Source organism: Desulfovibrio piger, assembly GCF_951793255.1.
Lineage (GTDB): Bacteria > Desulfobacterota > Desulfovibrionia > Desulfovibrionales > Desulfovibrionaceae > Desulfovibrio.
Window position 1 is genome coordinate 821,764 of sequence record NZ_OX636706.1, and the last position, 57,671, is coordinate 879,434.

General features: G+C 66.0%; 43 protein-coding genes, 2 tRNA genes and 1 riboswitch (1 of these 46 running past the window's edge). Of the genes, 25 read left to right on the forward strand and 20 right to left on the reverse strand.

The window, feature by feature from the left end:
- The 6 genes from Q4I12_RS03925 to Q4I12_RS03950 all read left to right on the forward strand — a co-directional run.
- Window positions 1–447, forward strand: the 3' end of a protein-coding gene (locus tag Q4I12_RS03925; RefSeq protein WP_204675325.1) for an NOL1/NOP2/SUN domain family protein. Its footprint begins 897 nt before the window's first position; only the last 447 of its 1,344 coding nucleotides appear in the window; the start codon falls outside the window, past its left edge; its stop codon occupies window positions 445–447.
- Window positions 448–603: 156 nt separating this feature from the next.
- Window positions 604–1,317 carry a tetratricopeptide repeat protein gene (locus Q4I12_RS03930; protein WP_302260655.1) on the forward strand — a complete coding sequence of 238 codons (714 nt, stop codon included), beginning with the start codon at window positions 604–606 and terminating at the stop codon, window positions 1,315–1,317.
- 161 nt (window positions 1,318–1,478) lie between these two features.
- Window positions 1,479–6,578, forward strand: a complete 5,100-nt coding sequence (locus tag Q4I12_RS03935; RefSeq protein WP_302260657.1) for a 7TM diverse intracellular signaling domain-containing protein — start codon at window positions 1,479–1,481, stop codon at window positions 6,576–6,578.
- Window positions 6,579–6,733: 155 nt separating this feature from the next.
- Complete coding sequence (locus Q4I12_RS03940) at window positions 6,734–7,156, forward strand: universal stress protein (protein ID WP_297160493.1); 423 nt, start codon at window positions 6,734–6,736, stop codon at window positions 7,154–7,156.
- Between the two features lie 162 nt (window positions 7,157–7,318).
- Complete coding sequence (locus Q4I12_RS03945; protein ID WP_297160496.1) at window positions 7,319–7,744, forward strand: universal stress protein; 426 nt, start codon at window positions 7,319–7,321, stop codon at window positions 7,742–7,744.
- A gap of 36 nt (window positions 7,745–7,780) precedes the next feature.
- Complete coding sequence (locus Q4I12_RS03950; RefSeq protein WP_204626498.1) at window positions 7,781–9,178, forward strand: phospholipase D-like domain-containing protein; 1,398 nt, start codon at window positions 7,781–7,783, stop codon at window positions 9,176–9,178.
- 452 nt (window positions 9,179–9,630) lie between these two features.
- On the opposite strand, the gene Q4I12_RS03955 is transcribed toward Q4I12_RS03950, so the two are convergent.
- Window positions 9,631–10,710 carry a CNNM domain-containing protein gene (locus Q4I12_RS03955; protein ID WP_006006750.1) on the reverse strand — a complete coding sequence of 360 codons (1,080 nt, stop codon included), beginning with the start codon at window positions 10,708–10,710 and terminating at the stop codon, window positions 9,631–9,633.
- A gap of 121 nt (window positions 10,711–10,831) precedes the next feature.
- On the opposite strand from Q4I12_RS03955, the gene Q4I12_RS03960 reads away from it, so the two are divergent.
- From Q4I12_RS03960 to Q4I12_RS03970, 3 genes are all read left to right on the forward strand, one after another.
- Window positions 10,832–12,190 carry an amidohydrolase gene (locus Q4I12_RS03960; protein ID WP_302260661.1) on the forward strand — a complete coding sequence of 453 codons (1,359 nt, stop codon included), beginning with the start codon at window positions 10,832–10,834 and terminating at the stop codon, window positions 12,188–12,190.
- A 22-nt stretch (window positions 12,191–12,212) separates the two neighbouring features.
- Window positions 12,213–13,442, forward strand: coding sequence for an MFS transporter (locus Q4I12_RS03965; RefSeq protein ID WP_302260663.1), 1,230 nt, complete (start codon window positions 12,213–12,215; stop codon window positions 13,440–13,442).
- A 173-nt stretch (window positions 13,443–13,615) separates the two neighbouring features.
- Window positions 13,616–13,692, forward strand: a tRNA-Met gene (locus tag Q4I12_RS03970).
- A 353-nt stretch (window positions 13,693–14,045) separates the two neighbouring features.
- Here the strand turns inward: Q4I12_RS03970 and Q4I12_RS03975 are convergent.
- From Q4I12_RS03975 to Q4I12_RS04005, 7 genes are all read right to left on the reverse strand, one after another.
- Window positions 14,046–14,810: a DUF6630 family protein gene (locus Q4I12_RS03975; protein ID WP_168935042.1), complete on the reverse strand. Its 765-nt coding sequence runs from the start codon at window positions 14,808–14,810 to the stop codon at window positions 14,046–14,048.
- Window positions 14,811–14,814: 4 nt separating this feature from the next.
- Window positions 14,815–14,997 (reverse strand): hypothetical protein, encoded by a 183-nt coding sequence (locus Q4I12_RS03980; protein WP_168935040.1) that lies wholly within the window; start codon window positions 14,995–14,997, stop codon window positions 14,815–14,817.
- A 481-nt stretch (window positions 14,998–15,478) separates the two neighbouring features.
- Window positions 15,479–15,895: a DUF6981 domain-containing protein gene (locus Q4I12_RS03985; protein WP_302260667.1), complete on the reverse strand. Its 417-nt coding sequence runs from the start codon at window positions 15,893–15,895 to the stop codon at window positions 15,479–15,481.
- A gap of 266 nt (window positions 15,896–16,161) precedes the next feature.
- On the reverse strand, window positions 16,162–17,034 hold the full coding sequence (locus Q4I12_RS03990) for a pyridoxamine kinase (RefSeq protein ID WP_302260669.1): 873 nt from the start codon (window positions 17,032–17,034) through the stop codon (window positions 16,162–16,164).
- 408 nt (window positions 17,035–17,442) lie between these two features.
- Window positions 17,443–18,093 carry a LysE family translocator gene (locus Q4I12_RS03995; protein ID WP_168935032.1) on the reverse strand — a complete coding sequence of 217 codons (651 nt, stop codon included), beginning with the start codon at window positions 18,091–18,093 and terminating at the stop codon, window positions 17,443–17,445.
- 119 nt (window positions 18,094–18,212) lie between these two features.
- Entirely contained in the window at window positions 18,213–19,355 is a 1,143-nt protein-coding gene (gene icd, locus Q4I12_RS04000) for an NADP-dependent isocitrate dehydrogenase (RefSeq protein ID WP_040369647.1), read from the reverse strand.
- A gap of 96 nt (window positions 19,356–19,451) precedes the next feature.
- Window positions 19,452–21,278, reverse strand: coding sequence for a triose-phosphate isomerase (locus Q4I12_RS04005; protein ID WP_302260672.1), 1,827 nt, complete (start codon window positions 21,276–21,278; stop codon window positions 19,452–19,454).
- A gap of 198 nt (window positions 21,279–21,476) precedes the next feature.
- Between Q4I12_RS04005 and Q4I12_RS04010 the strand changes: the two genes are divergently transcribed.
- Window positions 21,477–23,606 (forward strand): ribonuclease catalytic domain-containing protein, encoded by a 2,130-nt coding sequence (locus tag Q4I12_RS04010; RefSeq protein ID WP_168935030.1) that lies wholly within the window; start codon window positions 21,477–21,479, stop codon window positions 23,604–23,606.
- Between the two features lie 211 nt (window positions 23,607–23,817).
- A complete protein-coding gene (plsY, locus tag Q4I12_RS04015; protein WP_204674917.1) occupies window positions 23,818–24,411 on the forward strand; it encodes a glycerol-3-phosphate 1-O-acyltransferase PlsY in 594 nt (197 codons plus the stop codon).
- A 63-nt stretch (window positions 24,412–24,474) separates the two neighbouring features.
- On the opposite strand, the gene Q4I12_RS04020 is transcribed toward plsY, so the two are convergent.
- The 4 genes from Q4I12_RS04020 to Q4I12_RS04035 all read right to left on the reverse strand — a co-directional run bounded on the left by Q4I12_RS04020 (window position 24,475) and on the right by Q4I12_RS04035 (window position 30,451).
- Window positions 24,475–25,251 carry a type IIL restriction-modification enzyme MmeI gene (locus Q4I12_RS04020; RefSeq protein ID WP_302260674.1) on the reverse strand — a complete coding sequence of 259 codons (777 nt, stop codon included), beginning with the start codon at window positions 25,249–25,251 and terminating at the stop codon, window positions 24,475–24,477.
- A gap of 13 nt (window positions 25,252–25,264) precedes the next feature.
- Window positions 25,265–27,265: an AsmA family protein gene (locus Q4I12_RS04025; RefSeq protein WP_302260675.1), complete on the reverse strand. Its 2,001-nt coding sequence runs from the start codon at window positions 27,263–27,265 to the stop codon at window positions 25,265–25,267.
- A 221-nt stretch (window positions 27,266–27,486) separates the two neighbouring features.
- Window positions 27,487–29,190 carry a 30S ribosomal protein S1 gene (locus Q4I12_RS04030; protein ID WP_168935027.1) on the reverse strand — a complete coding sequence of 568 codons (1,704 nt, stop codon included), beginning with the start codon at window positions 29,188–29,190 and terminating at the stop codon, window positions 27,487–27,489.
- 388 nt (window positions 29,191–29,578) lie between these two features.
- The gene (locus tag Q4I12_RS04035) at window positions 29,579–30,451 is read right to left on the reverse strand and encodes an SAM-dependent methyltransferase (RefSeq protein WP_050760317.1); all 873 of its coding nucleotides are present in this window, start codon (window positions 30,449–30,451) and stop codon (window positions 29,579–29,581) included.
- Window positions 30,452–31,093: 642 nt separating this feature from the next.
- Window positions 31,094–31,291, forward strand: a riboswitch (cobalamin riboswitch).
- A 21-nt stretch (window positions 31,292–31,312) separates the two neighbouring features.
- Here Q4I12_RS04035 and Q4I12_RS04040 point away from each other — a divergent pair.
- Window positions 31,313–32,200, forward strand: coding sequence for a sirohydrochlorin cobaltochelatase (locus Q4I12_RS04040; protein ID WP_204626279.1), 888 nt, complete (start codon window positions 31,313–31,315; stop codon window positions 32,198–32,200).
- Between the two features lie 519 nt (window positions 32,201–32,719).
- On the opposite strand, the gene Q4I12_RS04045 is transcribed toward Q4I12_RS04040, so the two are convergent.
- Window positions 32,720–34,000 (reverse strand): phenylacetate--CoA ligase, encoded by a 1,281-nt coding sequence (locus tag Q4I12_RS04045; RefSeq protein WP_006006795.1) that lies wholly within the window; start codon window positions 33,998–34,000, stop codon window positions 32,720–32,722.
- A gap of 293 nt (window positions 34,001–34,293) precedes the next feature.
- A complete protein-coding gene (gene sfsA, locus Q4I12_RS04050; protein ID WP_302260676.1) occupies window positions 34,294–35,082 on the reverse strand; it encodes a DNA/RNA nuclease SfsA in 789 nt (262 codons plus the stop codon).
- Window positions 35,083–35,222: 140 nt separating this feature from the next.
- Here sfsA and Q4I12_RS04055 point away from each other — a divergent pair, with 140 nt between their 5' ends.
- Together Q4I12_RS04055 and thrC are read left to right on the forward strand one after the other, a co-directional pair.
- Complete coding sequence (locus tag Q4I12_RS04055) at window positions 35,223–36,401, forward strand: pyridoxal phosphate-dependent aminotransferase (protein WP_302260677.1); 1,179 nt, start codon at window positions 35,223–35,225, stop codon at window positions 36,399–36,401.
- Window positions 36,402–36,868: 467 nt separating this feature from the next.
- Window positions 36,869–38,278 carry a threonine synthase gene (gene thrC / locus Q4I12_RS04060; RefSeq protein WP_302262088.1) on the forward strand — a complete coding sequence of 470 codons (1,410 nt, stop codon included), beginning with the start codon at window positions 36,869–36,871 and terminating at the stop codon, window positions 38,276–38,278.
- Between the two features lie 78 nt (window positions 38,279–38,356).
- Here thrC and Q4I12_RS04065 read toward each other — a convergent pair whose 3' ends face one another.
- Together Q4I12_RS04065 and Q4I12_RS04070 are read right to left on the reverse strand one after the other, a co-directional pair.
- On the reverse strand, window positions 38,357–40,057 hold the full coding sequence (locus Q4I12_RS04065; RefSeq protein WP_168935021.1) for an AMP-binding protein: 1,701 nt from the start codon (window positions 40,055–40,057) through the stop codon (window positions 38,357–38,359).
- A gap of 68 nt (window positions 40,058–40,125) precedes the next feature.
- Window positions 40,126–40,698, reverse strand: coding sequence for a cupin domain-containing protein (locus tag Q4I12_RS04070; protein ID WP_204626583.1), 573 nt, complete (start codon window positions 40,696–40,698; stop codon window positions 40,126–40,128).
- A gap of 135 nt (window positions 40,699–40,833) precedes the next feature.
- On the opposite strand from Q4I12_RS04070, the gene hypF reads away from it, so the two are divergent.
- The 11 genes from hypF to Q4I12_RS04125 all read left to right on the forward strand — a co-directional run bounded on the left by hypF (window position 40,834) and on the right by Q4I12_RS04125 (window position 54,068).
- Window positions 40,834–43,371, forward strand: coding sequence for a carbamoyltransferase HypF (gene hypF, locus Q4I12_RS04075; RefSeq protein WP_302260678.1), 2,538 nt, complete (start codon window positions 40,834–40,836; stop codon window positions 43,369–43,371).
- A gap of 163 nt (window positions 43,372–43,534) precedes the next feature.
- Window positions 43,535–43,610, forward strand: a tRNA-Ala gene (locus tag Q4I12_RS04080).
- Window positions 43,611–43,816: 206 nt separating this feature from the next.
- Complete coding sequence (locus Q4I12_RS04085) at window positions 43,817–44,713, forward strand: hypothetical protein (RefSeq protein ID WP_302260679.1); 897 nt, start codon at window positions 43,817–43,819, stop codon at window positions 44,711–44,713.
- 122 nt (window positions 44,714–44,835) lie between these two features.
- Complete coding sequence (locus Q4I12_RS04090) at window positions 44,836–45,993, forward strand: MFS transporter (RefSeq protein ID WP_168936051.1); 1,158 nt, start codon at window positions 44,836–44,838, stop codon at window positions 45,991–45,993.
- Window positions 45,993–46,496 carry a methylated-DNA--[protein]-cysteine S-methyltransferase gene (locus tag Q4I12_RS04095; protein ID WP_302262089.1) on the forward strand — a complete coding sequence of 168 codons (504 nt, stop codon included), beginning with the start codon at window positions 45,993–45,995 and terminating at the stop codon, window positions 46,494–46,496. The genes Q4I12_RS04090 and Q4I12_RS04095 overlap by 1 nt, the downstream gene beginning before the upstream one ends.
- A gap of 163 nt (window positions 46,497–46,659) precedes the next feature.
- The gene (locus tag Q4I12_RS04100) at window positions 46,660–47,424 is read left to right on the forward strand and encodes a response regulator transcription factor (RefSeq protein ID WP_204625775.1); all 765 of its coding nucleotides are present in this window, start codon (window positions 46,660–46,662) and stop codon (window positions 47,422–47,424) included.
- A 1-nt stretch (window position 47,425) separates the two neighbouring features.
- Window positions 47,426–48,850 carry an ATP-binding protein gene (locus Q4I12_RS04105; RefSeq protein WP_302260682.1) on the forward strand — a complete coding sequence of 475 codons (1,425 nt, stop codon included), beginning with the start codon at window positions 47,426–47,428 and terminating at the stop codon, window positions 48,848–48,850.
- A gap of 311 nt (window positions 48,851–49,161) precedes the next feature.
- The gene (locus tag Q4I12_RS04110; RefSeq protein ID WP_302260684.1) at window positions 49,162–50,442 is read left to right on the forward strand and encodes a molybdopterin molybdotransferase MoeA; all 1,281 of its coding nucleotides are present in this window, start codon (window positions 49,162–49,164) and stop codon (window positions 50,440–50,442) included.
- Window positions 50,443–50,692: 250 nt separating this feature from the next.
- Window positions 50,693–52,645, forward strand: a complete 1,953-nt coding sequence (locus Q4I12_RS04115) for a molybdopterin biosynthesis protein (protein ID WP_302260685.1) — start codon at window positions 50,693–50,695, stop codon at window positions 52,643–52,645.
- Between the two features lie 143 nt (window positions 52,646–52,788).
- Window positions 52,789–53,535, forward strand: a complete 747-nt coding sequence (locus Q4I12_RS04120; protein WP_302260686.1) for a class I SAM-dependent methyltransferase — start codon at window positions 52,789–52,791, stop codon at window positions 53,533–53,535.
- A gap of 92 nt (window positions 53,536–53,627) precedes the next feature.
- Window positions 53,628–54,068, forward strand: a complete 441-nt coding sequence (locus tag Q4I12_RS04125; RefSeq protein ID WP_302260687.1) for a YqaA family protein — start codon at window positions 53,628–53,630, stop codon at window positions 54,066–54,068.
- Window positions 54,069–54,271: 203 nt separating this feature from the next.
- Here the strand turns inward: Q4I12_RS04125 and Q4I12_RS04130 are convergent, their stop codons facing one another.
- Genes Q4I12_RS04130 through Q4I12_RS04145 form a run of 4 tightly spaced genes read right to left on the reverse strand, consistent with a single transcriptional unit; the run spans window position 54,272 to window position 57,653 of the window.
- A complete protein-coding gene (locus Q4I12_RS04130) occupies window positions 54,272–55,600 on the reverse strand; it encodes a histone deacetylase family protein (RefSeq protein ID WP_302260688.1) in 1,329 nt (442 codons plus the stop codon).
- Window positions 55,593–55,937 (reverse strand): hypothetical protein, encoded by a 345-nt coding sequence (locus Q4I12_RS04135; RefSeq protein ID WP_302260690.1) that lies wholly within the window; start codon window positions 55,935–55,937, stop codon window positions 55,593–55,595. Before Q4I12_RS04135 ends, Q4I12_RS04130 begins: the two co-directional genes overlap by 8 nt.
- 17 nt (window positions 55,938–55,954) lie before the next feature.
- Window positions 55,955–56,608, reverse strand: a complete 654-nt coding sequence (gene tmk / locus Q4I12_RS04140; protein ID WP_302260691.1) for a dTMP kinase — start codon at window positions 56,606–56,608, stop codon at window positions 55,955–55,957.
- Window positions 56,609–56,615: 7 nt separating this feature from the next.
- Window positions 56,616–57,653, reverse strand: coding sequence for a 3'-5' exoribonuclease YhaM family protein (locus Q4I12_RS04145; RefSeq protein ID WP_297139683.1), 1,038 nt, complete (start codon window positions 57,651–57,653; stop codon window positions 56,616–56,618).
- Window positions 57,654–57,671: the final 18 nt, after the last annotated feature.

Below are 57,671 nucleotides of genomic sequence, written 5' to 3' on the forward strand. Positions count from 1 at the left end.
AACGCGGCCCGTGGCCGCAGCCGTCGCGATGCCCGTCCTGCCCTGCCCCAGGGCCAGGTGGTGCCCCGCAGCGCCCTGGCCGGGCCCTGCTGCGATCCCGACCGTCTGCCCGCCGGTGAGGCACGCATCTACGGCGAGCAGGTGCGCTTCATCCCGGCCCATGCCGACCTGCTGCTGCCGCAGGGCTTCACCTGGCAGGGCGCCCTGCTGGGCCGCATGGCAGGCGGCCGCCTGCACATGGCGCCCCGTCTGCGCTGCCTGCTGCCCGCCGTCCCCGACCCGGCGCACAGCCTGGTGCTGGACGACATCAGCGACATCACGGCCCTGCTCAGCGGCCAGAGCCGCCAGACCGGCCTTGCGGGCAACGAGGCCGCCCTGTGGTGGCGCGACCTGCCGCTGGCCCGGATGATGCTCAAACAGGGCCGCGCGACCCTCAGTTTCAACTAGGCCCGGCACAGGATGCCGGACAGGGCCGCAGGCAGGGCAGACTTGCCTCTTTACCTGCCTGCGGCTACTCTTGCCCCCACTTTTACAGCGCAAGGAACAGCGCACAGGACGAAGCCGCCGTGACGGCGGCACTTTCATGCACGCAGAGGAGCGATCATGGCCAAAAAGAAGACTTCCCAGCAGCCCGCGCCGGTCAAGGACAAGCCCCAGGCCCCCGTACAGGATCAGGCCCGGACGGCGGCCCCGGCCCGAGTCACCACCGTTTCCCTCACCACCTGTCTGGTCAGCGTGGTGGTGGCCCTTGCCCTGGGCCTGTGCATCGGCAGCATGCTGCCCGGCTTTATGGACAGCCGTCAGGCCCCCGCTCCCCGGCCCCAGGCGGCCGCTCCGGCCCAGCAGCCCGCGCAGCAGCAGGCGGCCCCCCAACAGCAGGCCAAGGCCGGCCTTTCCCCCGAACTGAACAGCGCCCTGCTCAAACTGCAGGAAGCCGTTGTCAAGGAACCCAACAAGGCGGAGAACTGGATCAAGCTGGGCAACTTCCAGTTCGACAACCAGAACCCCTCCGCGGCCGTCACGGCCTATGAGAACGCCCTGCGCCTGAAGCCCGGCAATGCCAACGTCCTGACCGATCTGGGCATCATGTACCGCGAGCTCCATCGCTTCGAGGATGCCCTCAAGGCCTTCCGCGAGGCGGAGCGCGTCCAGCCCGGGCACAGGAACGCCCTGTTCAATCAGGGCATCGTCCTTTACTACGACCTCAAGCGCAAAGACGAGGCCGAAGCCGCCTGGCGCAAGCTGCTGGCCGCCGATCCCAACGCCCACGCCCCTGACGGGACGCCCGTCTCGGAGCTGATCAAGCATCTGCACTGATCCGGTTCCGGCTGCCCCGCCCCCGGGCCGGGGCAGCTCACCGGCCCCTGTGCCTTCCGTGGTCCGCAGACCACCGGTCCGCTCTTCCCGTCCCCGCTGCCGTCCCGGTATTTCCCGGGCCGTCTCCCCCGTGACGGAGATGTCCCTCAAGGTAAAAAAGCATGACGTACCCCCTTCTTCCCCTACAGGCCGGCTTCCGCAGGCTGGCCCTGATCGTCATTCCGCTCCTGCTCGTCCTGAGCCTGGCCGCCACCTGTCCGGCGGTCCCGACACCGCCCCCGGCCCCCGCGCCCACGCCCGCCCTGCCCGTGAGCCTGTCCGCGACGCCCCAGGGTACCGCCGCGGGACAGCTGGGCATCCTGCCCTACCTTTCGGCTTTTCTGGATACGGACGGCGACATGAGCGTGGAAGAAGTGGCCACGCCGGGCATGATGCCCTCTTTCCAGCCGCTGCATCCCAGGACCCTGCCCCGCAGCAGCGGCGTGACCTGGCTGCGTCTGGAGATCCCCGCCGCCGGGACGGAGAGCACCGAGTCCCTGATGCTCGACCTCGGCCAGGGCGTCCCGGCCGGAGCCGTCCTCTATACGCCCGACATCGACCCGCTTTCCCGCCAGACCACCTGGCAGGAGAGCCAGGCCAACTGGCGCAACCTGCTGCCGCTGCCCCTGCCCGCGGAAACGCCGCAGGTCTGCTTCATCCGTCTGGACGGGCAGCCGCCCCTCTGGTTCGTGCCCACCCTGCGCAGCCTGGACAATCTGGCGGGCGCGCCGGAAAGCCTGCTCGGCCCCGGCGTCATGCTGGCCCTGGCCGTGGTCATGCTGCTGGCCCTGCTGCGCGGCATCACCGAGCGCGGCCAGTGGCGCTTCTGGACGGCCCTGTATGTGGGCGCCGCCCTGACCCATGCCGTGCTGGGCGGGCCTGACCTGGGTGCCGGCAACATCACGCCCGCCGACGCCGTCAGCGCCATGGCCCCCGGCCTGGCCCTCATGTTCCTGGCCCATCTGGCCCGGCACCTGATGCAGACCGCCAGCCATTCCCGCCTGCTGGACATCCAGTACCTGCTGCTTTCCCTGCCCGGTGCCGTGCTGGCCCTGCTGCCCCTCTGGCCCGACTTCAGCTGGCTGGGGCGCTTCCTGCCGCTCTGGCCCATGCTGGCCCTGATCTTCGTGCCCACCACGCTCGGCGCCTGGCTCATGGGCGTGCCGGGAGCCCGCCGTTTCCTGCTGGGCTGCCTCGTGGCCGCACTGGGGGCCGGGCTGGCCGTCCTTGACCTCGGGACGCTGCTCCCGCCCTTCGTCCAGGGCACCCTGCCTCTGTGGGGGACGGCCCTCAGCGCCCTGATCATCGCGGGCATGAGCGCCCCCGGCCGTGAAGCGGGCACCTCCGCCGAACCTGCCGATCCTCTGGCACCGGGCCGCCCCGCCCGGAACCAGACCATCACGGACCCCAATCTGCGCCTGCTGGATACCGACGGCAACACCCTGCCGCTCATGACCGGCCTCAGCCAGCCTGCCCCCGCTCCGGCAACCGTGGAAGCCGAAAGCGCCTCCGCCACGGCCATCCGGCGTCTGGAGCAGGCCCTTGCCGCGCCCCTGCGCGAGATCGTGGAACAGGACCGCCAGCTCGAACAATGCGCCCTGCCCCATGATGTCCGCTCCCGTGTGGAGAACATGGGCCGCCGTGCCCGGCAGGCCCTGAGCCTGCTGCACGACCCGGCCGGGGATGCTGCCGCACCCGCGGCACCGGCTCCCGCGGATACGGCCCGCGCTGAAAAGCGTGTCTTCGATCTGCGCAAGACGCTGCGGCAGGCCCATGACACCTGCCGCCCGCTGGCGGAAAAATCCGGCATCGCCCTGGGCTGGCATGTCCCGGCCGACCTCGAACAGCTTTACGAAGGCCCCGCCGGGGAACTGGAAGACGTCCTCCGCCTGTTGCTGGAAGATGCCCTGCGGGCCACCAAGGGGGGCAAGATCCATTTTGCCGTGCGTCGTGTGCCGGACAGCAAGCACCCCGGACATCTGCTCTTCCAGGTGCGCGACACGGGCACGGGCCTGCCCCCGGAGCAGCGTTCCGCATCGCTCCTGGCCCGTATCTGGGAACTCTCTTCGTCCCACGGCGGTTTTCTGGGCGTGGAGAGCGGCCCCCGCGGCACGTCCGTCATCTTCACCCTGCAGCTGCATCTCCCGGAAGCTTCTGACGGCGAGGACCTGCCCACGGTCCTGGTCTGCGCTCCCGATGCCGCCACCCGTCGCGAGCTGGGCGCCATGCTGCGCGACCTGCCCTGCACCTGCCACGAGACAGGCACCCTGGCCCACGGTCTGGCAGCCGGGGCCCGCAAGGGCCGGACACCGGCTGCCGTACTGCTGGTCTGCGGCCCCGAGGCTTCCGTGGACGCCGCGCCGCTGCTGCGCCGCTACCACAGCCTTGCCGAAAGGACCGGCCCCTTCGGCGCCGTGGCCCTGACGCCCGACCAGAGTCAGTGGGATGCGCTGGCCCATGCCGGTTTCAGCCATGCCCTGACCCTGCCCGTCTCGGAAGACGCCCTGCGCGAGACCGTGCTCGAGATCCTGGGCAGCCATGACGATGTGGCCGACCTGGGTGCGCCCCTGCCCGAGACCAGACAGGCCGATGCCCCCCTGCCCGACCTGTTCGGCCCCGCCGCGGCCCCCCAGGCAGACCAGGGCATGCCCGATCTGCTCCTGTCCACCGATGATATCCCGCAGCAGACGGCCCCGGCCGCTCCTGCCGCGGCAAGCGCGGATCTGCCGGACCTGTTCGCCGCTCCGGCGGCCGCTGCAGAGGATACGGCCCAGACGGAGCCCCTTCCCCTGACGGACGACATGCGCCTCGATACGCCCGCAGCACAGACCGCCCGGCCTGTGGTCGATGCCGTGCAGCCGGAGGAAGCCGCGTCCACGGACAGCCCGGTGCAGGAAAATGAAAACGCTCCCGAGGCGGTCGAAGACGTCGCCCCGGCCCCCGCGCCTGCGGCGCCGGACTTCCCGTCCGTACCGATGCCGGAAACGGCGGAAACGAATGAGGCTGCCATGCCGGAAGCCCCGGTGAAGGAAGAAGGACCCGCCGCACCGGCGGCCGATATGACGCAGGAAGAGCCCCTGCCCCAGCAGGAGACGGCGGATGCTGCCGCTGCGGCCCCGGCCGATGACGCTGCTGAAACCCTGTCCGATGAAATGGACAGCACGGATGAAGCGGGTGCGAAAGCGGTGGCCGACACTGACGTGACGCCCCCCGCACGGGACGAAGCCGCCGCGGTGCCCCCGAGCGCTCCGGCGTTCCCGGCTCCGGCCCGGGAGGCTGCGGCCGAGCAGACCCTGCCCGCTGATGACGTACAGACCGGCGACGCGTCTACGGATGCTGCCGAAGCGCCGGTGTCCGATGCCGTACAGCCGGAGGAAGCCGCGTCTGCGGACAGCCCTGTGCAGGAGAGCGAAAACGCTCCCGAGGCGGCGGAAGACGTCGCCCCGGCCCCCGCACCTGCGGCGCCGGACTTCCCGTCCGTGCCTGTGGGGGAAACGGCGGAAACGAACGAGGCTGCCATGCCGGAAGCCCCGACGAGAGAAGAAGATACCTCCGTACCGGCGACCGATATGACGCAGGAAGAGCCCCTGCCCCAGCAGGAGACGGCGGATGCTGCCCCGGCCGATGTCGCTGCTGAAGCCCTGTCCGATGAAACGGACAGCACGGATGAAGCTGGTGCGGAAACGGTGGCCGACACTGACGTGACGCCCTCCGCACAGGACGAAGCCGCCGCGGTGCCCCCGAGCGCTCCGGCGTTCCCGGCTCCGGCCCGGGAGGCTGCGGCCGAACAGGCCCTGCCCGCTGATGACGTACAGACCGGCGACGCGCCTACGGATGCTGCCGAAGCGCCGATGTCCGATGCCGTACAGCCGGAGGAAGCCGCGCCCGCGGACAGCCCTGTGCAGGAAGACGTCGCCCCGGCCCCCGCACCTGCGGTGCCGGACTTCCCGTCCGTGCCGGTGGCGGAAATGGCGGAAACGAACGAGGCTGCCATGCCGGAAGCCCCGGTGAAGGAAGCAGGACCCGTCGCACCGGCGGCCGATATGACGCGGGAAGAGCCCCTGCCCCAGCAGGAGACGGCGGATGCTGCCGCTGCGGCCCCGGCCGATGTCGCGACGGGAGCCACGGTCGACGAAAAGGAGCGCACGGAAGCTCCGGTCGCCGATGCACAGGCCGCCTCTGCCACGAGGGCTCCTGCCTTCCCGTCTGTCGAGGCGGCCGCCAGTCCCCTTGCCGGTGGCTATGTGAGCCCCAGCCTGCGCCATGCCGGTGAATGGGTCGGCGAGCCCATGCCCATCGGCACTCCGGTCGACCGTCCTGCCCCCCGGCAGGAGGAAACGGTATCCGCTCCGGTGGAGACCGTCGTCACGGTCCGCCCCCTGCGCCGGGACGTCAGCCCGGACGAGATCGCCCGCAAGCTGGGCAAGCCCAGTCTGGTGCCCACGGACAAATCGGCCCTCATCACGCCGCAGCCCCGCAAGAGCAGCAGTACCGGCCCGGGCGCCGGGACGCAGCCTGCCTTCCCCGGCGCGCCTGTGGAAGAGGCGCCCCAGGCCGTGCCCGGCAGCAAGGACGTTTCCAGCCTGCCGGACATGACGCCGGACAGCACCACCCTTCTTGCCAGCGGCCGGGAAGAGACCAGCCGGACCAGGGCTGCGGCCAACACCCTGATGCGCTTCCTTTCCCGTTTCCACACGGGCAACGGCCAGCCCCAGGACAAGGAAGAAGCCAGGAGCCCGCAGGCTCCGGCCGCGACCGCGCAGGAACGGCAGGGCACACCGCGTCCCATGCCCAGGAAGGATGCACCGCGGGAAGAGACGCCGGGAACCACGGCGGACATCCCCGCCACGACCCATCCCTGGATCGAACGCCGCACGGCGTCCCGGCCCGTGGCCCCCACGCCGCGCATGCCCGTACCGCCCATGCCCCAGCGGCCCCAGCCGCCGGACGACCCCGAGGATCCGTTGCCCGCTCTCATGTGGCGAATGGACAAATATCTGGCGGAGGCCGGTTATGCCCTGGAACAGCGGCGTCTGCATCTGGTGGCCGACGCCGCCGGACGCCTGGCCGCCGAGGCCGAAAGCTACGGTTTCCGGGTACTGGGCCGCATGGCCCGCTGTGTGGAGAGCGCCGGACGCGCCAAGGATCTGCAGGCCGTGACCGACCTGCTGCCCGAACTGGCCACGGCGGTGGAACGCCACCGCATCTCCATGGGTTCCTGATACGCATACCGGGGCCGGTCCTGCTGACCGGCCCTTTTTCGTTCCCGGCCCCGGCGCGTAGGCCGCGACAGGCCCTCTTGCACAAAGGGGCAAGTCGTGCCAGACTAAATCTTCAATGCCCACAAGAGCCCTCTTATTTTATGCAAGGAGTCCACATGAGTTACGAACGTGTCCTTCTGCCCGTGAGCGGCAAGCAGTCCGGAGAACGCGCCCTCAAGGCCCTGAGCCAGGCCAGGAAGCTTGATCCCAAGGAGATCATCCTGCTGCACGCCGTGGCGCCCAGCGTGGGATCCCCCATGCCCAACATCATGCGCGACCAGCAGGACATCGCCGTCAAGGCCGAAGCCCTTCTGGCTCCTCTCGCCGCCGAACTGGACAATGCCGGCATCCCCTATCAGACCGTCATCCGCCACGGTCTGCCCGTGGAGACCATCGTCAAGGCCGCCAAGGAAATGGACGCCGAAGCCATCGTCATGTTCTCGGACGGTCGTGACGACCTGACCGACAGACTGTTCGGTTCCATCACCGAGCATGTGCTGCGCAACACTCCGCTGCCCGTGCTGGTCGTCCGTCAGTAGGCCTTGCCGCGCTATCGTCATCAAAAAGCCTGTTCCCCGGAACGGGCTTTTTTTGATGACGGCGTCCCGGCCCCGGCAGGCTTGCACAAATCGGCCTGTCGTGCGACAATACCTAGTTGAAATGCCCTCTGGGGCAATGCCATCCCAATCCAAGGAGCCCACATGATCTACCAACGTGTCCTCGTGCCCGTGAGCGGCAAAAATTCCGGCGAACGCGCTGCCAAGGCTCTGCGCCATGCCAAGACCCTGTGCTCCGGCGAGATCATCCTGCTGCATGTGACCGAAGCCCTGCCCAACCTGGTGGGCGGCGCTGCCCATACCGAACTGGAACGTTCCAATACCGCCAAGGCCGAGACCCTGCTGGCGCCGCTGGCCGATGCCCTGAAAAAGGAAGGCGTGGCCTGCCGCTATATCGTGCGTGAAGGCCTGGCCGCCAACACCATCGTCACCGTGGGCCATGAGGAAGGCGTGGACATGATCGTCATGTACACCGACGGCCGTGACGGCCTGGCCGACATGCTCATCGGTTCCATCACCGAGCGCGTGCTGCGCAATACCGACATTCCGCTGCTGGCTGTCCGCCGCTAGCGATCCGCCGTGCTGACACTGGGAACTTTAGGCCTTGTGGCAGCGCACCTTCTGTCCTGGGGGGCCGTCTGCCATGCCCTGCTCCACAAGCGCGATCCGCGCTCGGCGCTGGGCTGGATCGTGACGGTCCTTTTTTTGCCCGGCGTCGGCATCGTGCTGTACTGCCTGTTCGGCATCAGCCGTGCCGAAAGCCTGGCGGCCCGCCTTATGCGCAAGATGGCCGCCATCGAACCTGACTACGCCCACCATCCCGAAGTCGTCTGCCACCGGACGGCCATCGCGCCGCCGCAGGAATGGCCCCTGGAGATCCTGGGCCGCCGCCTGACAGGCCAGACCCTGTGCAGCGGCAACGGCATCCTGCCCCTGCGCAACGGCAACGAGGCCTATCCGGCCATGCTGCACGCCATCAACCGGGCCAGCAAGCAGGTCTTCCTCTCCACCTACATCTTCCGCGGCGGCAGCGTGGGCGAGAGCTTTACCGAGGCCCTGTGCCATGCCGCCCGGCGCGGCGTGGACGTGCGCCTGCTGGTGGACGGCTTCGGCGGCGCCGTCTATTCGCTGCGCAAACCCTGGAAGCGCATCCCCCAGGCCGGCGGCCAGCTGGCCCGCTTTTTGCCGCCCCGCCTTTTCCCGCCCAGCCTCAGCCTGAACCTGCGCAACCACCGCAAGCTGCTCATCTGTGATGATACGGCCTTTACCGGCGGCATGAACATCGCGGACAACCACATCCTCAGTAAGCATCCCGGCTGTGTGCAGGACCTGCACTTTCGCTGCGAAGGTCCCATCGTGGACCAGCTGCGCCGGGCCTTTTTGCTGGACTGGGGTTTTGCCACCGGCAAATTCGACCAGCGCAGCCTGCTGCCCAGCAGCAACATCATGTCCGGGGACAGCCTGTGCCGCATGGTCCTGGACGGCCCCGGCACCGAGGCCGATCCGCTCAATGACCTGTATTGCGGGGTCATCGGCAGCGCCCAGCATACGGTGCGCATCATGACGCCCTATTTCCTGCCGTCGCACGAGCTCATCGCCGCGCTGCGCAGCGCCGCCCAGCGCGGGGTCAGCGTACGTGTGGTGCTGCCCGGCAAGAACAACCTGCCCTTCGTCCACTGGGCCAGCTTCCGCCTGCTGCCCGTCCTGCTGGAAGCGGGCGTGCGCGTGTGGTTCCAGCCGCCGCCCTTTGCCCACACCAAGCTGCTGGCCGTGGACGGCTATTACTGCCAGATCGGTTCCGCCAACCTGGACGCCCGCAGCATGCGCCTGAACTTTGAGCTGAACATGGAGATCTTCGATCCCGAGTTCCATACCGCCATGGCCCTGCACATGGACATGACCATCGCCCGCAGCCGCGAAGTGACCCTGAAAGACCTGCAGGAACGCCTTTTGATCCTCAAACTGCGTGACGCCGCCTGCTGGCTGTTCTCGCCCTATCTGTAAAAAACGGGGCACGGCCTTCGGCCGCCATCCGGTCGCGCGTTGCTGTCGATGCCCGTAAGGCTCCATCCGTCGCCAACGGGCACGGCCTTCGGCCGCCATCCGGTCGCGCGTTGCTGTCGATGCCCGTAAGGCTCCATCCGTCGCCAACGGGCACGGCCTTCGGCCGCCATCCGGTCGCGCGTTGCTGTCGATGCCCGTAACGACATGCGTTTCCTGTTTCCATCCCGCACGGTCACGCGGGACATCCCCCTTTCCTCATGCAACGAGCGTCTTCATCCCCTGACAAAGCGCGCTGGGGAGAGGGAGGGGAGTTTGAGGGGAGGGAGGACCGCTCTCGCGCCAGCAGAGGGGTCCTTCCCTCAAGCCTTTTTGCCTCCAAAACGCAGAAGCCCCGGCAGTTCCGCCGGGGCTTCGTCATTATATCAGTCCATATCAGGGCATCTGCCGCCCGGTCATGACCGGGACTGTTCCGCCTGTTCTTCCTTTTTCTGCTGTTCCAGCAGACCGGCCGCCCGCAGGGCCTGGCGCCGCTGCCGGGCCATCTGGCGCAGGTCGGCCACGCTGTCGCTCTCGTCCATGATCTCGCTGCCGAGCATCTCCTCGAACACGTCCTCCAGCGTCACCACACCGGCAAGGCCGCCGTATTCGTCGAGCACGGCGAACAAATGCGAACGCGAGTGCAGCAGCTCCTTGAGCAGCTTGTCCAGGGTCTGGCTCTCCAGCACGAAGTGCAGGGGCTTCATGATCTCGGAGAGCGGCGTCTCGCCCTTTTCTTCCAGCAGGCAGTGGAGGATGGTGCGGCGGTCCACCAGGCCCACCAGATCCTCGTTGTCCTCGCCATAGACGGGGATGCGGCTCACATGCCACAGGCGCGGGTTCTTGTAGGCCTCGGCGGCGGTCATGTCTTCGGGCAGGGAGAAGACCACGGTGCGCGGGGTCATGATGTCATAGACCCGCTTCTGGTCCAGGGCCAGGATGTTGCGGATGTAGGCCTCCTCATAGGCCTTGATCTGCCCGGCCTGACGCGACAGGCTGGTCACGGCGCGGATGTCGTCCTCGGAGATGTCCGGGCCGTTGGACGGCGGCGTCAGCAAACGGGTCAGCAGGCCCGTCAGCCAGATGACCGGGGTCAGCAGCTTGACCGCCACTTCCAGCGGCCGGGCCAGCACCACGGCGATGGAAGTGGCATAGGCCACGCCCAGGGTCTTGGGTACGATCTCGCCGAAGGCCAGGATGAGCACCGTGAAACCGGCGGCGAACAGGGCCATGTATTCGGCGCCGAAAGCCGCCATGAAGGCCGCGCCCGCCACGGCGGAGCCCGCGGTATTGGCCACGGTGTTCAGGGTAAGGATGGCGGCGATGGGTTTTTCCACATTGCTGCGCAGGCGGAAGAGCACTTCCCCCACGGGCCTGCCGTCGTTGCGGATCTTCTCGATGGCTGACCAGGGCACGGCGTACAGGGCCGCCTCCGTCAGGGAACAGGTAAAGGAGATGACGACCGCGACACTGACAGCGAGAATCAGGGTGAGCATAGGTCCCTCGTGAAAAATGGAAAGCCGCCGCAAGGTATCCGGCGACTTGCATGAACGTGTCTCCGGCATATATCCTGTGCAGGCGGCCTTGGCAATGTGCCGCGTCAAAGGAGATGCCCATATGGAACGTCTTGCGGAGGAGATCCGACGAAGGGCCGGGGAGGCCGGCCCGCGACTGACGGCCCTGCGCCGTCACCTGCACCGCCACCCGGAACCGGCCTGGGGCGAATACCTGACCGCTTCGCTGGTGGCCCGTGCCCTGCAGGATGCCGGTTTCCGGCTCACCCTGGGGGCCAATGCCCTGCGGCCTTCGGCCCGCCCCCGCCAGCCCGAGGCGGCTTTCTGTACGGCCCAGAGCAGCCGGGCCCTCAACGAGGGTGCCGACCCCACCCTGGTAGCCTGCATGGCCGGCGGCCTCACGGGCTTGTGGGGCGACCTTGATCTGGACTCCCCCGGCACCCCTGAAGACGAGCGCGGCCCGCTGGTGGCCTTCCGGTTCGACATGGACGCCAACGCCGGCATCACCGAAGCCACGGACAAGGATCACTTCCCTGCGGCGCAAGGCTTCGCCTCCTGCCATGCGGGCTGCATGCATGCCTGCGGGCATGACGGTCATGTGGCCCTGGGCGTGGAACTGGCCCGGTTGCTGGGCGGCCTGCGGGACGAACTGTCACGCCACCTGAGCGGCCGCATCCGCCTGATCTTCCAGCCTGCCGAGGAAGAGGGCGAAGGCGCGCCCGGCATGGTGGCCGCCGGGGCCGTGGACGGCGTCCGGGCCCTGTTCGGCCTGCACCTGAGCATGCAGGCCAGCCGCAGCGGCGATCTGGTCTGCGGTACGGACAAATTCCTGGCCACCACCAATTTCGAAGTCTTCTTCACCGGCCAGAGCGCCCATGCCGGACTGGCCCCGCACGAAGGCCGCAACGCCCTGCTGGCCGCCTGTACGGCCGTGACCAACCTGCTGGCCATCGCCCGCCACGGTCAGGGCGCCTCACGTATCAACGTGGGCGAGATGCACGTCAACGAGACCCCCAACATCATCCCGGCCAAGGCCTGGCTGCGCGGCGAGACCCGCGGCGAGAACGGGGACATCAACGGCTACATGCTGGCCGAGGCCCGGCGCGTGGTGGACGGCGCGGCGCGCATGCACGGCTGCCGCAGCCGCTTCCTTTGCCAGAGCCACTGCCCGGGCGCCATGTCCAGCCCCGAGCTGGTGGATCTGGTGGAACGCACGGCCCGGGACATGGGCAGCTTCCGCGAAGTGCGCCGCAAGGCCGACTTCTGGGCATCGGAGGACTTTGGCTGGTTCATGAACAAGGTGCAGGAAGACGGCGGTCTGGCGGCCTATCTGCAGCTGGGTGCCGACAGGCCCGACGGGCATCACACCAGCCATTTCACCTTTGACGAGAGCGTCCTGCCCCTGGGCCTGGAACTGCTGGCCCGGCTGGCCGTGGCCGCACTGGCCCGGCGTCCGGACTGAGCCCGTGCCACAGGACAGGCCCATGAGCGCTCCTTCCCCATCCTGCCCCGATGACGCCGCAGCCCGGCGTCTGGCCCGCAGCATGGCCGTGGTCTCGGCCTTTTGCCTGACCGGCGATACCATGCTCTACATCGCCCTGCCCCTGTTCTGGCAGGAATGCGGCCTGACCGCGCTCTGGCAGGTGGGCGTGCTGCTGGCCGTCAACCGGCTGGTGCGTCTGCCGCTCAACCCGCTGGTGCGCCTGCTCTATACCCGCATCGACCAGCGCACCGGCATGGCCCTGGCCGTGGTGCTGGCCGCCTCGACCACCCTGCTGTACGGCGTGGCCCAGTCCTTTGCGCTCTGGCTGCTGCTGCGCTGCCTCTGGGGCCTAGCCTGGACGCTCCTGCGCCTCGGCTCCCTGTTCGCCCTGATGGCGGCCTCCCGCAAGGACAATCGCGGCTATCTCATGGGCAGCTACAACGGCCTCGTGCGCCTGGGCAGCCTGCTGGGCATGATCGGCGGCGTCCTCCTGGCCGATCTGCTGGGCTTCTCCACCGTGGCCCTGCTCTTCGGCGCCCTGACGCTGACGGGCCTGCCGCTGGCCCTGACCCGCATCCCCCGCAGCGGCCGCGCCACCGGAGCGGCGAGCCAGGCCGCCACGTCCCTGCTTTCGGGCCTGCACCTGCGCCACCCCGACATGCGGCGTGCCTTCATCACCGGGCTGCTGGTGGCCCTGGTCTTCCAGGGCATCTACGCCGCCACCCTCAGCCGCATGGTGGCCCTGCACGTGGGCGAGCTGGCCCTTGCCGGCGGTCTCGTCATCGGTTGCGCCACCCTGGCCGGCACGTTGCAGGCCCTGCGCTGGCTCTGGGAACCGTGGCTGGCGCCGTGGTTCGGCCGCCTTTCCGACGGCCCGCGCGGCCGGGGCCCGGTGCTGTGCGCCTGCCTTGGCAGCGGCGCCTGTGCGCTGGCCCTGGTGGCCCTGTATCTGCCCGCGCCCTTGTGGCTGCCGCTGCTGCTCTGCTCGCAGCTCTGCGCCACGGGCCTGGCCACCCTCTCCGATGCCGCCGCCTCGGACACGGCCGAACGGCACGGCCATCCCACGCATACGCTGGCCTCCTATGCCTTCATCGTGGATTGCGGCGCAGCCGCGGGCCCGGTACTGGCCTACAGCGTGCAGGACCTCTGGGGCATGGATGCTGCCTACCTCGCGGCAGCGGCCCTGTTGCTCTGCCTGCTGCCGCTCTGGATACGCAGGGAAGCGGCATAGGCCCGATCCTGAAAGGAACACAAGCGATTTCAGACAGATGGAGCTTCTTGCAAACAAGGTCCCGGTGAACGGCAATAAAAAAATTTGCCAAAAAATGATTTTTTTATTGACAGGCAGGGGGCTTTTAGCTAGAAAGGACTTCTCGTACGGATGACGTGCGAATGCTACCGCGTCGCGGGGTGGAGCAGCTCGGTAGCTCGTCGGGCTCATAACCCGAAGGTCGTAGGTTCAAATCCTGCCCCCGCAACCAGAAAGATCAAAGGCTTCCGATTTTCGTCGGAAGCCTTTTTTCGTTAGCGGGATCTTTTTCCCACCACTGTTCCTGTCCCCAATCCTCATTGCCTGTCAGGACTCCGCGCCTCTACAAGGCTGCGCAGAGGTCCCCGTACGCTCTCTGCGGGGCACCCGCCCTGCGCCGCTGTCCCACCCTTTTTGCCGGTGGCGCGCTCCGGCAAGCCTTGTTACCGCAGGAAGATACCGGCCCGGACGACCGGACGGTCTCGTCACGAATGGCAGCGTTGTCGAGATTGCCCTAGCGGCAAAAGACGAAACCGCCGGACGATCGTCCCGCATGGCGTGCCGCTCCTTCTCTTTTGCCGCCTTCTACTCCTGGTCGAACAGGTCCTCGACACGTTGCAGGGTAATGCCCAGCTCGGAGGCCGCCGCGAACGCTTCCGATACCTTGTCGCTCGGTACGACCATGAAGACATATTCATCGCCGCCCGTATCCCACAGCAGGATCGTCAGGCCATAGCGGTCATGCAAGACGGGGCTGCAAGCGCGGAGCACCTCCTCGGGGTACGCGTCTTCATCATCGCAGGGGGGCAGGTGTTCCTTTGCCCCCGGCGGCAAGAGGCAGCACAGGGAGGCGAAAACTTCTTCCGGCGCTTCCTTCCAGTCTACCCAATCCAGGCGTTTCCGGTCCCGCAGGGCCAATCGCATCAACGTAACATGCCAGCCGGTGTAGGCTTCTTCCATATCGAATTCTTCACAGAGCGCGGCGCACTGTTCCGGCGTCGTGGCGGCGGCGTGGATCTTGCCCGCCAGCGCTTCGGCATCGGCAACGCCGAGCAGGGTAAGGAACGTGAGCAAGGCCGGGTGCAATATGGGCACAGGCGTCGGTATCCTGGGCTTATTCGCATCCAGGAGCATTGCCAGCGTGCGCTCCATTTTGGCTATGACGGCGGGATCAGTGACTTCGGTATCCCGTCCCACCGTCTCATACCAGGGACAGTCCCAGCGCACATAGCGCAACTCCACGGCATCACCGCAAAGCACCACGAAGTAATAATCAACGGCCCAGCCGGCGTTGACGACTTCCCCCATGCAGATGCTTTTGGGGATGTAGAACGTCCCTTTCTCACACACATATTCAGAATCCGTGTCTTCCCCCATCAATATCGCATTTGGGAAAGGCGTTGACAGCGCGCAACGTTTCTGCGGAGGGGATGGTGCGCATTCTTTTTCCCTGAAAAAATGCGAACAGATCTGTGTTTATCATGCCACTGTGATAGGGCCTGCCGCGCAGCCCCCTGGTGGCATAATAGATATGCATGGCTCCCTCCTTGATGAACGTTGTATCCGTGAAAAAGGGACGAGCCTGAAAGACAGACAGCAAAAGACTGTTACCGCATCCGGGAAACCGGCCTTTCATCCTCCGGGATGCTCCCCGCCAGGACGATGCGCTCATGGAAGTGTCACGCGCCCATGCCCGTGCTGCCGACTTCTTCCCTGTCGTCCCCCTTCAGGGAAAGCCTAGCCGGGAATGCCGGTTCTATCAAAAATGTCGGGCATCCGTGGGCTGGCGGCATGTAGGGCCAGCCTGTTTTGCGGTGCCTGCCGGATATCAAAAAAGGGTTTCGCCCCACTCCCTCCAGGCTCACGGCCGAAGGCCGCAGGTTCAAATCCTGCCCCGCAGCCAGAAAGGAAAAGCCCTTACGATGGATGTCGTAAGGGCTTTTTTTGTACTCTCCTCTTTTCCGTCCTGCGGCAAAGCCCTGTACTCTGCCACGGCCTTCAGGCTCCCGCCCCAAGCACTACCGCAGCTTCAGCACGAAGCGCGTCCGGGTATCGCTCACTGCGTCCTTTTTATAGTCAAGGACGGCCCCGATGGGCAGATCCTTCTCGAAACCGAAACGTTCCTTTAATTCCCTGACGCTGCGGGAAGCGATGGCGGAGAACGCCGCCCGCGTCATCTTCCGGTCAGCCGCGACGAAGACGATGTCGATGCCCTTGGCATAGGCGGAGACATCCACGGACGTGATCCCCTTGTCGGCATACCGGGCCAGCAGCTCTTCCTCAAAAGCGGTGAAACGATCACTGTCGTCCACAAACACTTCGGAATCACTGTTCTCCGTAGCGGTATCCGCCTGCGACTCCGCGGACAGGGCGATGACGGGCAAGGCAGTGGAAAGGGCGCACGCGACCAAGAGCAGGAAAAAGAATTTCTTCATGGCACCTCCGGCCAGACTGGGGGAATGGGGCTACAGGATATCGCCGCGAATCGCGGCACCAAGGGCCTTGATGCGTACTGCGGGACCTCTTTGGCCTGCCCCGACCGGGCCACCGGCGCAACATGTCCGCCGTCCGCAACAAGGATCGTCACGATGATACAAAGACAAGAAGAGGCGCTTCATATCGCACCGGGCGGCAAGGCCGTATCCTGCGACGGTGCCGGCATCCGGGGCATCTTGCGTGCGCCCGGAACCGAAGCAATGGCCTAAAACGCCTCGTACTCCCCGATGGCGCAACGGTCCTGCAACGCGGGCAGGGTGCGCTCCAGCAGCACGCCGTCGCTGTGGCGGGTGTCGTAGCCGTAGGTGACGCGGATGCCCAGGGTCACGAAGCGCACCGCGCGCTCCAGGGCCACGGGCAGGCTGTCCCCCTGAAGGAACGCCCCCACCAGCACGCTGGAGAAGGTATCGCCCGTGCCGGGATAGAAGGCCGGGATGTAGGGCGACTCCATCTTCCAGAAGCGCCCCTGCTCGCGGCCATAGGCCACGGCCGCACAATGGCCGGGACGGGTCGCCGGGGCGCTGGTGATGACCACCCTGTCCGGCCCCATGGCCGCCAGGCGTCGCAGCTGCTCCTTGAGGCCGTCGGGCGAGATGTCCGGCCGGTAGGGTTCGTCCAGCAAAAAGGCCGCTTCGGTGAGGTTGGGCGTGATGACGTGGGCGTGGCCGATGAGCTGGCGCATGGCCTCCACCATCTCCGGCGTCTGGGTGGGGTCCAGGGTGCCGTTGTCGCCCAGCACGGGGTCCACCAGCGCGAAGCCGCCGGGCTTGAGGAAATGGCCGATGCACCGGGCCGCTATCTCCAGCTGGAGCGGATTGCCCAGAAAGCCGGAATAGACGGCGTCGAAGCTCAGGCCCATCCGCTGCCAGTGATCCAGCATGGGCCCCATCTCGGCGGTCAGGTCATGAAAGGTGAAGCCCTCCACGCCGGAGGTCTGGGAAGACAGGACCGCCGTGGGCAGGGGGCAGGTCTGGACGCCCATGCTGGCAAGGATGGGGATGACCACGGTCAGCGAGGCACGCCCGAAACCGGAAAGGTCATGGATGGCGGCCACACGTTGCAGGGGGATCTCGTGCATGGGTACCTCAGCGGGAAGGGGAGGACAGGAAGTCAAACTCTGCCACCGGAGGGGCCGTCTTGCAAGCCGGACAGCAGGCAACACCTGTAAACACCCCGTTTTAATAAAAAATAAATAGCCTTATTCTACAAGGTGTTACCACTTTCCCCAGCATCCGGCACAGATTTTTCGTCTGTGTTCCAGCCGCCCGGCCCGGCACTGGAAAGAGGACGGAACACACCACCGGCAGTGACCGCGAGGGCAATGGTCACAAAAGGCATCAAGACAGGGATGGTTTGGGAGCGGGGAAGGCCCTGCTGGATGGCGGCACTGGAGCCATGCCCGCCATACCGGAGTGCGTTACGGGCATCGGCAAGAGACGGCTGCCCCTCCTTTCTTCCGGTATGACGGCGGGCGTGCGGCCGGCGCCTAGATCTTCTCCAGCGCCAGCCGGAAGGCGAAACAGATGAAGATGAGGCCCGTGAGCCGGTGCAGCCAGGCCTGGAAGGACGGCCGGGCGAACAGGCGGCGGATGCGGTGCAGCAGGCTGGCCAGCAGCACGAACCAGCCCAGGCAGAAAAAGGCCATGATGCCGCCCAGCTCCAGGAATTGCGGCCAGAGGGCGGCATGCGGGTCCAAAAACTGCGGCAGCATGGTCAGGAAAAAGACCACGGCCTTGGGGTTGAGGGCATTGGTCAAAAATCCCTGCCGGAAGGCCCGGCGACGCAGGCCGCGGACAGGCTGCACTTCCTCTTCCTGCCCTCCGTGACGCACCACGGCGGCCGTGACCTCACGCCCGGCCCGCAGGGCATGGATGCCCATCCAGAACAGATAGGCGGCCCCCGCATAGCGCAAAAGCGTGAACAGGGTGACGGACTGGGCGATGACCGCACTGATGCCCAGCATGGCGGCCGAGGTGTGGACCATGATGCCCAGCGCCACGCCGCAGGCCGCGGCCTGACCGGAGCTGCGCCCCTCCGTCAGGGACGTGCGGACGATGAGGGCAAAATCCGGGCCGGGCAGCATGACCAGCAGGGCCGCCAGCGGGATGTAGAGGAGCAGGTTTTCCAATGAGACCATGCGTCGTTCCTGTAGGTCGCCCACGATCACGGGACGGGAAACAAAGGGAGGAAGGGCCCTTCCCGCAGGGATGCGCCCTTCCTCCCGGACATACGAAGATAGTGCAGTGACGCGGCTGCCTACAGGCAGGCGCCGATGATCTCGCCGAATTCCTGGCAGCCCACCACGCGGGCGCCTTCCACCTGGGCGGCCAGATCCACGGTGACGGCGCGGCCGGCAATGGCCTTGCTCATGGCGTTGCGGATGCGCTCGGCAGCCGCGGGCACGCCCATCTGTTCCAGCATCAGGGCGCCGCACAGGATCACGCTGCCGGGGTTGGCCTTGTCCTGACCGGCGATGGTGGGAGCGGTGCCGTGGGTGGCCTCATAGAAGGCCAGGGAGTCGGACATGTTGACGCCCGGGGCCAGACCCAGACCGCCCACCTGCGCGGCCAGGGCATCGGAGATGTAGTCGCCGTTGAGGTTGGGGGTGGCCAGGATCTGGTACTGTTCGGGACGCAGCAGGGCTTCCTGGAACATGGCGTCGGCGATGCGGTCCTTGACCACCAGACGGCCTTCCACGGGTTCCTTCTCGGTGCAGGTCAGGTCGCCGAATTCCTGGGCGGCCACATCATAGCCCCACTGGCGGAAGCCGCCTTCGGTGAACTTCATGATGTTGCCCTTGTGCACCAGGGTCAGGCTCTTGCTGCCGGTATCCAGGGCAAAGCGCAGGGCGCGGCGCACCAGGCGTTTGGAGCCGAACTCGCTCATGGGCTTGATGCCCACGGCGGCTTCCTCGCGGATCTTGGTCACGCCGAACTCTTCACGCAGGAAAGCGATGAGCTTCTTGGCTTCCGGGGTCTGGGCGGCGTATTCGATGCCCGCGTACACGTCTTCGGTGTTCTCGCGGAAGATGACCATGTTCACGCGCTCGGGATGCTTGACCGGCGTTTCCAGGCCTTCGAAGTGACGCACGGGACGGATGCAGGCGTACAGGTCCAGCGTCTGGCGCAGGGCCACGTTGAGGCTGCGGATGCCGGTGCCCACGGGGGTGCCCAGGGGGCCCTTCATGGCGAAATCGGCGGTGCGCAGGGCATTCATGGTCTCCTCGGGCAGGGGGGAGCCGGTCTCGGCCGTGGCCTTTTCACCGGCCAGCAGTTCCACCCACTCGATGCGCATGTCCGATTCCTTGGCCAGCGCGGCGTCGATGACAGGGCGGGCGGCGCGCCAGATTTCGGGGCCGATGCCGTCGCCTTCGATCCAGTAAACTCGTTTGCTGCTCATTGTCTGCATCCTTTTCTGTATTCCTGATTGCGGCCGCCGGGGGCGGGCCTGTAGGCAAAAAACGGCGCACCGGGGAACCGGCGCGCCGCCATGCGTCTAGTCTTCGGCTGCGCGGGCTTCCTGCTGCAGGGCCTGCGAGCGCTTGAGCAGCTGCTCAAGCTGGATGTCCACACCGATGACGCCCACGATGTTGTCGTCATCGTCCGTCACCGGGCAGGACACGGTGATGACCAGCTTGCCCGTGAACTGGGACTGGTACACGTCCATGATGTGCATGTCGCCGGTCTGCATGGGCATCCTGAACCATTCGCGCTGCGAGAAGTCGAAGCCGATGGGCAGGGCCTCGTACTTTTCACGGTAGGCGGGGTCGGTGATGGCCGCGCACTTGAGGCTGCCCTTGGTATCCGTGAGGTAGAGGTACTGGATGAAGGGGTACTCGCGCGAGAAGCTGTCCAGGCGGGCGCAGGCATGCTTGCCGAAGTCCCGCAGGTCCTCGTTCCGCGCCAGACGGGCGATGAGGTGGGCGGCCAGCTCGTCGGCCAGTTCCTCCATGTGGTCGAACTCGGTCTCGAACAGCTCCGGCATGTAGCGCTGCACCAGGGCCGCCATCTCGTCGTGCGAAAGGTGCGTGGTGCGGCCGGTGTCGTAGATGGCCACGATGGCCTCGTAGATCTTGCCCACGGCGGGGTGCTTCTTGCAGATCTGCTTGCCTTCGGGCAGCTTGAGATTGACGTTGATCCAGTAGGCCACCCCGGCACGGCCGGTCTTGTCGGTGATGATGATGGGCACGGGACGGCCCAGCAGATGCTTGGTGTCGAAGATGTTGTAGATCTCTTCGTTCTTGGCCAGACCGTCGGCATGCACACCGGCGCTGGTGGCGTTGAAGTCGCGGCCCACGAAGGGATAGTTGTAGGGGATGTTGTAGTGCAGTTCTTTTTCGAAGAACTCGGCCACCTCGCTCAGGATGGTGGTGTCGGCGGCGGCATCGTCACCGGTGAGCGAGATGTACTCGATGATCAGGGCTTCCAGCGGCGTGTTGCCCGTGCGCTCGCCAAAGCCGAACAGCGTGCTGTTGACCGCGCCGCAGCCGTTGAGCCAGGCCGTGACGCCGTTGACCAGCACCTTGTGGAAGTCGTTGTGGCCGTGCCATTCCAGCCATTCGCCGGGCACACCGGCCTCGTCGGTGAAGGCACGCACGATGCGCTGCACCGAGCGGGGCAGGGCCGCGCCGGGATAGGGCACGCCGTAGCCCATGGTGTCGCACAGGCGGATCTTGACCGGCATGCCGCTCTGCTGGCTCAGCTCCATGAGTTTCTGGGCAAAGGGCAGGCAGAAGCCGTAGGTGTCGGCGCGGGTCACGTCCTCGAAATGGCAGCGCGGGATGATGCCCCATTCCAGGGCCTGCCGGGCCAGGTCAAGATACATGTCCATGGCCTGCTGGCGGGTCTTCCCCAGCTTGAGATAGATATGGTAGTCCGACACGCTGGTCAGCATGCCGGTCTCGTCGAACTCCATGTCCCGGGCCAGCTTGAGGTCTTCCTTGTTGGCGCGGATCCAGGAAGTCACGCGCGGGAAGCGGTAGCCGCGCGCCCGGCAGACGTCGATGCACTTGCGGTCCTTGGCCGAGTACAGGAAGAACTCCGACGCCGTGATGAGGCCCGTCTTGCCGCCCATGCGGTGCAGGAAGTCGAATATCTTGGCCACCTGCTTGACCGTATACGGCGGCCGGGCCTGCTGGCCGTCACGGAAGGTGGTGTCCGTGATGCGCATCTGTTCGGCAGGACGCGGGGCAAGGAGCACCTCGTCGAAAGTCGTGCGACAGATGCTGGTGTAAGGAAAAAGCTCGCGGTACAGCTGGGGCTGTTCCCGTTCCTGAAGCGAAAGCGGGCGAACGCTGCCCGTCTGATGGATGATGCTGCTCATGGAACTCCGTCCGGCCTGAAAAGTGACGTACAAGGTAAGAAACACATATCCTGTTAGCGACGGCGCGTCAAAGGGCTGGCGGGACGGCGCTCCGGCCTTCGGACGTGTCGAAGGATGCGCCGCCGGGACTTGCCAGAACAGGCAAAATGACGGATTGTACCGCCTATCGGAGCCCATCCTCCGGTTGAAGGAGCTTTTATGTCGGTTTGTGTGCAGTACCCCTCGGCGGGCTGCATTGTGGAATATCTTGAAGGCAATGCCATCCAGATCGCGCTGGTCACCGAAGAATCTGGCGGCAAACTGCGTCTTTTGCTGCCCAACCGGCGCGAGACGCGTCTCACCACGTCGCGCCTGCTGCCCTGGGCCGGGCCCGCGCTGGGCTCCGTGCCCGGCAAGGACGAGTCCGCCCGCGTGCTGGAGCAGCACCGCGCCCGCCGCGAAGAACTGGCCGCGGCCCTGCCCGTGCTGGAACTGTGGGAAATGAGCCAGGGCGAGGTGCCGGAAGCCTCGGCCCAGTGGTTCGCCGAACTGGCCGGTCAGGCCGGGGACGCCGACAGCGTCGCCGCCTGCGGGCGGGCCCTGCTGGCCTGCAAGAGCCACTTCCGCTTCCAGCCTCCCGTCTTCCAGATCTTTTCCGCCGAGATGGTGGAAAAGCGCCTCAAGGAACAGCAGGAACGCGCCGCCCGCGAGGCCCTGGTGCTGGGCGGCAACAGCTTTTTCCGCCTGCTCTGGGACGTGGCCTGCAAAAAACGCGCGCTGCCGCCCCAGCCCGGCGAGGACACCCGGGGCATCTCCGAATGGCCGGCCCCCGAAGTGGCCGAACGTCTGAAGCAGATCCTGTTCGCCCGCATGGCCGACCCCGAGAGCCAGGAATACGACGAACTGTGGCGCATGCTCTCCAAGGGCCTGCCCGACGTGCCGCACCTGCCCGTACAGCTGCTCATGGCCTGGGAACAGGTGCCCGCCCATTACAATTTCTGGTATGACCGCGCGGGCTACGCCCCCGGCGACGACTGGTGGCAGCCTCTGGCCCCGGCCGTGGAGGCCCTGCAGCGGGCTGCCCGTGAGGTGGAGCTGCCCGTCTGCGACCTGCCCTTCATCAGTATCGACAGCGCCACCACCCGCGACGTGGACGACGCGTTCCACATCCTGCCCACGGACGACGGCGGCTTCGACCTGACCCTGGCCCTGGCCTGCCCGGCCGCCTGCTGGCCTTTCGGCGAGGCCCTGGACAAGGCCGTGTTCCGTCGCGGCACCAGCATCTACCTGCCCGAGGGCGACAGCCACATGATGCCCGAAGCCCTGGGCACGGACGCCTTTTCCCTGCTGGCCGGTCAGGATCGCCCGGCCTTCTGTGTGCGGACGCGCATCTCGGCCGCGGGCGAGATCCTTTCCTGCGAGCCCTGGGCCGCACGGGTGCGCCTGGCCGCCAACCTGACCTATGACGACACCCAGGCCGTCCTCGACGCCCTGGCCGCCGGTGAGGCCCCGCAGGCGGACAACCCCGCCGCGCCCTGGGCCACCATGCTGGCCTGCGGCAACGACTTCGCCCGCGTCTGGCAAAAGGCCCGCATCGCGCGCGGGGCCGTCATCATGGACCGGCCCGAACCGTCCATCGTGCTGGAAGGCGAAGGCGCGCAGACGCGCGTGTCCATCGAGCCCGGCCACGAGACCCCGGACTCCCAGCCGCTGGTGGCCGAGATGATGATCCTGGCCAGCGCCGCCGTGGCCCAGTGGGCCGCGGAACGCGAGATCCCCATGCTGCACCGCACCCAGGACGTGGCCCTGCCCAGGGAATACGCCGGCGTCTGGAAGGAGCCCCAGGACATGACGCGCATCATGCGCGCCCTGATCCCCTCCAGCCTCGAAGTGCAGGCCCGGCCGCACGCCGCCCTGGGCCTGGCGCGCTACACGCCCATGACCTCGCCCCTGCGCCGCTATCCCGACCTCATCAACGAGGCCCAGCTGCTGCACTGGCTCACCCACGGCACGCCCCGCTGGGATGGCGAGGCCCTGTCCACCCTGCTGGTCAGCCTCAATGCCGTGCTGGATGCCGCCGGGCAGGTGCAGCGCTTCCGCCCGCGCTACTGGAAGCTGCTCTACTTCCGCCAGCAGGGCGACAAGGTCTGGTGGGACGGCGTGGTCACCGAAGAAAACGACATGTTCGTCAACGTGAGCCTGCCCGCACAGGGCATGTACGTGCGCGGCAAACGCCGCATGTTCGACGAACGTACCTGCCCCGGCATGGCCGTGCAGGTGCGCATCGGCCGCGTGCACCCGCTGTACAACGAGATCCAGATCCTCGAAGCCGTCAGCATGGACGGCTGATGCGGGATCCTGAGGATATGTTTCCGGGGGGAAGGGACCCCCTTTAACCAGCGCCCAAAGGGGGTCCCTTCCCCCCAGGCCCCCCATCCTCCCCCAAATGCGCTTCATCAGGGGAAACGGGCCGTACGGGAACGGGACACTACAGGGATAAACAACGCCATGGCAGCCGCTGTGGCGGGGCAAGGACAGCCCCGGTTCAAGGAGGAGGAATATGACGGCCTTTTTGTGTATCGTTCTGGGTTATGTGCTGGGTTCCGCCCCGTGGGGGCTGGTCATCGCCCGCACCTTCTGCGGCATCGATCCCCGTAACGACGGCAGCCGCAACACCGGCGCCACCAACGTGGCCCGCCTGTGCGGTTTCCGCTGGGGCGTGCTGACCCTGGCCTGTGACCTGGGCAAGGGCGCCCTGCCCGTGGCCCTGGCCCTGTGGCTGGACCTTTCGCCCCTGCTGGTGACCTGCGTGGCCCTGGCCTGCGTGCTGGGCCATGTGTTCTCCTGCTTCATGGGCTTCCGCGGCGGCAAGGCCGTGGCCACCAGCATCGGCGTGTTCCTGCCGCTGGCCTTCTTCCCCCTGCTCTTCTCCTGCGCGGCCTGCGTGCTGGTCATCTGGCGCAGCGGCTTCGTCTCGCTGGGCTCCCTGACCCTGGTCACGGTGCTGCCCTTTGCCCTGCTGGCCGCCACCAAGTACGCCTGGGTGCCCCTGTCGCTGTGCATCTGGGCCCTGGTGGTCTGGAAGCACAAGGAGAACATCGCCCGCCTGCGCGCCGGTACCGAAAAGAGCTGGCTCAAGAGCCGCCAGAAGTAAGACGGCGCAACACGACAGTAAAAGGCCTCTTTCCCCTGCGGGAAAGAGGCCTTTTACATTATGTTATTTCATTACAATATTTTGATATAGTTCAAAAAGTTTCGCTACAATAGCAGAGTCAGTCATACGGGCAGAGAATCCATACAGTCGCATGACCCCTCTATCCAAATTCTGATGGGCTTCGAGTAGCACGGGAGGCATAGTTCGTGGATCATAAAGATCTGCGAGGGAACTACCGGGGAATTGCTTACGGGCATCAAGTACAGCCTGGGCCAGTTTGGCTATTTTTTCCTGCTGTTTCTTATTCGCTTCCGGCCAGGGGAAATTATTGTATACAATCTCTTTAGAATAACGATAGTCGCTTTTCAAACGACCAGCGATGCTTCGCATCCAACAATTATGCACGGCAGACGTTAAAATACCGAAGTCATATAGTGATTTACTTTGAATAATAAATAACAAATCACTTGATATTGTATTCGCCGAAAGAAGTCCAATTGGGATATAGTATCTACTCTCAAATGAGACCTTAGGAATAACAATATAGTCTTCTTTTGGCATATTTTCTACATGAAAACGTCGCGGCTTGTCCGCAAGTTTTCGTGTTGGCCTACTCTTACTTGCAAGGCGATACTTCCGTACAGCTTCAACCCGCTTGAGACATTCAGGCATATTTTTCAAATCAGCTGGTTCACAATCTCCAAGCCACAAACAGTAACGTTTTTTCCCATTAATAAATTCATCAGAGCCTATCCATTTTTTAAAATATTCTTTAGACGCAGGCTCTTTAGCAATAAAAACTTGCGGGATCAACAGCAACGCAAGGAGCCCTTCCCGCAAAACGCTTTCCTTCCTAACGGCCCAACAGCCCCCGGATGGCGCCGCCGGCGTCACGCACGGCACCGCCGATGCTGTTGCCCGCGCCGCGGGCCGTATCACCGGCCGCGCTGCCTGCCTTCTTGCCGCCTTCCAGCAGATTGCTGCCGAGGCCCTTGACCGCGTCCAGCGCGAACTTGGAATCCAGCGAGAACGAAAGGTTGTCGAAAGGCCCTTCGTAGTTCACGGGGATGTTCAGGCCCAGCGTGGTGATGGTGGCCGTGCCCTTGAGGTGCTGGCGCGGCAGGCTGGCGTGGGCCTGGCCCCTGGCCTGGAGCTTGGGCGAGGTGGCCGTCATGGGCGCCAGGTCGGCTTCGCCCTTGCGCAGCACGAAGGGCACATGCACCTGCTCGAAGGTATCGGAAACAGCGCCCTTGAGGCCGGGCACCGAATGCAGCAGGGAGGTCAGGGCCGGGATATGCATGTTGCGCAGCCGCAGGTCGCCCGAACCGGAAAGGGCGGCCATCATGGCGTCGGCGCCTGTGCCGCTCGTGGTGCAGGAGGCCTTGAGGGCCGCCAGACCTTCCACGGAGCGGGGCTTTTCCAGGGATTCCTGCAGGGGGCCCAGGGCCACTTCGGCCGCATCCAGATCCAGCGCATACTTGCGGTTCCGGAGGTCGGCACGGCCGCCGGCGGACAGGCGGCCGCTGCTTTCCAGCACGCCCTGGAAGGAGGTCAGGCGGTAATCGCCCTTGCTGCCGCTCAGAGCCAGGGAGATGTCACGCAGATGCATCTTCTTCCAGCCCAGGGACGACATGGCCAGGCGCATGTTGATGGTGGGCCAGCTGGTGGCGCTTTCCTTGTCCGCGGCCGCCACGGCCTTGCCTTCCTTGCCCTTGGCCGTTCCCGCGTCCTTGCCGCTTTCGGGCAGGGGCAGATATTCGTCCAGTTGCAGCTTGCCCAGGCTCAGGGAGCCTTCCATGGCGAGCACGTCCCGGAAGTGCAGGCGCAGTTCCGCCCGCAGGGGCGTGGCGTCCAGCTTGCCCTTGCACTGGGAAAGCGCCAGCGTGTCGCCTTCCCAGGTCACGGAGCCCTTGAACAGCAGGGCGTCCTGCGCATGGGGCTTGAGCTGCACGCCCAGGGCCGAGGCCAGCTTGCGCGGTGCGCCTTCCAGCAGGACGGAGCCCGTGAAGGCCGGGCCGTCCAGACCCAGCGTACCGGTGAGGCCCACGCGGCCGTGCGGCACGGAAAGGCTCAGGCGGGACAGATGCAGCTGCCGGGCCGCCGTATCCAGCGAGGCATCGCCCTGCAATTGCACGGGCCCGAGGCCCGCGGGCAGGAGGCCCCGGCGGGAAGGTGTGATGGTCAGGGAAAGGTTCTGCACACGCGGGGCCATGCCGAAGAGCCCGGCCTGGGCATCCAGGGCCAGGGTCCCGGCCAGCGTGCGCCCGGCGGTGAGCAGATCATAGGTGAAATCGCAGCGCAGGACGGCGTCCTGACCGTTGCGCAGGTTCTCTACAGAAAGGTTGATGTCGCGCAGGTCGTAGCGCTCGCTGCCCTTCTCCACATGCAGGCTGCCCTTGCTCAGGGTCAGGCGGCCCAGCTCCAGCGGCAGGAGCACTTCGCTGCCGGGCTTGTTGCCGGCGGCATTGCCGGAGGCCGCATCCGCAGGCGCGGCGGCCTTGCCTTCCGGCAGCAGCAGACTCAGCGAGGGGCTGTCCAGACGGACTTCGCCGATGACCAGCTCCCCGTGCAGCAGCGGTTCCAGCTCCAGATGGGCCTCGCCGCCCTTGGCCGTGAAGCGCATGCCCTGCCCGTCCTGCACGCCGTCCCAGCTGACGGCGGTGAATTTGGCCCCGGGGGGCAGCAGGGAAAGCTCGGGCGGGCTGGCGAAGCGCACGGGCGTGCCCGTGGCTTTTTCCACCGCGGCCGAGATCTGGCCGCTGATGAACTCGGTATCCAGCTGACTGATCACTATGGCCAGTACCGCCGCCAGTACCAGAACGATACCTCCGATCCAGCAAAGTACGCGCTTCATATCCGCCTCCGATGGCCTGTCTGTCCTGTGGTCGGGCTACAGGACAAGTGTAGGGCATCGCCAGTCCCGAGGCAAGCCGGGCCGCCGCTGCCGCGGGCTCCCTGCCCGGGAAAAAGGATGGGCCCCAAGGATGGCCTGCCCTTTCTCCGACCTGCCTTGCGGACGCAAAAAGGGGGAGCCTTGCGGCTCCCCCTTCATATTCGCAAACCGGTCCGTGAGGACTAGTTGTTTTCCTGAGCGGCCTTCAGCAGGTCGCCGAGGCTCTGACCGGCTTCCTGGGGACCAGCGTGGAATTCTTTGGGCTTGCGGCGGTCTTCGTCGTCCTTGATCTGCTTGATGGACAGACCCAGGCGGCGTTCTTCGGCGCTCACGTGGATGACCTTGGCCTGGATTTCCTGACCTTCCTTGTAGAGCTCGGCAGGGCTCTTGATCTTCTTGCTGGAAAGTTCGGAAACGTGCACCAGACCTTCGATGCCTTCTTCCACTTCCACGAACAGACCGAAGTCGGTGATGTTGGTCACCACGCCCTTCACGGTGCAGCCCACGGGGTAGGTGCTGGGCACGTGGCCCCACGGATCATCGACCAGCTGCTTGATGCCCAGGGTGAACTTTTCGTTTTCCTGGTCAACGGTCAGCACCTTGGCCTGCACGGTGTCGCCCACCTTGTAGATCTCGTTGGGATGACGCACCTTCTTGGTCCAGCTGATGTCGGACACGTGGATGAGGCCGTCGATGCCGTCTTCGATACCGATGAACATACCGAATTCGGTGATGTTCTTGATGACGCCTTCGAGGATGGTGCCTTCAGGATACTTTTCGGCCACCAGTTCCCAGGGATTGGGACGAACCTGCTTCATGCCCAGGCTGATGCGCTTCTTCTCGCCGTCCACACCCAGGATGACGACTTCGACTTCGTCACCGGTGTGCACCATCTGGGAAGGATGACGCAGCTTGCGGGTCCAGGACATTTCGGAGATGTGCACCAGGCCTTCCACGCCGGGTTCCAGTTCCACGAACGCACCGTAGTCCACCAGGTTGGTGACCTTGCCGGTGCACTTGGCACCTTCGGGGAAGCGGGCGGAGATGTCCTGCCACGGATCGGGCACCAGCTGCTTGAGGCCCAGGGAGACCTTGTTGTTCTCGCGGTCGAAGGAGAGCACCTTCAGGGTCAGGTCCTGACCCATGGTGATCATTTCCTTGGGATGGCGGATGCGCTTCCAGCTCATGTCGGTGATGTGCAGCAGGCCGTCCAGACCGCCCAGGTCCACGAACACGCCGTATTCGGTGATGTTCTTGGCCTTGCCGTGCACGATCTGGCCTTCTTCCAGGGTGCGCAGCAGATCCTGACGCTTGGAATCACGCTCTTCTTCCAGCAGCACGCGGCGGGAAACGATCACGTTGCTGCGGCGGCGGTTGATCTTCAGCACGCGGAATTCGAATTCCTGGTTGACCAGAGCGTCCATGTCGGGCACGGGACGCAGGTCCACATGCGAGCCAGGCAGAAAAGCTTCAACCCCGCCGATGTCCACGGTGTAGCCGCCCTTGATGCGACGCACGATGTGGCCCTTGATGACCCGGTTGTTTTCCTGCACGTCTTCGAGCTGGTCAAAGACCTGCATGCGCTTGGCCTTCTCAAAGGACAGCGTGATGGTGCCTTCCATTTCGTTCTTGCGAACGACGTAGACATCCACACGGTCGCCCACGCTGACGGTCATGTTGCCGGCGGCGTCACGGAACTCGCTGGCCGGGATCTGGCCTTCGGACTTGAAGTTCACGTCCACCAGAACATTGTCGTCATCCACGCGAACGATCTCGCCCTTGGTGATAGAGCCTTCTTCGAGGTCGCCGAAGTCGGGATTGAGATAGTTTTCAAGGGCGCTTTCGAAACTCATTTCGTTTTCGTGCCCGGTTTCCTTGTCTGCCATGCTTGACATGCCTCCAAACATAATTTGTCCCCTGTACGGGGGTGAAAGAAAGTAGCAAAAGGAAAGGCAAAGCACAAGGCGAAAATGGCCCGGACACGTGTCAGGGCACGCGGAACGGCCCTTTCCACGCCATGGGCGGCGAACGGAACGTCGTGAAAGGACAGGGAAAAGAGCTCCCCATTCCTGACAATGGTTCCTGAAAAGAAAAAGGAAGCTGCGGCACCGCAAGGCTGCCGCCCTGCAGAGCCTGGACGGCAAGGGCTCCGCCTCCCGCCTGCCATGGCTGCATAGGCCCATCGCCGCCCGCCCCTGCGATGACCGGAAAAACGCAAAGCGGGCACACCGTCCGGCGACGGCATGCCCGCATCATGGCGATGGAAAGGATGGCCTAGTCGGCCAGCTTCACGAAGGTCAGCTCGTGCTTGTTGCAGGAAAGATGCAGCAGACGGCCGCCCGGGATGGCCGCGAAGGCCCGCGCCGTCTCGTGGTCGGTCTGGGCCTGGAACTTGAGCGTGCATACCACGTTGCGGCAGGCATCGGCCGCCAGCCATTCCTGCACGGTCTCCAGCAGGCGGTCGGGGTAGCAGATCATGTCCGAGAACAGCCAGTCCACCTGGCCCACATGGCGCGGCTCAAGGCCGAAGCCGCTGCCCAGGCAGTGGTTGACGCCGGGCATGGCCGCCACCTGGGGCGCCAGCTCGGCCTTGTCCACGCTGAACACGCGGCAGCCCAGCCGCCCCAGCACCCAGGTCCAGCCGCCCGGTGCGGCGCCCAGGTCGATGCACAGTTCCCCCGGCGCGGGCGTGCGCCCGGTCAGGGTGAAGACTTCCCACAGCTTGAGGTAGGCGCGGCCCGGCGGGTCCTCGCGGTTCTCCACGAACTGCACTTCCCCGTCGGCAAAGGGCGAGGTGGTGCGCGGCGAGGCCAGCATCAGGTCTTTTTCCCACAGGGTGAAGGCTCCCAGCGGCGCGGACGGGGCGGGCGTGCCGAAGTGCAGGGGCCGTGCCGCCACGTAGGGCAGCTGCTCCTGCATGAGGCGCAGACGCCGCACATGTCCGCCAAGGGTGGGGATGTGCGCCCGCCAGTTGCGCTGCAGGGCCGAGAGCTGCCGTGCCCCGCTGCCGATGGAGGTGATGGGGATCCAGCGCGGTTCCGTCCAGACGTTCTGGGCCCAGGCCGCGGGCTCCGTGCCCCTGGCCAGCACCAGACGGCCACGCACGGTGATGACGCGGTCCCCCAACTCTTCCAGCAGGGGCTGCATGTAGTCACGCGCCGCCACCTGCACGCTGAAATCTTCTTTGGGCAGGGCCGAACGGGGCAGGTCGGGCCAGCGACGGGCCAGGAGCACCTGCTCCTGCTGCCGGGCCTCGCGCCGCTGTTCCCGGCGCTCCTGCCGCCAGCGGGGCAGGGCATGGGCCTCCCCGGCGGCATGTTCCGGCTGTTCCGCCTTCTTGCCCCGGCCCGTTTTGGCCCGGGCGGGAGCCTGCGCTGCCGGCTCCCCGGAAACACGACGCCCGGAACGGCGGGACGGGCCTTGCCTGTCCGCGCCCTGCTCCGGGCTGGCCTTGCCCCCGCTGCGACGGCGGGGCGCTGAACGTTTTTTCTCTTCCCTGTCGGCTTCCTGCGGGGCCTGCTCCTCATGGAGGGCGCCACGACGGGGCGCGGGAAATGATCGACTGTGCGTACTCATGTGATCAGCATAGCCCAAAGCCCGGACAAGGCCAAGCGTCCGCCAGCCTCCTCCGGCGACGGGGATGGCCCGAGCGGCGAAAAAAAACAGGGCCGTCCTCCCCTCGCGGACCAGCGCCGCCCGTGCCGCAACGGCCGGACAAAAGGAGCCTTCCCCCCGCATCTCCCGGACAGCGCAGGCATTTACTTTTCCACCCGGCTTGACTTTTGTGCCCCAAACCGTTTCTGATGGCGCATCCATGCGGGGAATTCCGTGCAAATCGGAAACAGTCGCGCTGCGGTAAGAGGGTACGGAGCTTCTTTGGCGACACGCCACGACAGCCAGCCGTCACGGTGAAGGCGAAGCAAAGGCCCGGAGGCATGCCTCCCCATTCCCTCAAGTCCGAATACCCGCTCCATCCCTAACCTTTCAACGCGTCATTGAGGAGGTTCCATGCGTCGTATCCCCACAACATCCCTGCGCTCCACGCTGCTGGCCCTGCTGCTCACCCTCTGCCTGGCCCTGCCTGCCCTGGCGGCCCAGAAGGAAGGCCTGCTGCTGGTGGCCTTCGGCACCAGCGTGCCCGAGGCCCAGCCCGCCCTGACCGCCATCGACAAGGAATTCAAGGCCGCCTTCCCCCACAGCCCCGTGATCTGGGCCTATACCTCCAGCATCATCCGGGCCAAGCTGGAAAAGAAGGGCGTGCACATCGGTGACGTGGCCGCCGGCCTGGAAGAGCTGGCCCGGCAAAAGGTGGACGTGGTGCGCGTCCAGTCCCTGCATGTGGTGGCCGGTGAGGAATTCAGCGAGATGGAGCGCCTGCTCGTCAGCTGGCTGGTCCGCCATCCCGACAGTTTCAAGGCCGTCTATCTGGGCCGCCCGCTGCTGGAATCCCGGCAGGATGCCGAAGATGTCTGCCGCGCCGTCCTCGGCGCCACCGAAGGCAAGCGCAAGTCCGGCGAGCTGCTGGCCCTCATGGGCCACGGCCAGAGCCACGGCCGGGGCGACATGATCATCGAAGGCATGCGCGCCACCCTGGCCGATGCCGACAACCTGGCCGTGCTGGCCACGGTGGAAGGCTCGCGCGGTTTCGACCAGGTGCTTGCCGCCATCAAGACCAGCCGCGCGTCCGTCATCTGGCTCCAGCCCTTCATGGTGGTGGCCGGGGACCACGCCCGCAACGACCTGGCCGGTGACGAGCCCGATTCCTGGGCCTCGCAAATCCGCGCCCTGGGCCTTACCCCCCGCCCCGTACTCACCGGTCTGGGCGAGCTGCCCGGCGTGCGCGCCGTCTTCGTGCGCCATGCCCGCGACAGCCAAGACGATCTGCTGAAGCAGTAAGACAAGATGCTGCCAAGGGGAGACGGGGCCCCTTTTGGAAAAGGGTCCCCCTTCTCCCCTTGGAACCCCTCTTCCCCCCTAAAACTTTTTCTCCGGTCCGGTCGGATGGTCCCCGTCGCTGTCTGAGAGGGCAGAGCATCCGGCACAGGACAGGCAGCCCGCAGCCCCGCCAGCCAGACGGTCGCAGACGCGAGGATCATAGATTCAGCCAGCAAAAAAGGACGCCACACGTGGCGTCCTTTTTTATTGTTTTTTGGGGTGGCCCAAACTGTGCGACCGTTTGTCGAAGTTTCTGGCCGTTCCCTTCCCATGAAAAAACAATCATATCTCCCCGGCCCACCTGTCGCCCCTTTTTCCATCCGCCCCGGGGACGGACGCACGAAGAAAGCCCGCCGTGGTCAGGCGGGCCGTCACTGATCAGAACAAAAGTTTTTGGGAGGGATGGGGGGAGCTTGAGGGGGGAAGGGGCGACCTTTTTTCAAAAAGGGCCCCCTTCCCCCCTCAAAAAACAACCACCGCCTAGCGCAGGTCGGTGACGCGCTTGGACTTGCTGAAGGTACGGGGCAGGCTGGCGTGGTCGGCGAGTTTCACGGCCACGCGGGCCAGCAGGGACTTGTGCAGACGCTGTTCCAGCGCGGCCACCAGCTGGGCATCGCCGCCGGAGGTGGCGCCCTGGGCGCGTTCCACGGTCAGGGTCATGTGGTCCAGCGAGCGGTCGTCGCGGGTCAGTTCCACATGATATTCGCCGCCCAGTTCGGGGAAGGCGCCGATGACGTCCATGATCTGGCCGGGGTAGATGTTGACGCCGCGGTAGATGATCATGTCGTCGGAGCGGCCGAGGATGCGGTCATGGCGGGGCATGCTGAGGCCGCAGGGGCAGTCGCCGGGCAGCAGGCGGGAAAGGTCGTGGGTGCGGTAGCGCAGCAGGGGCACGGCCTCCTTGCGCAGGCTGGTGACCACCATCTCGCCCACTTCGCCTTCGGGCACGGGCTGCAGGGTCTCGGGATCGAGGATCTCGATGATGAACATGTCGGCCCAGTAGTGCAGGCCGTTGTGCTCGTCGCAGTCGATGGCCGTACCGGGGCCGTACATTTCGGTCATGCCCGCGATGTCATAGCTGCTTTCCAGACCAAGCTTGCTCTCGATGGCCAGACGCATCTTTTCGCTGCGGATCTCCGAGCCGCAGATGACCTTGCGCAGCTTGAGCTTGTCGCGGATACCGGCGCGCTCCACTTCTTCGGCCAGCAGCAGGGCCATGGAGGCCGTAGCGCCGAAACAGGTTGAGCCCATGTCGCGCAGGAGCTGCAGATGCATCTCCAGGTTGCCGGGGCCCACGGGGATAGTGAGCATGCCGAAGCGCTCGCTGCCCAGCTGGAAGCCCGCACCGGCCGTCCACAGGCCATAGCCCACGGCCACCTGCATGCGGTCCATGGGGGTCAGGCCAGCCATCTCGTAGCAACGGGCCATCTGCAAGGTAAAATTATTCACGTCATTGGCCGTGTAGGCCAGGATCTTGCGCTTGCCCGTGGTGCCGCTGGAGGCATGGATGCGCACCACTTCCTCTTCGGGCACGCAGAGCAGGGGCAGGGGATAGCCTTCGCGCAGGTCTTCCACGTCCACGGTGGGCAGACGGCGCAGATCGTCCAGCGAGGTGATGTCGTCAGGCGTGACGCCACAGGCTTCCAGACGTTTGCGGTACTGGGGGGACTTGAAAGCCTGGCGCACGGTGAAGCGCAGGCCTTCCAGCTGCTGGCGGGCGATCTCTTCGGGAGAAAGCCGGGGGATGAAACGGTGAGTCATGGAACTGTCTCCTTGAGATCATGGACCGTGGCAACAGGGGCCACAGGGGGCCGCCGGGACACATCGCCGCAAGGCGGTATCCGCCTGTGCCGGAGCGGCAAACGGCGAATCCCTTTCCGGCCGGGAACGGCCGATGCGCCCGCCACAGTTTGCCGCCCGTCATTGTGCGCGTTTTTGTCCCAATGGGCAACAGGGAGAGAACAGGCGTGGGGAAGGGGCGCTCACGCGCTGTGGGGTGCCCCTATGAAAATGGCCCCGCGCCCCTCCGCATCACATTCCCCAACAGGAGGACATCACAGTCCGGCGGGACGGGGCGCCACGGGCAGCAGGCCTTCCAGCTCGATACCGGCAGGGCTCACCGAGGCGCGGTAGGGATAGATCTCCACCCCGGCATCCATCGCCTCATAGAACAGGGCCGCATAGGCGGGGTCCACCACGTCCGCCGGGCCGAAGCAATGGCCGTCCGGGCGCTGCACCAGATAGAACATGGCCGCGCGTTCGCCGCAGCGCACGATGTCCATGAGCTCGCGCAGATGCTTCTGACCGCGCTCCGTGGCCGCATCGGGAAAGCAGGCCACGCCGTCTTCCACCATGGTCACGTTCTTGCATTCCACCCACAGCGGCGGCAGATCCGGCCCGGTGAGGCAAGCATCCAGGCGGCTCTCGCCGCGTTTGGCCTCCCGGCGGCATTGCGTGTATCCGGCGGCAAAGGCCAGCCGCCCGGCATGGAAGGCAACCTCTATCATGCGGTTGGGCACGCTGGTGTTGACGCCCACCCAAAAGCCACGGCCCAGGGCGGAGCCATCCGCGCCTGCCTCCCCGCCGGGCAGGGACGGCACGGCCCGCTCGGCCAGCCAGACGGCCTCCTGCGTGTAGGGCAGCTTGCGCGCCGGATTGGCCGCGGGCGAGGCCAGCAGCGGGGCCCCGGCCAGGGTCAGGCCCAGCATGCTGCCGGAATTGTTGCTGTGGACCCAGACGTTCTGCCCGTCCAGCAGCATCTCCACACTGAAGCGCTTGTAACGCCTGATGAAACGCCCCACCACACAGCCTTGGGGAAGGGGCAGCAACGGTGTTTTTTCCATGGATCATCCTTAAAAGGGACACAGGGCCGCGGGGAGGGGCCCTCGTTTACAGTCAGATATGAACCTGATACGCTATTGCGCCGTGACCGGAGCGGGCGCGCCGCAGTCCGGCCACTCCTATTCCAGGCAAGGAGCACCCTATGCAGATTTCCGAACGTGTGCGCACCATGAAGCCCTCGCTGACCCTCAGCGTCAACACCCGCGCCATGGAGTTGCGGGCCCAGGGCATACAAGTCACCAGCCTGGCCGTGGGCGAGCCGGACTTCCCCACCCCCAAGCATATCTGTGAGGCCGCCAAGGCCGCCATCGACACCAATTTCTGCCGCTACACGGCCGTGCCCGGCATCCCCGAGCTGCGGGCCGCGGTGGGCGGTTACTTCAAAAAATTCTACGGCGAGGACATCGCCCCCGAATGCACCATCGTTTCCGCCGGCGGCAAGCATGCCCTGTACAACTTCATGCAGGCCTCCATCAACCCCGGTGACGAAGTGCTGCTGCCCGCCCCCTACTGGGTCAGCTATCCCTACACCATCCAGCTTGCCGGCGGCGTGCCCGTCATCGTGCAGGCCTCGCTGGAACAGGGCTTCAAGGTCACGCCCGAGATGCTGGACGCCAAGTGCACCGACAAGACCAAGCTGCTGGTGCTCAACACGCCCAGCAACCCCACGGGTGCCGTCTACAATGCCGAAGAACTGGCCGCCATCCTGGACTGGGCCGACAGCCGCGACGTCTACGTGCTGACCGACGAGATCTATGACCAGCTGGTCTTCGCTCCGGCCAAGATGGCCAGCGCCGTGCACCACTTTGCCAAGAATCCCGAAAAGGTGGCCATCCTCAACGGCGTTTCCAAGAGCTTTGCCATGACCGGCTGGCGCGTGGGCTATGTGGTGGCCCACCCCGAGATCATCAAAAAGATGTCCAGCATGCAGGGCCACTGCACGTCCAACATCTGCTCCATCTCGCAAAAGGCCGCCCTGGCCGGCCTTACCGGTCCCCTGGATTTCCTGGGCGAGATGCGCAACGCCTTCCAGCGTCGCCGCGACCTGGCCATGGACATCATCAACGGCTGGGACTTCGCCTCCTGCCCCTGTCCGGACGGCGCCTTCTACCTGTTCGTGGATGTGCGCAAGTGCTTCGGCGGCACGGTCAAGAACTCCACCGAGCTCTGCACCTGGCTGCTGGACAAGGCCCGCGTGGCCGTGGTGCCCGGCGCCGCCTTCGGTGACGACAACTGCATCCGCTTCTCCTACGCCGTCAGCGACGACACCCTGCGCGACGCCCTGCAGCGCATCGGCGACGCCCTGTCCCAGCTGCGGTAGAGGATGTTTCTTGAGGGGAGGGGGACCCCCTTCCCTCAAACTCCCCTTCCCCAGCGCGCTTTATTGGAAAGGAAATTTCCTTCCCATAAAAAGCGCTCCGATGAATGCCCGGCTGACCCGCCAAGCGGGAGGAGCCCCTCCGTTTTCATTTTTCATACCACTCAGACTCTTTTGCCCTTCCTGCCGGGGGACCGGCAACGGGGCACGGCCATCATGCCACGCCGGCCGCCATCCACCCGGATAAAATGCATTTGGGGAGGGGTGGGGGCCCGGGGGAGGGGAGGCCCTTTTCGCATGGGCAAAAGGGCCTCCCCTCCCCCGGAAAAACGCCGCCTGCTCCTCCCCCGTCCCTGCCTGCCCTCTCGACAAGTCACGGGAGAGGATGGTAAAAAACTCCTTTCCTCATCCTGTCCCTGCAAGGAGATTATCCCGTGTGCCAGAGTGATTTTCCCGCCTATCGCGGTCAGATGGAATATGTGTGCCTGCACTGCGGCCAGCGTTACCCCGGTGACAGCCTGCTCTACACCTGCCCGTCCTGCGGCGGCGTGTTCCTGCTGGAAAACACCAAATTCGACGAACTGAAACAGCGCAGCGGCGCGGAATGGCGCGAGATCTTCGACCGCCGTGCCTCCACCCGCAGCACGGCCCTGCGCGGCATCTTCCGTTATTATGAACTGCTGGCGCCCCTGCTGGACGAGGAAGACATCGTCTACCTGGGCGAAGGGCTGACCCCCATCGTGGAAGCCGCTCCGGCCCTGCGCGACCGTGTGGGCGTGCCCTTTGCCTACAAGAACGACGGCCAGAACCCCAGCGCCTCCTTCAAGGACCGCGGCATGGCCTGTGCGTTCAGCTATCTGAAATGGCTCTGTCGCCGCCACCAGTGGGACGAGGTGCTGACCGTCTGCGCCTCCACCGGTGATACCTCCGCCGCCGCGGCCCTGTACGCCTCCTATGTGGGCGCGCCCCTCAAGAGCGTGGTGCTGCTGCCCCACGGCAAGGTGACCCCGCAGCAGCTCTCCCAGCCCCTGGGCAGCGGCGCCACGGTGCTGGAACTGCCCGGCGTGTTCGACGACTGCATGAAGGTGGTGGAGCATCTGGCCGAGAATTACCGCGTGGCCCTGCTCAACTCCAAGAACAGCTGGCGCATCCTGGGCCAGGAATCCTACGCCTATGAAGTGGCCCAGTGGTACGGCTGGGACGTGTCCGGCCTGTGCATCTTCGTGCCCATCGGCAACGCGGGCAACATCACGGCCGTCATGTCCGGCTTCCTCAAGATGCTGGAACTGGGCATCATCACCAGCCTGCCGCGCGTCTTCGGCGTGCAGAGCGAACACGCCGACCCCGTGTACCGCTACTATGCCGCGCCCAAGGACGCCCGCGTGTGGCAGCCCGTGACCGTCACCCCCAGCGTGGCCCAGGCCGCCATGATCGGCAACCCGGTCTCCTTCCCGCGCGTGCAGCGCCTGGCCGAGAAGTTCATCGAAAAGGGCGGCGAAAAGGCCTTCCAGGTGGTGCAGGTGACCGAACAGCAGATCATGGACGCCATGATCGTGGCCAACCGTCACGGCCACATCGCCTGCACCCAGGGCGGCGAATGCCTGGCCGGTCTGGTCAACGCCCGTGCGCTGGGCCTGGTGGACGATGACGAACACGCCGTGCTGGATGCCACGGCCCACGCCCTCAAGTTCTCCGGCTTCCAGGACATGTACTTCAACGACAGCTTCCCCGAAGCCTACGGCGTCAAGCCCCAGGCCGAGCTTTCCAACAAGCCCGAACTGCTGCTGCCCGAAAGCGCCCGCGAAGGAAAGGACGTGGCCACCTTCGCCCGCATGGGCGCCGATGCCGTGGTGGCCCGCCTGGGCCTGAGCCGCAAGTAGCCTCCGGCTCCTCCGCAAAACGTCAAAAGCCCCTTTCCCGACGGGAAAGGGGCTTTTTTCATGGCAGACAGATGTGCGCTATTTGGCGGTCTTGGAGTCCGGCTCGGCCATGGCTTCGGGCCAGCGCTCGGCGGCCATCTCGCGCAGCTTGAATTTCTGGATCTTGCCGCTGGCGGTCAGGGGGAAGCCGTCCACCACGGCGATGTAGCGCGGGATCTTGTACCAGGCGATCTTGCCGCGGCAGAAGGCGCGCACGTCTTCGGGCGCCACGGGCACGTCGGGCCGGGCGATGATGAAGGCGCCCACTTCCTCGCCATATTTGCGGCTGGGCACGGCCACCACCTGGATGTCCAGCACGCCGGGCATGCCCATGAGGAATTCCTCGATCTCGCGCGGGTAGACGTTCTCGCCGCCGCGGATGATCATGTCCTTGATGCGGCCGGTGACGCGCACGTAGCCGTCCTCGTCCATGGTGCCCAGGTCGCCGGAATGCAGCCAGCCGTCAGGGCTGATGGTGCGGGCCGTCTCTTCGGGCATGTTGTAGTAGCCCTTCATGACGTTGTAGCCGCGGCACAGGATCTCGCCCACTTCGCCGCGCGGCAGTTCCTCGCAGGTCTCGGGGTCGCCGATGCGCACCTCGATGCCGGGCATGGCGCAGCCCACGGTCTCGCAGCGCAGGTGCAGGGGGTCGTCGGGGTCGGACTGGGTCATCACCGGCGAGCCCTCGGTCAGGCCGTAACAGATGGTGATGTCCTTCATGTACATGTCTTCCACCACGCGCCGCATGAGCGGCTCGGGGCAGACGGAACCGGCCATGATGCCCGTGCGCAGGCTGGAGACGTCGAAGCGCTTGAACATCTTGTGCTCCAGTTCGGCCAGGAACATGGTGGGCACGCCGTACAGGGCCGTGCAGCGCTCGCTGTCCACGGCGGCCAGCACATGCAGGGGGTTGTAGGCTTCGAGGATGACCATGCAGGCCCCGTGGTTGACGCAGGCCGAGACCCCCAGCACGCAGCCGAAGCAGTGGAAGAGCGGCACGGGCAGGCAGACGCGGTCCTCGTCGGTGAAGCGCTGGTTGCGGCCGATCCAGTAGCCGTTGAGGCCCACGCCCACATGGGTCAGCATGACGCCCTTGGGGAAGCCCGTGGTGCCGGAGGTATACTGCATGTTGATGGCGTCCCAGGGGTCCAGGCTGTCCTGCCGGGCCTGGTACTCGGCATCATCGGTCATGACGGACATGGACAGGATCTCGGGCACGGAATACATGCCGCGATGCTTCTCCGCGCCCAGGAAACAGACGCGCCGCAGATGCGGCAGGCGCGCGAAGCTGAGCCGGTCGCGGCTCTGGTAGCGCAGCTCGGGGGCCAGAGTGTAGAGCGTGTCGATGTAATCATGGTCGCGCAGGCTGTCCATGATGAAGATGTTCTCGCACTCCGACTGGTTGAGCAGGTATTCGAGCTCGTGTTCGCGATAGTTGGTGTTGACCGTGATCAGGATGGCCCCGATCTTGGCCGTGGCGAACTGCAAGGTCACCCAGTAGGGCACGTTGCTGGCCCAGACGGCCACCTTTTCCCCTTTCTGCACGCCTAGCGCCATGAGTCCTTTGGCGAACAGATCGACGGTATCGGCAAACTCGCGCCAGGTCTGGCGGTAGTTGCGGTCGGCATAGACGATGGCTTCCTTGTCGGGGATGCGGGCCACCGTCTCGTCCAGGATCTGGCCAAGGGTCTTTTCACGCAGTTCGAACAGCGCCTGGCGCTGGCGCACTTTCTCGTCCATGGATCATCCTCATATACCGCGCGGGAGCGCGGGCTGTGTACGCAAAAGGGCCGGGGAACGACGGAAGGCTACGGCGTGTAGGTCACAGCCAGCAGCTGGGCCGGGTCGTCGCCGTGCGCGCCCACGTAATGGGGCACGATGGAGTTGTAATAGATGGTCTCGCCGGCCTTCAGGTAATAGGTCTCGCGGCCGTAGACCACCATCAGCTCGCCCTTGAGTACCAGGATGAATTCCTCGCCCTGGTGCGAGATGGTCTTCCGCTCTTCGTCCTTGTCGGGATAGATCTCGATGAAAAAAGGCTCCATGTTGCGGTCGCTCTTGCCCTTGCCCAGCGCCTGATAGATGTAGCTGGAACGGGGGGTGCGGCCGGTGTGCATGGCGGGGTCCACGCTGCCCAGCTGGTCTATGCGGGAAATGATGGGATCGCGGGTGAACTGGTCATCCAGGAAGGTGCCCAGACGGACGCCCAGCGAGCGGGCCACCTTCTGCAGGGGGCCGATGGTGGGATATATCTCGTCATTTTCCATGCGTTCCAGAAAATTGACGGTCAGTCCCGTATTCTGTGAGAGGGTCTCAAGATCCACGTTCCTTTCCTCGCGGAACGTGCGGATGCGCTTTCCGACACTGCTTTTTCCGGCCATGTCTGTCTCCTGTTGCAGCCTGTGCAGAAAAACCAAGGGTAAAAAGTGTTCTGAAAAATATCATAAAGTCTTATGGCCCCGCAAGGCGGCAGTCCGTGCGTAGCGCAAACGTCGAAAAAACGCTAGGCTCGTCCCATGATACAGCACAAACGTACGGCCTTGCTGGCCGCAGGACAGGTCCAGGGCGTGGGCTTCCGCCCCTTCATCTACAGGCTGGCCGTGGAAGGCGGCCTTTCCGGCAGCGTGGGCAACACTTCGGACGGGGTGCGCATCGAGGTGCAGGGCCCCCCGGAACAGGTGGATGCCTTTGCCGTGCGTCTGCGCCGGGAGCTGCCGCCCTTGGCCCGGCTCACCCGGCTGGAGATCACGGAGCTGCCCCCCGTGGACGGCGAGACGGAATTCGTCATCGTGGCCAGCCACGGCCATGCCGGCCACAGCGTGCTGGTCAGCCCCGATGTGGGCATCTGCGAGGACTGCCTGCGCGACATGCACACGCCCGGCGATCCGCGCTTCGGCTATGCCTTCACCAATTGCACCAACTGCGGGCCGCGCTACACCATCACCCGGTCCATCCCCTACGACCGCGCCACCACCAGCATGGCCTGCTTCCCCTTCTGCCCCCGCTGCGAGGCCGAATACCGCGACCCTCTGGACCGCCGTTTCCATGCCCAGCCCGTGGCCTGCCCGCAATGCGGGCCGCGCCTGTGGCTGGTGGACAACCCGCTGCTCCCGCCCGGCGGCACCCTGCCCCCGGACAGCGCCCCGGCAAACTGGCCCGGCCCGGAGACCCTGCCGTCGGAAGCGTCCATGCGGGATGCCGTGGCACGGGCGGCCGCCCTGCTGCGGGACGGCCATCTGTTGGCCCTCAAGGGCCTGGGGGGCTTCCAGCTGGCCTGTGACGCCCGCTCCGCCCGCAGCGTGGCCCTGCTGCGCCTGCGCAAGCGGCGCCCGCACAAGCCGCTGGCCCTGATGGTGCCGGATCTGGCCACGGCACGGGAGCTGTGCGACCTTGCCCCGGAACACGAGGCCTTGCTGCTCTGCCCGGAAAAGCCCATCGTGCTCTGCCCGGCCCGCAAGGGCTGCCTGCCCCCCGCCATCGCGCCGGATACCGCCGGCATCGGCCTCATGCTGCCTTACACGCCCCTGCATGCCGTCCTTTTCGACGAGCTTGTCCGCCTGACCGCTACGGCCGGAGAGCCCGCGCCCGTGCTGGTCATGACCTCGGCCAATGCCAGCGGCGAGCCCATCTGCCTGGGCAACCGCGAGGCCCTGCGCCGTCTGGCGCATCTGGCCGATGCCTGGCTGCTGCACGACCGTGACATCCTGGTGCGCGTGGACGACAGCGTGGCCGGTGTGCGTCCCCTGCCCGCCGACGGGGAAAAACCCGCCGCGGCGCCCTTTTTCTACCGCCGGGCACGCGGCTATGTGCCCCGCCCGGTGATGCTGCCCGAAGCCTGGGGCACGGATCTGCCCTGCGTGCTGGGCGCGGGCGGCGAGCTCAAGGCCACGCTCTGCCTGACGCGCGGCAACGAGGCCTTCGTCAGCCAGCATGTGGGCGACCTGGAGAACGCCCCCACCTTCGGTTTTTATGAGGAAGTGGCCCGCCACCTGCAGGATCTGCTGGAGGTGCGGCCCGCCGCCGTGGTCTGCGACCTGCACCCGGATTTCCTCTCCACCCGCCATGCCACGGAACTGGCCCGGCGCGAGGGCCTGCCCCTCTGGCATCTGCAGCACCATGCCGCGCACGCGGCCTCCGTGCTCACTGAGCACGGCCACACCGGCCCGGCCCTGGCCCTGACGCTGGACGGCACCGGCCTGGGCACGGACAAGAGCATCTGGGGCGGAGAGCTGCTGTTCATGGAACTGGATGCGCCCCGCTGGCAGCGTCTGGGCCGTCTGGCGCCCTTCCGTCTGCCCGGCGGAGAGGCCGCCATCCGCGAGCCCTGGCGCATCGCCCTGGGCCTGGCCCTGCAGAGCGGTCTGGCCCCCGAAGCCCTGACCGGGATCTGGGCGGACTGCGCTGACGACGGGGACGATGTCCGCCGTGCGCCGCAGGCCATGGCCGTCACGGCGGTCAGCGAGATGTGGCGCCGGGGCCTCAACTGCCCGCCCACATCCAGCGCCGGGCGCCTGTTCGATGCCGTATCCGCCGCGCTGGGCCTGTGTACGCATATCACCTATGAAGGACAGGCCGCCATCCGTCTGGAAGACGCCGCCGCCCGCAGCGCCCTGCCGGGACAATGGTGGCGCATGGGGGCGGAAGAGCTGCGGGCCCCGCAGCCGGAACACGAGCTGCTGCCCGCCCTGCCCCTGACGGAAGAGGACGGCCTTTGGCAACTGGACGGCACGGCCCTGTTCGCCGCCGTGCTGGCCCGGCGCGACCGCCTGCCCGTGGAAGATCTGGCCGCCCGTTTCCACTGGCAGCTGGCGCAGGGATTCACGGCCCTGGCCGTCAGGGCCGCCGGGGCCACGGGCGTGCGCGTGGTGGGCCTTTCCGGCGGCGTCATGCAGAACGCCCTGCTGGCCCGCCTACTGCCGCTGCTGCTCGCGGCGCACGGCCTCACCCCCCTGTGCCAGCAGGAAGTGCCGCCCGGTGACGGCGGCATCTCTCTGGGCCAGGCCGCCTGGGCACAGGCCTGTTTGCGGGCCGGTCTGCCCACGGAACTAGTATAGTCCGCTGACGGCCCATGGCGGCCCGTTTACCCCTGTTGTCGGGGCAAACGCTGTGCGCTTCTTATGTAATTTATTGATATAAAAAGATAAAAAAGAAAAATCACTTTTTTTGATTTTTTCGTTGACAGCCAGGGTCTTTTTGGGCAGTATGTATTTCTGCCGAGGGGCTGTAGCTCAGTTGGGAGAGCGCTTGAATGGCATTCAAGAGGTCAGGAGTTCAATTCTCCTCAGCTCCACCAAAAAGGAAATCAGGGTTTGCGGAAACGCAGACCCTTTTTTCGTTTTCGGCTCCCGCCGTTTTTCTCCCCCCCGCCACATGACGCCATTGTGTCATTCTGTGACATTTTCACGGAGCCCGTCTTCCCCCGTTGCCCTTTTTCTCTTAGCGCGCTACTAGGGGAAAAAGGACCGTCAATGACCCGGTCCAAAGAAGGAGGAAGATGAGATGAAAGGATTGTTCGCTTCCCTGGCAATGCTCTGCGCCCTGTGCGTGGCCCTGCCCGCCGCCCAGGCCAAGCCCCTTCCCGGTGCCAAGTACACCTACACCCTGAAAAGCGTCATGCCCGTGGCCGGTCGCCAGGGCGTGGCCTGCGACGGCAAGTTCATCTATGTGAGCTGCAGCAAGGCCCTGTACAAGTACGACATGAACGGCAAACTGGTGGCCGAGAACAAAAATCCCTTCGAAGGCTACTCCATCCCCTCCAACCACATCGGTGACATCGACGTCTACAACGGCGAGATCTATGTGGGCGCCGAAAACTTCATGGACGGCGTGGGCAAGGACATCCAGATCGCCATCCATGACGCCAACACCCTGAAATTCAAGCGCACGTTCAAGTTCGAGCCCAAGTCCGGCCAGGAAGAAGTCTCCGGCATCACCGTGGACCCGGTCAAGAAGACCGTGTGGATGTGCTCCTGGGTGGGCGAAGAAAGCGGCCGTCATCTGTATGAATACGACCTCAAGGGCAACTACCTGCGCAAGGTGCATCTGCAGCCCGTGCCGCAGTGGGTGCAGGGCGTGTTCTACTACAACGGCTCCCTGTTCATGACCGCTGACGACGGCACCGCCGACGACAACGAGTCCGACCACCTGTACCGCATCGACATCACCTCGGACAGCAACGCCCATGTGTACATGGAAAAGGTCTTCGACGAAGCCATCAAGCAGGGCGAGATCGAAGGTCTGTGCGTGGATCCCTCCACCGGCGACCTGCTGGTGCACATGAACCGCGGCGCCCGCATCGTGCTGGGCATGGGCAAGGGCTTCTACCCCGGCTACACCGAGGAAGTCCACGAGATCTACCGCTACAGCATGGAAGCCAAGCAGCCCCCGCGCCGCTAGGCATCGTGTCCTACCTGTCTTTCCGGGCCGCCTTCGGGCGGCCCTTTTTCGTGCCCGCCTCCCTTGACGCCGCCTGCCCTGCCCGCTATGCCCATGCCTCAAGCTTTCCGCAGGAGACAGGCATGGACCTTCGCAAAATACTGCTCATTTCCCTGGGGCACCTCAGCTGCGACCTCAACGGCGGCGCGCTGCCCTCGCTGATGCCCTATCTGGCCGCGGCCCACGGCTTCAACTATCAGGCCGCGGGCGCCCTGATGTTCGCCTATTCGGCCACCTCTTCCCTGGTGCAGCCCGTATTCGGCTATCTGGCCGACAAACACGCCCGTTCCTGGTTCGTGCCGCTGGCCGTGCTGCTGGCGGGCGGCAGCCTGGGCCTGGTGGGTTTTCTGGACAGTTACTGGGCCATCTTCCTCACCCTCATGCTCTGCGGCGTGGGCGGCGCCCTGTTCCATCCCGAAGGGGCCCGCTATGCCAACCTCGTCTCCGGCAACCGCAAGGGCGCGGGCATGAGCATCTTTTCCGTGGGCGGCAACAGCGGCTTCGTGGTGGGGCCGCTGCTGGTGGCCGGGGCCACCTTCGTGGCGGGCCTGCACGGCACGGCCGTGTTCCTGCTGCTGGCCCTGTGCACGGCCTCGTTCCTCTTTTTCCAGATGCGCGGCTGGCAGCGCCAGATCCCCCAGAGCAATGCCGCCGCAGGACAGGCCGAACCGCGCAACGACTGGCATGCCTTCGGCGTGCTGACCCTGGTCATCGCCTCGCGCTCCATCCTTTTCCTGGGCTTCAATACCTACATCCCCATGTACTGGCATGACGTCTTCGGCCAGAGCAAGGAATTCGGCGCCATGATGCTGGCCTTCTTCTGCGTCTGCGGCGTCAGCAGCAATGTGCTGGGCGGCTTCCTGGCCGACAGGATCGGCTATGCCCGCATCATCCGCCTTTCGTGGTGGCTGGCCCTGCCCGCAGCCCTGGCCTTCGCCTGGGTGGACAGCATGTGGCTGGCGGCCCTGCTGCTGGCCCCGCTGGCCGTGGGCCTGTTCGCGCCCTTCAGCTCCATGGTGGTGCTGGGCCAGAAGCTGCTGGCCCGCAACATGGGCTTCGCCTCGGGCGTGACCCTGGGCCTGCCCATGACCCTGGGCGGCATGGCCATGCCCCTGCTGGGCTGGATCGCGGACAATTTCGGCGGGCTGGGCACGGCCATGGCCTGCCTGGTGCCCGTGGCGGCCCTGGGGGCGCTGGCCTCCCTGCGCCTGCGGGACGACGCCGCCGGGGAGCGTGCGTGATGCCGGTCGCCGGTCTTGCAAGCCCCGTGGGGCCGCTCTGGCTCACGGAAAAGGACGGGCATCTGGTGGCCCTGGACAGGACATGCCCCTCCCCGGCCCACTGCCCGACCGAGACCATTTCCCTGCCGGGACAGCCCGTGGCGAGCCCCCTGCTGCACGAGGCCCGGGAACAGCTGGCGGCCTATTTCGCAGGCCGCCTGCGCCGCTTCGACCTGCCGCTGGCCCCGCAGGGGACGCCCTTCCAGCTGCGCGTCTGGCGGGCCCTGCAGGACATCCCCTACGGACGGACCTGCTCCTACGCCGAACTGGCCGCGGCCGTGGGCAGCCCGCGTGCCTGCCGTGCCGTGGGCCAGGCCAACGGCCGCAACCCGCTGATGATCGTCATTCCCTGCCACAGGGTCATCGCCGCCGGTGGCGGCCTGGGCGGCTACAGCGGCGGTCTGGACATCAAGCGTTTCCTGCTGCGTCTGGAGGCGGGGCTGCCCCTGCCGGCAGACCGCTGACGCCCCCTGCTCCCTCCCCGGCGGTTGCCTCCTGGCGCGAGTACAGGTATTATGGATAAGTTCGTATCTTTACTGTCGTTTTTGATACAGAACTGCAAAATGACAGTAAAAGTATGACATACTTTGTCATAATACCCTGCCCTTCAGCCCCAGAGTGCGGACCATGAACACGATCCATACCATCTGTATCGTCGATGACGACGAGGAAATCCGCTCCTTGCTTTCCGACTATCTGCGTCGCAACGGCTTTTCCACCTGCACGGCGGGGAACGCGGCGGAGTTCCTCGAGATTCAGCGCCGCGTGCCCTGCAGCCTGATCGTCATGGACATCATGCTTCCCGGCATGAACGGGCTGGAGCTTTTCCGTACCCTGCGCGCCGAATCCACGGTGCCCGTCATCTTCCTCACCGCGCTGGGCGACATCACCGACCGCATCGTGGGCCTGGAGCTGGGCGCCGATGACTACCTGAGCAAGCCTTTCGAGCCCCGCGAGCTGCTGGCCCGCATCCGTACCGTGCTGCGCCGCACCGAAGGCAGCGCCCGCCGCGACCAGCCCGAGACCACGCCCCTGCAGTTCGCAGGCTGGCTGCTGGACCGCAGCGCCCGCCATCTGGTGGCGCCCGACGGGGTGGTGGTCTCCCTGAGCGGCACGGAATACCGCCTGCTGGAGATCTTTTTGCAAAACCCCCAGCGGGTGCTCAGCCGTGACGAGCTGCTGGAACGCACCCAGGGCCGCAACGCCGTGCCCTATGACCGCAGCATCGACGTGCAGATCAGCCGCTTGCGCACCCGCCTGCGCGACAACGGCCGCGAGCCCCAGCTCATCAAGACCGTCCGCGGCGACGGCTACGTGCTGGCCACGGACGTGCGCCCGCAGTTCGTGCGCCCGGCCCTGCCCGTGGATGCCCCCATCATGCCCGGAAAGTAGCATGCGCGCCTTCCTTGCCCGTCTGCTGCGCAGCCTGACCTCAACCACGCTTTCCGCACAGCTGGCGGGCATGCTCATCGGCGGCATCCTTTTCCTGCACGGCGTGGCCACCTTCACGGTCCAGCTGGTGGAAGAACGGCAGGCGGCCCGCTCCGCCCTGCTGGAACAGGCCAACAGCCTGGCCCTCTCCCTCCAGCTCCTGCACTCCGAACCCTTCGAGTACAAGCGCTCCCTGCTGGAGCGGCTGGAACGCCTGGACGTGGTCCACCTGAGCCTGAGCGATGCCCCCAATCCGGCCCGGCAGGCCAGGGACGAACGCGCCCTGTATCTGCGTGACCGCCTGCGCAAGAACCTGAACAGCATCGAGACCGATCTGGACACCCGCGAGATGCTGACCGAGGTCCAGCGCGTGCATGTGGCCGACAGCATGAACCCCACCCTGCGCCGCCATGTGCCCTGGACGCATGTGTACGAAAGCCGGGTGAGCGTGCGCCTGGACGACGGCAAGTGGCTGTGCGTGGTCATCAGCAGCGATGCCTATGATTTCTCCCCCAGCCAGGCCTCCCTGGCCATGCTCCTGCTGGAAGCGGGCCTGCTGATCCTGCTCATCCTGGTGGTGGTGCATCGCGTGGTGCGGCCCTTGCGGGTGCTCTCCGGCAAGGCCGAGAGTTTCGGCCGCAACCTCTACACAGCCCCCCTGCCCGAAGACGGGCCCACCGAAGTGCGCGAGGCCGCCCGGGCCTTCAACAAGATGCAGGAGCGCATCCGCGCCGGTGTGGGCCAGCACGAACGCATCCTGGCCGCCGTGGCCCACGACCTGCGCACCCCCCTGACCCGCATCCGCCTGCGCGTGGAGAGCATGGACCCCGCCTCCCCCCTGCGGGCCAAGCTGCTGGGAGACATCGACATCCTGGGCGGCATCATGGCCAACAGCGCCGAGCTCACCCGCGGCAGCGCCCGCGACGAGGCCGCCGTGCGCATGGACATGAACGCCCTGCTGGACAGCCTGGTCTCCGACCGGCAGGACATGGGACAGGACGTCAGCCTCGAAGGCAGTTGTGCCCGCCCTTGGACGGTGCGCCCCAACAGCTTCCGCCGCTGCCTCTCCAATCTGCTGGACAACGCCCTGCGCTATTCCGGCAGTGTCCGCATCCAGCTCCGGGAAAAAGACGATATCCTGCAGATCGACATGCTGGACGACGGCCCGGGCATCCCCCCCGACATGCTGGAACAGGTCTTCGAGCCCTTCTTCCGCCTGGACGAGGCACGCAGCCCCCACACCGGCGGCAGCGGCCTGGGTCTGAGCATCGCCCGCAGCATGGCCTGCCGCAACGGCGGGGAACTGAGCCTGCACAACCGGCCGGAAGGCGGCCTGTGCGCCCGCTTGTGCCTGTACCGGTCGGCCATGGAGACGGAAACACTGTAGCCAGCGCCCCGCAGGGATGACGGGGAGAGCGCCATACGGCCACAGCCGGGTCTCCCTTCAGGGAGTCTTCGCCTCCGCGTTCCCGGTGTCTTGCGTCAGGCCGCTTTCCCCCGCCGCTCCCGGGATGCCGCCTCCTGCCGCCCGTGGCGATGCCCCTGCATCGTTCCTTCTCCCCACAGGGATGGCCGCACGGCCCGCAGCCGCCCTTTTCTCTCCACTGTGCCGCAGGAAGCAAAGGCTTTGCACCCGGCAGGCATTGCGGTATGCTTTTCTGCCGTCCGGCCCGTCACGCCGGTGCACAAGGAGAAGCCATGAAGAACTTTTTGACCCTGCAATCCGTGGAGACCGTGCTGGGGCATCTGCGCGCCCTGCCCGTCCTGCCCGCGGAGACCGTCCCCCTGACGGATGCCCTGGGCCGCCGCCTGGCGGAAGCCCTGCACGCCCCTGCCGACCTGCCCGGTTTCGACCGTTCCACCGTGGACGGATTCGCCGTGCGCGCCCGTGATGTCTTCGGCGCGCAGGAAGGTTCCCCCGCCCTGCTGGAATGCGTGGGCGACTGCCCCATGGGCGCCGTGCCGGACATCAGCCTCCAGCCCGGCCAGTGCGCGCGCATCCTTACGGGCGGCATGCTGCCCGAGGGCGCGGATTGCGTGGTCATGGTGGAATATTCCCGCCCGGCCAGCGGCAACATGGTGGAGCTCACCCGCACCCAGGCCCCCGGTGACCACGTGGTCATGCGTGACGAGGACGCCGCCGCCGGTGACTGCATCATCCCCGCGGGCCGCAAGCTGCGCCCGCAGGAGATCGGTCTGCTGGCCTCCTTCGGACAGAAGGATGTGGCCGTACGCCGTGCGCCCCGGGTGGCCATCATCTCCACCGGTGACGAGGTGGTGCCCATCGGGAGCGAGCCCCGCCCCGGCCAGGTGCGGGACGTCAATTCCTACAGCCTTGCCGCCCTTTGCCGCAGTGCCGGTGCCGAGCCGACGCTGGCCGGTCTGGTGCGCGACGACGCCGAGGCCCTGCGCCGCACGGTGCTGGCCGCGCTGGAAGAGGCCGATGTGGTGGTGGTCTCCGGCGGTTCCTCCGCCGGTATGCGCGACCATACCGTGGACGTCTTCACCTCCGTGCCCGGCAGCGAGCTACTGACCCACGGCGTGGCCATCAGCCCCGGCAAGCCTTTCATCCTGGCCCGCAGCGGCGGCAAATGCCTCATGGGCCTGCCCGGCCATGTGAGCAGCGCCCTGGTCTGCGCCCGCGCCTTCCTCGTGCCCTTGCTGGAACACCTGCAGGGCAGCGCCGGGGACGAGCTCGTCCCCTCCCTCACCGCCCGCCTGACCCGCGCCGTGGCTTCGGCCCAGGGCCGCCGCGACTACATCCGCGTCAAACTGGTGCCCGCCGGCGCCGCGGCCCTCGAGGCCGCCTGGCTGCCCCAGGGCCTGGACTGCTCCGATGTGGACTGGCTGGCCCAGCCGCTCATGAAGCCTTCCGGCGTGGTCTCCGGCCTGGTGGAGGCCGACGGCCTCGTCATCTGCGCCGAGAACCGCGAAGGCCTCACCGCCGGGGAACGCGTGCGCGTGGAGCTGCTGGCGTAGATCCAGATCTTTTCGGGGGAAGGAACCCCCTTTTACTAGCGCAAAAAGGGGGTTCCTTCCCCCGTGCCCCCATCTTCCCCCCAATGCGCTTTATAAAAGGGACTGACCGCCTGTCGTTTTTGAAATGACGGCCCCGTTCCAAGGCAGGAACGGGAAAAGATGTCATGCCGACACCGGAGAGGATGTAATACCTTCCGGTCATGCGGCGGGAAGCCCTTCCGGCCTCCATTCGAGATATTGGGAGATATTTATGAAACGCGAACGTCATACCTATCTGACTTTGCAGACCGTGGAGGCCGCCCGCCAGGGCTGGCTGGACCGCATCAGCGCCGAGGGCCGCGAGCTGGCCACGGAGCGCGTGCCCCTGTCGGCGGCCCTGCACCGCGTGCTGGCCGAGCCCGTGGCCGCGCGCCGCTCTTCCCCGGCCTTCCACGGCGCGGCCATGGACGGCATCGCCGTCAACGCCGAATCCACCTTCACCGCTTCCACCCGGCGGCCCCTGCGCCTGACCATCGGCACCGACGCGTTCTGGATCAATACCGGCCATCCCCTGCCCGCAGGCACCAATGCCGTGGTCATGGTGGAGAACGTCAACACCGAGCCCGACGGACAGCATGTGGTCATCGAAAAGGCCGCCTTCCCCTGGCAGCATGTGCGCAAGCTGGGCGAGGACATGGTGGCGTCCGAGATCATCCTGCCGCCCGGCGTCTGCATCGGCCCCTACGAGCTGGGGGCGCTGGCCGCGGGCGGCGTGCTGGAACCGCTGGTGTTCAAAAAGCCCCGCGTGGGCATCATCCCCAGCGGCACCGAGATCGTGCCCCTCACCGAGGCCCGCGAAGAAGACCTGTGCGCGGGCCGCTGCCTGCCGGAGTTCAACTCCTACATCTTTTCGGCCATCGTGCAGGAGGCCGGAGGCGAGGCCTTCACCCTGCCCATCGTGCCTGACGATCCCGAGGCCATCAGCGCGGCCATCGACGCGGCCATCGACCAGGGCGCGGATCTGGTGCTGCTCAACGCCGGCTCCTCGGCGGGCAGCCACGACTATTCCGCCGACGTCATCGCCCACAAGGGCGAGCTGCTGACCCACGGTGTGGCCGTCATGCCCGGCAAGCCCACGGCCCTCGGCATGGTGCGCGGCGTGCCCATCATCGGCTCGCCGGGCTATCCCGTCTCGGCCATCGTGGCCCTGGAAGAGTTCGTCCAGCCCCTGCTGGCCCTGCTCCAGAAGCGCTGCCTGGCCCACCGCGAAACGGTCACGGCCCTGCCCGTCAATCCGCTGCCCTCCCGCCCCGGCATGGAAGAACGCATCCGCGTCAAACTGGGCCGGGTGGACGACACCTTCTTTGCCGTGCCCCTGCCGCGCGGCGCGGGCACCGTCACCAGCCTGAGCCGGGCCGACGGCATCATCAGCGTGGCCCGCGACTGCGAAGGCATCAGCCGTGACGAGCCCGTGCAGGTGCAGCTGCTGCGCCCCCGCCAGCAGGTGGAAGGCACCCTGCTGGCCATCGGCAGCCACGACAACACCCTGGACCTCATCGACAGCTTCCTGCGTCGCGAACATCCGCGCTTCCGTCTGGCCTCGGCCCATGTGGGCTCGCTGGGCGGCCTCATGGCCCTCAAGCGCCACCAGTGCCATCTGGCGGGCAGCCATCTGCTCAATGACGCCGACGGCGTCTACAACCGTCAGGCCCTGCGCGACAACCTCCAGGGCGAACCCATGCTGCTGGTGCGCCTGGTGGACCGCGAACAGGGCCTCATCGTGGCTCCCGGCAACCCGCTGGGCATCCATGACATCACCGACCTTGCGCGCGAGGACGTGCGCTTCATCAACCGCCAGCGCGGCAGCGGCACCCGCGTGCTGCTGGACTACCGCCTGAAGCAGCTGGGCATCCGCCCGCAGCAGCTGGCCGGGTATGAGGACGAGGAATACACGCATATGAACGTGGCCGCCGCCGTGCTTTCCGGCCGCGCCCATACCGGTCTGGCCGTGCGCGCCGCCGCCTGCGCCCTGGGCCTGGACTTCGTGCCCGTGGGCGTGGAGGAGTACGACCTGGTCATCCCGCAGCGCTATGCCGAGGACGAACGCATCCTCGCCCTGCTGGATGTCATCCGCTCCGAGGCCTTCCGCAAGGAAGTGGCCGCCCTGGGCGGCTACGGTGTGGAAAAGACCGGTCAGGTCATCTGGGAATACGACGGCCGCTAGGCCGGTATAGTGTTGGGAGCTCTTCGGGGGAGGGGGACAACGGGCCTTTTCGGGCTTCCCCCCTTTCCCCGTCGCGTCTCATCAAGAAAAAAAGATAGCCAGAGTGCCGCTGATGCGCGCGTTCCGGGATAAAGAGGATACTGATGGATGAGCTGACCTTGCTGGCAGATCTGCACAAAGCAGGACTGCGTCAGGGCCCGGGCAGCCCGGACGTCACTCGCCGGGCCATGGTGCTGGCAGGACTTGACGGTTCACGCCCGCTGGAAATTGCGGATATCGGCTGCGGCACAGGCGCCGCCAGCCTGGAGCTGGCCCGGATACTGGATGCCCGGATCACGGCCGTGGACTTTCTGCCTTCCTTCCTGGACGTCCTGCGGCAGCGTGCGCAGGCCCAAGGGCTGAGGCGGATCATAACGCTGGAAGCATCCATGGACGCCCTTCCCTTCACGGATGCATCCTTTGATGTCATCTGGTCGGAAGGGGCTGTCTACAATATGGGCTTTGAGGCCGGAATAGCCGCCTGGAAACGCTTCCTCAAGCCCGGCGGCAAGATGGTGCTTTCCGAGATCACATGGACGACCGCCGCACGACCGCAAACCATCACGGATTACTGGACAGCACAGTACCCGGAGATAGATACCGCCTCCGCCAAGCTGGCCGTACTGGAGCGTCACGGCTACAGGCCGGAAGGCTACTTTCTCCTGCCCCCCTGCTGCTGGCAGGAGCATTATTACGGCCCTTTGCGGGAACGCTTCCCCGCCTTCCTTGACCGTCACGGGCATAGCCCCCAAGCTGCGGCCATCGTGGCAGCCGAGGAAAAAGAGATGGCCCTGTACCAAAAATATGGCCAGTTCTACAGCTACGGCATGTATGTGGCCGCCAAAGTCTAAGATGCGGTCTTGATGTTTTTGTCCCCGTGTTCCTGCCTTCCAGACAGGTGGCGCAGGCCCTCTTCTTCTGGTGGCCCGCAGGAGGCCCGTGGATGCTGACCTTGCTGGCCCTGTACGGCGGCCTGTTCCTCACCGCGCTGGTGGCGGCCACCCTGCTGCCCGCGCAGTCGGAGCTGCTGCTGGGCACCCTGATGGTGCAGAGCGGGGAACCGGCCTGGGCCCTCATCACCGTGGCCACCCTGGGCAACAGCGCGGGCTCGGCCGTCAACTGGTGGCTGGGCCGTTATCTCACCCGCTTTCAGGATCGCCGCTGGTTCCCCTTCTCGCCGGAGTCCCTGCGCAAGGCCGAGGGCTGGTACCACCGTTACGGCCGCTGGACCCTGCTGTGCAGCTGGATGCCCGTCATCGGCGATCCCCTGACCCTGGTGGCCGGTACCTTGCGCGAACCCCTGCCCTCCTTCCTGCTTCTGGTGGTGCTGGCCAAACTGGGCCGCTATCTGGCGGTGGCCGGTGTGGCCTTGGCGCTCTGGTGATAGATGAAAAAAGGACGCCCGAAGGCGTCCTTTTTTACATCCATCTCAGAATCTCATCCCAAGATGTCCCTTATAAGCGGTTTTTGAAGGGGGTGGGGGAGTTTGAGGGGGCGGGGGGAACTTTTTTCCGCCAGGAAAAGTTCCCCCCGCCCCCTCGATATCTTCACCGGCCAGTATCCGGTGACGAGCTTTGTTCCAACGGCCTATTTCAGCGCGGCGTCGCCGTCCAGCACCAGCACATGGGCGTGGAGGCCGGCCTTGCGGGCCGCCGCGGCGCGGGCCTCGGCCTCGGCGCGGCAGCGGGGGCAGGCGTGGCGGGGGATGAGCAGGCACAGGGAGCGGGCCACGCGCTCGGAGCTGGTCTCGAAGCAGCCCAGGCCGGAGCAGTCCGGGCACAGGCGCCAGCTTTCGCGCTGGCTCTCGCGCAGCATGTCCGTATCATAAAAGATATGCTTGCGCCGCGTCCACCAGCCGTTCTCTTCCTCGCCTTCCTGCGGCACGGACGGCGGGTTGTGGTACAGCTCCAGCAGGCCGTCGCAAAGGCGGGCGATGTAGTCGCTGATCTTCTGTTTCTGGCGGGTGCTCTCGGGCCGCCACTGGGGCTCGCGGATGTCGCCCGCGTCCAGGCCGGCCAGCGCCAGACAGATGCCCAGGTTCACATAGGGCAGGGCGCCGCGGATGGCGTAGCCGCCTTCCAGCACGGCGATGTCCGGGTTAAGGGCGCGGTTGAGGGCCGCATAGCCCTGGGCCGAGAGCTTCATGTTGGCCAGCGGGTCCGTGAAGTGGTTGTCCTGCCCGGCGGAGTTGATGACCAGATCAGGCTTGAAGTCCGCCAGCATGGGCAGCACGGCGTGCTCGATGGCGTAAAGGTAGCCCTCGTCCGAGGTCTCGGGCGGCAGGGGGATGTTGATGGTGCGGCCCAGCGCGCCCGGCCCGCCGCATTCCTGCGGAAAGCCCGTGCCCGGATAGAGGGTGCGGCCGTCCTGATGCAGGGAGATGAACAGGGTGTTCGGGTCGTTCCAGAAGATGTCCTGGCTGCCGTCGCCGTGGTGCACGTCCGTATCCACGATGGCGATACGCAGGGGCCGCCCCGTGGGATGCGGATAGTGGTCGCGGATGTACTCCACCATCACGGCTTCGTTGTTGATGTTGCAGAAACCGCGGTTGCCGTGGGTCACGCGCATGGCGTGGTGTCCCGGAGGACGCACCAGGGCAAAGGCCTTGTCTTCCTTCTTCTCCATGACCAGACGGGCGGCCGTGATGGCCCCGCCCGCCGAGGCCCGGTGCGAATCGGTGACCACGGCGCCGGTGGAGGGCAGACAGAAGTGCACGCGCTCCACCTGGGCGTTGGTGGCGAGCTCCGGGCGGTACTCGGTGATGCCGGGGATGTCGAACAGGCCTTCTTCCGCCAGCTGGTCGCGGGTGTAGAGCAGACGCTCCTCACGCTCGGGATGGGTGGCGGAGATGGCCCAGTCGAAGGCGGGGAAGAAGACCACGCCCAGCCGGTTACGGGCTCTCAGGGGATCAGTCATCGTCGTCCAGCATGTTTTCGGCAAAGATGTCGACGCTGTAGCGCGCATAGGAGATCATCTTGCCCAGGCGGCCCAGAGCCATGGCATAGGCAAGGTTGGTCTCGGCCACGGCCGCGAAGAGCAGGCCGTTGTCGTCTTCCACCACGAAGACGCCGCCGGGCTTCTGCTCATGACGGAAGACCACGCAATGCAGCAGCCCGGGATCGCCCAGGCGGGAAACGAATTCGCAGCCGGGCAGGGGGCTCTCGTCCAGCACGACCTGTTCCAGGGCGGCATCGGTACGGGGCAGGAAGCGCAGGCGGCCTTCCTCGGCGGTGACGGTATACAGTTCGCTCATGGCAATATCCTTACGTCTTATTCCAGCCCGCTGCCGCGCTGCTTCAGATGCCGCTCCACGGCGGAGAGGCATTGCAGCACCACGTCCTCGGGCTGTTGCGATGCGTCGATGATGGCGATGCGGTCGGGCTCTTCCGCCGCGATGGTCAGATAGCCCTGGCGCACGCGCTCGTGGAAATTGAGGCTCTCGCTGTCGAAACGGCCTTCGGAGAGCACCGTGCCCTCGCGCCGGTTGCGCAGGCCCGCGCGCTCCAGCCCCACGGACACGGGCAGGTCGCAGAGCAGGGTCAGATCCGGTTGCAGGCCGCCGGTGGCCAGATCGTTGGCCCGGCGCAGACGGTCGGGATCACGGCCGCGGCCGTAGCCCTGATAGGCCAGGGTGGAGTCGGTATAGCGGTCGCAGATGACGATCTGTCCGGCTTCCACCGCCGGACGGATGATCTCGGCCACATGCTGGGCCCGGTCGGCTAGGAAGAGATAGAGCTCGGCCCGGTTGCACAGGCCGGAATTGCGGGCGTCCAGCAGGATGGGACGCAGGGCGCGCCCCAGACCGCAGCCGCCCGGTTCGCGCGTCAGCAGCACGTCGTGGCCGCGCTTTTCCAGTTCCAGGGCCAGCAGCTGCCGGGCCGTGGTTTTGCCCGAACCTTCTATGCCTTCGAATGTGATGAACATGGCAGCCTCACAGCAGGGAGAGCATCCCGTCCTCCCCGGAAGACTTCCGGGAGGCGCGGGGCTTCTTTTCGACTTTTTCTTCCACCGGCGTCTGCGCGCAGCGGTGCATGGCCCGGCCCAGGGTGGCCTGATAGGGCGTCCAGCTCTCGCCTTCGCCCAGCTGGGCGAACAGGCCCCGGCACTGGGCCATCTTGGCGTCGATGTTGTCCGCATAATGCAGCACGAGGGCCTCGGCGGTCTGCGGCACGCGCACGGCCCCGAATTCCAGCGTACCGTGGTGGCTCAGGACCAGATGCTTGAGATGGCGCTGCAACTCGGGCTCCAGGCCCGATTTTTCCAGATAGGGAGCCAGCATCTCCACGCAGATCTCCAGATGCCCCAGCAGGCGGCCCTCGTCGGTATAATCGTTGGCGATGCCGCCGGAAAATTCGCGGATCTTGCCGAAGTCGTGGAACAGGGCCCCGGCCAGCAGGGTCTGGCGGTCCAGCTCGGGATACTGGTCGGCCAGACGGCGACAGAGCTTGAAAACGCTCAGGGTATGCTCCAGCAGGCCGCCCGCATAGGCATGGTGCACGCCCTTGGCCGCCGGGCAGGTGCGGAAGGCCTCGCGCAGCTCTTCATTTTTGAACACTCCGTCCACCAGCTTGCGCCAGGGCTTGTAGCGGAACTCCTCGCGGATCAGCCCCATGAGCTCGTCCATCATGGCATCCAGCGGGTAGGGGCTGGCGGGCATGAAGTCGGCCAGGTCAAGGGCCGCGCCTTCTTCCGGCGAAAGCAGGCGGCCTTCCTCCACCGTGAACTGGAGCTGGTCGCGGAAGGTGCTCACCCGGCCGTGGGCATAGAAGAAGCTGCCCGTATGCAGGGCGGGGAAAGAGGCGCTCAGGGGCGACCAGATCTTGGCCTCCACGCTGCCGCTGGCGTCGGCCAGCACGAGCCGCCAGTACGGCCCGTTGCGCGAGCTGCCCTGTGCGGCCAGGGTGATGACGAAGACGCCTTCCGCTTCGTTGGGGGCCGCCATGTCTTTGACGAAAATGCCTTTTTGCATATATCCTGACTCTGCGGC

Coding starts and splice junctions, on each gene's coding strand:
- Q4I12_RS03930 (WP_302260655.1), top strand. CDS start 604: ATGGCCAAAAAGAAGACTTCCCAGCAGCCCGCGCCGGTCAAGGACAAG.
- Q4I12_RS03935 (WP_302260657.1), top strand. CDS start 1,479: ATGACGTACCCCCTTCTTCCCCTACAGGCCGGCTTCCGCAGGCTGGCC.
- Q4I12_RS03940 (WP_297160493.1), top strand. CDS start 6,734: ATGAGTTACGAACGTGTCCTTCTGCCCGTGAGCGGCAAGCAGTCCGGA.
- Q4I12_RS03945 (WP_297160496.1), top strand. CDS start 7,319: ATGATCTACCAACGTGTCCTCGTGCCCGTGAGCGGCAAAAATTCCGGC.
- Q4I12_RS03955 (WP_006006750.1), bottom strand. CDS start 10,710: ATGCTCACCCTGATTCTCGCTGTCAGTGTCGCGGTCGTCATCTCCTTT.
- Q4I12_RS03960 (WP_302260661.1), top strand. CDS start 10,832: ATGGAACGTCTTGCGGAGGAGATCCGACGAAGGGCCGGGGAGGCCGGC.
- Q4I12_RS03965 (WP_302260663.1), top strand. CDS start 12,213: ATGAGCGCTCCTTCCCCATCCTGCCCCGATGACGCCGCAGCCCGGCGT.
- Q4I12_RS03980 (WP_168935040.1), bottom strand. CDS start 14,997: ATGCATATCTATTATGCCACCAGGGGGCTGCGCGGCAGGCCCTATCAC.
- Q4I12_RS03985 (WP_302260667.1), bottom strand. CDS start 15,895: ATGAAGAAATTCTTTTTCCTGCTCTTGGTCGCGTGCGCCCTTTCCACT.
- Q4I12_RS03990 (WP_302260669.1), bottom strand. CDS start 17,034: ATGCACGAGATCCCCCTGCAACGTGTGGCCGCCATCCATGACCTTTCC.
- Q4I12_RS03995 (WP_168935032.1), bottom strand. CDS start 18,093: ATGGTCTCATTGGAAAACCTGCTCCTCTACATCCCGCTGGCGGCCCTG.
- icd (WP_040369647.1), bottom strand. CDS start 19,355: ATGAGCAGCAAACGAGTTTACTGGATCGAAGGCGACGGCATCGGCCCC.
- Q4I12_RS04005 (WP_302260672.1), bottom strand. CDS start 21,278: ATGAGCAGCATCATCCATCAGACGGGCAGCGTTCGCCCGCTTTCGCTT.
- Q4I12_RS04010 (WP_168935030.1), top strand. CDS start 21,477: ATGTCGGTTTGTGTGCAGTACCCCTCGGCGGGCTGCATTGTGGAATAT.
- plsY (WP_204674917.1), top strand. CDS start 23,818: ATGACGGCCTTTTTGTGTATCGTTCTGGGTTATGTGCTGGGTTCCGCC.
- Q4I12_RS04025 (WP_302260675.1), bottom strand. CDS start 27,265: ATGAAGCGCGTACTTTGCTGGATCGGAGGTATCGTTCTGGTACTGGCG.
- Q4I12_RS04030 (WP_168935027.1), bottom strand. CDS start 29,190: ATGGCAGACAAGGAAACCGGGCACGAAAACGAAATGAGTTTCGAAAGC.
- Q4I12_RS04035 (WP_050760317.1), bottom strand. CDS start 30,451: ATGCAGCCCCTGCTGGAAGAGTTGGGGGACCGCGTCATCACCGTGCGT.
- Q4I12_RS04040 (WP_204626279.1), top strand. CDS start 31,313: ATGCGTCGTATCCCCACAACATCCCTGCGCTCCACGCTGCTGGCCCTG.
- Q4I12_RS04045 (WP_006006795.1), bottom strand. CDS start 34,000: ATGACTCACCGTTTCATCCCCCGGCTTTCTCCCGAAGAGATCGCCCGC.
- sfsA (WP_302260676.1), bottom strand. CDS start 35,082: ATGGAAAAAACACCGTTGCTGCCCCTTCCCCAAGGCTGTGTGGTGGGG.
- Q4I12_RS04055 (WP_302260677.1), top strand. CDS start 35,223: ATGCAGATTTCCGAACGTGTGCGCACCATGAAGCCCTCGCTGACCCTC.
- thrC (WP_302262088.1), top strand. CDS start 36,869: ATGGAATATGTGTGCCTGCACTGCGGCCAGCGTTACCCCGGTGACAGC.
- Q4I12_RS04065 (WP_168935021.1), bottom strand. CDS start 40,057: ATGGACGAGAAAGTGCGCCAGCGCCAGGCGCTGTTCGAACTGCGTGAA.
- Q4I12_RS04070 (WP_204626583.1), bottom strand. CDS start 40,698: ATGGCCGGAAAAAGCAGTGTCGGAAAGCGCATCCGCACGTTCCGCGAG.
- hypF (WP_302260678.1), top strand. CDS start 40,834: ATGATACAGCACAAACGTACGGCCTTGCTGGCCGCAGGACAGGTCCAG.
- Q4I12_RS04085 (WP_302260679.1), top strand. CDS start 43,817: ATGAAAGGATTGTTCGCTTCCCTGGCAATGCTCTGCGCCCTGTGCGTG.
- Q4I12_RS04090 (WP_168936051.1), top strand. CDS start 44,836: ATGGACCTTCGCAAAATACTGCTCATTTCCCTGGGGCACCTCAGCTGC.
- Q4I12_RS04095 (WP_302262089.1), top strand. CDS start 45,993: ATGCCGGTCGCCGGTCTTGCAAGCCCCGTGGGGCCGCTCTGGCTCACG.
- Q4I12_RS04100 (WP_204625775.1), top strand. CDS start 46,660: ATGAACACGATCCATACCATCTGTATCGTCGATGACGACGAGGAAATC.
- Q4I12_RS04105 (WP_302260682.1), top strand. CDS start 47,426: ATGCGCGCCTTCCTTGCCCGTCTGCTGCGCAGCCTGACCTCAACCACG.
- Q4I12_RS04110 (WP_302260684.1), top strand. CDS start 49,162: ATGAAGAACTTTTTGACCCTGCAATCCGTGGAGACCGTGCTGGGGCAT.
- Q4I12_RS04115 (WP_302260685.1), top strand. CDS start 50,693: ATGAAACGCGAACGTCATACCTATCTGACTTTGCAGACCGTGGAGGCC.
- Q4I12_RS04120 (WP_302260686.1), top strand. CDS start 52,789: ATGGATGAGCTGACCTTGCTGGCAGATCTGCACAAAGCAGGACTGCGT.
- Q4I12_RS04125 (WP_302260687.1), top strand. CDS start 53,628: ATGCTGACCTTGCTGGCCCTGTACGGCGGCCTGTTCCTCACCGCGCTG.
- Q4I12_RS04130 (WP_302260688.1), bottom strand. CDS start 55,600: ATGACTGATCCCCTGAGAGCCCGTAACCGGCTGGGCGTGGTCTTCTTC.
- Q4I12_RS04135 (WP_302260690.1), bottom strand. CDS start 55,937: ATGAGCGAACTGTATACCGTCACCGCCGAGGAAGGCCGCCTGCGCTTC.
- tmk (WP_302260691.1), bottom strand. CDS start 56,608: ATGTTCATCACATTCGAAGGCATAGAAGGTTCGGGCAAAACCACGGCC.
- Q4I12_RS04145 (WP_297139683.1), bottom strand. CDS start 57,653: ATGCAAAAAGGCATTTTCGTCAAAGACATGGCGGCCCCCAACGAAGCG.